Source organism: Shinella zoogloeoides (assembly GCF_030733845.1).
Classification (GTDB): Bacteria; Pseudomonadota; Alphaproteobacteria; order Rhizobiales; family Rhizobiaceae; genus Shinella; species Shinella zoogloeoides_C.
Genome location: NZ_CP132311.1, coordinates 3446613 through 3504283 on the forward strand (window position 1 = coordinate 3446613; position 57671 = coordinate 3504283).

50 protein-coding genes and 1 riboswitch (2 of these 51 cut by a window edge) are annotated in these 57671 nt (G+C 65.9%); of the genes, 32 read left to right on the top strand and 18 right to left on the bottom strand.

Features of this window, described 5'->3' with window-relative positions; translation table 11 throughout:
• From Q9316_RS17980 to Q9316_RS18005, 6 genes are all read left to right on the top strand, one after another.
• A protein-coding gene (locus Q9316_RS17980; protein WP_306032930.1) for an AraC family transcriptional regulator crosses the window boundary here: on the top strand, positions 1-479 show its 3' portion. The gene continues 343 nt to the left of window position 1, outside the view; only the last 479 of its 822 coding nucleotides appear in the window; its start codon lies beyond the left edge, outside the window; it ends in the stop codon at positions 477-479.
• 139 nt (positions 480-618) lie between these two features.
• Complete coding sequence (gene cobF / locus Q9316_RS17985) at positions 619-1398, top strand: precorrin-6A synthase (deacetylating) (RefSeq protein ID WP_306032931.1); 780 nt, start codon at positions 619-621, stop codon at positions 1396-1398.
• Positions 1395-2744: a precorrin-3B synthase gene (cobG, locus tag Q9316_RS17990; protein ID WP_306032932.1), complete on the top strand. Its 1350-nt coding sequence runs from the start codon at positions 1395-1397 to the stop codon at positions 2742-2744. Before cobF ends, cobG begins: the two co-directional genes overlap by 4 nt.
• The gene (locus Q9316_RS17995) at positions 2741-3373 is read left to right on the top strand and encodes a precorrin-8X methylmutase (protein ID WP_306032933.1); all 633 of its coding nucleotides are present in this window, start codon (positions 2741-2743) and stop codon (positions 3371-3373) included. The genes cobG and Q9316_RS17995 overlap by 4 nt, the downstream gene beginning before the upstream one ends.
• A 5-nt stretch (positions 3374-3378) precedes the next feature.
• On the top strand, positions 3379-4110 hold the full coding sequence (locus Q9316_RS18000; RefSeq protein ID WP_306035351.1) for a precorrin-2 C(20)-methyltransferase: 732 nt from the start codon (positions 3379-3381) through the stop codon (positions 4108-4110).
• Positions 4107-4871, top strand: coding sequence for a precorrin-3B C(17)-methyltransferase (locus tag Q9316_RS18005; protein ID WP_306032934.1), 765 nt, complete (start codon positions 4107-4109; stop codon positions 4869-4871). The genes Q9316_RS18000 and Q9316_RS18005 overlap by 4 nt, the downstream gene beginning before the upstream one ends.
• Here the strand turns inward: Q9316_RS18005 and Q9316_RS18010 are convergent.
• Entirely contained in the window at positions 4835-5605 is a 771-nt protein-coding gene (locus tag Q9316_RS18010) for a cobalt-precorrin-6A reductase (RefSeq protein ID WP_306032935.1), read from the bottom strand. The genes Q9316_RS18005 and Q9316_RS18010 overlap by 37 nt on opposite strands.
• On the opposite strand from Q9316_RS18010, the gene cbiE reads away from it, so the two are divergent.
• Together cbiE and cobM are read left to right on the top strand one after the other, a co-directional pair.
• Positions 5589-6860, top strand: coding sequence for a precorrin-6y C5,15-methyltransferase (decarboxylating) subunit CbiE (gene cbiE / locus Q9316_RS18015; protein WP_306032936.1), 1272 nt, complete (start codon positions 5589-5591; stop codon positions 6858-6860). The two genes, Q9316_RS18010 and cbiE, sit on opposite strands and share 17 nt — an antisense overlap.
• Entirely contained in the window at positions 6857-7618 is a 762-nt protein-coding gene (gene cobM / locus Q9316_RS18020; protein WP_306032937.1) for a precorrin-4 C(11)-methyltransferase, read from the top strand. The genes cbiE and cobM overlap by 4 nt, the downstream gene beginning before the upstream one ends.
• On the opposite strand, the gene Q9316_RS18025 is transcribed toward cobM, so the two are convergent.
• Complete coding sequence (locus tag Q9316_RS18025) at positions 7615-8469, bottom strand: LysR substrate-binding domain-containing protein (protein ID WP_306035352.1); 855 nt, start codon at positions 8467-8469, stop codon at positions 7615-7617. The genes cobM and Q9316_RS18025 overlap by 4 nt on opposite strands.
• A gap of 77 nt (positions 8470-8546) precedes the next feature.
• Between Q9316_RS18025 and Q9316_RS18030 the strand changes: the two genes are divergently transcribed.
• Positions 8547-9581, top strand: coding sequence for a YeiH family protein (locus Q9316_RS18030; protein ID WP_306032938.1), 1035 nt, complete (start codon positions 8547-8549; stop codon positions 9579-9581).
• A 6-nt stretch (positions 9582-9587) separates the two neighbouring features.
• Here the strand turns inward: Q9316_RS18030 and metH are convergent, their stop codons facing one another.
• From metH to Q9316_RS18045, 3 genes are all read right to left on the bottom strand, one after another.
• Positions 9588-13379 (bottom strand): methionine synthase, encoded by a 3792-nt coding sequence (gene metH, locus Q9316_RS18035; RefSeq protein WP_306032939.1) that lies wholly within the window; start codon positions 13377-13379, stop codon positions 9588-9590.
• 85 nt (positions 13380-13464) lie between these two features.
• Complete coding sequence (locus Q9316_RS18040) at positions 13465-13680, bottom strand: hypothetical protein (protein ID WP_306032940.1); 216 nt, start codon at positions 13678-13680, stop codon at positions 13465-13467.
• 100 nt (positions 13681-13780) lie between these two features.
• Positions 13781-13998, bottom strand: a riboswitch (cobalamin riboswitch).
• A gap of 214 nt (positions 13999-14212) precedes the next feature.
• Entirely contained in the window at positions 14213-14395 is a 183-nt protein-coding gene (locus Q9316_RS18045; protein WP_306032941.1) for a hypothetical protein, read from the bottom strand.
• 22 nt (positions 14396-14417) lie between these two features.
• On the opposite strand from Q9316_RS18045, the gene Q9316_RS18050 reads away from it, so the two are divergent.
• Together Q9316_RS18050 and Q9316_RS18055 are read left to right on the top strand one after the other, a co-directional pair.
• A complete protein-coding gene (locus tag Q9316_RS18050) occupies positions 14418-22901 on the top strand; it encodes a GH36-type glycosyl hydrolase domain-containing protein (RefSeq protein ID WP_306032942.1) in 8484 nt (2827 codons plus the stop codon).
• Positions 22902-22926: 25 nt separating this feature from the next.
• Positions 22927-24099, top strand: coding sequence for an OpgC family protein (locus Q9316_RS18055; RefSeq protein ID WP_306032943.1), 1173 nt, complete (start codon positions 22927-22929; stop codon positions 24097-24099).
• A gap of 4 nt (positions 24100-24103) precedes the next feature.
• Here Q9316_RS18055 and Q9316_RS18060 read toward each other — a convergent pair whose 3' ends face one another.
• On the bottom strand, positions 24104-25861 hold the full coding sequence (locus Q9316_RS18060; protein ID WP_306032944.1) for a glucan ABC transporter ATP-binding protein/ permease: 1758 nt from the start codon (positions 25859-25861) through the stop codon (positions 24104-24106).
• A gap of 303 nt (positions 25862-26164) precedes the next feature.
• Here Q9316_RS18060 and Q9316_RS18065 point away from each other — a divergent pair, with 303 nt between their 5' ends.
• The 3 genes from Q9316_RS18065 to Q9316_RS18075 all read left to right on the top strand — a co-directional run bounded on the left by Q9316_RS18065 (position 26165) and on the right by Q9316_RS18075 (position 31199).
• Positions 26165-26905, top strand: coding sequence for a LuxR family transcriptional regulator (locus Q9316_RS18065; protein WP_306032945.1), 741 nt, complete (start codon positions 26165-26167; stop codon positions 26903-26905).
• Positions 26906-27111: 206 nt separating this feature from the next.
• Positions 27112-30570 carry a pyruvate carboxylase gene (gene pyc / locus Q9316_RS18070; RefSeq protein ID WP_306032946.1) on the top strand — a complete coding sequence of 1153 codons (3459 nt, stop codon included), beginning with the start codon at positions 27112-27114 and terminating at the stop codon, positions 30568-30570.
• A gap of 77 nt (positions 30571-30647) precedes the next feature.
• Positions 30648-31199: a GNAT family N-acetyltransferase gene (locus Q9316_RS18075; RefSeq protein ID WP_306032947.1), complete on the top strand. Its 552-nt coding sequence runs from the start codon at positions 30648-30650 to the stop codon at positions 31197-31199.
• Positions 31200-31217: 18 nt separating this feature from the next.
• Here the strand turns inward: Q9316_RS18075 and Q9316_RS18080 are convergent, their stop codons facing one another.
• The 3 genes from Q9316_RS18080 to acnA form a co-directional block, all read right to left on the bottom strand.
• Complete coding sequence (locus tag Q9316_RS18080) at positions 31218-31592, bottom strand: DUF2794 domain-containing protein (RefSeq protein WP_306032948.1); 375 nt, start codon at positions 31590-31592, stop codon at positions 31218-31220.
• A gap of 335 nt (positions 31593-31927) precedes the next feature.
• Complete coding sequence (locus Q9316_RS18085; RefSeq protein WP_371878016.1) at positions 31928-32686, bottom strand: DUF1223 domain-containing protein; 759 nt, start codon at positions 32684-32686, stop codon at positions 31928-31930.
• Positions 32687-32855: 169 nt separating this feature from the next.
• Positions 32856-35549 carry an aconitate hydratase AcnA gene (gene acnA, locus Q9316_RS18090; RefSeq protein WP_306032950.1) on the bottom strand — a complete coding sequence of 898 codons (2694 nt, stop codon included), beginning with the start codon at positions 35547-35549 and terminating at the stop codon, positions 32856-32858.
• Between the two features lie 268 nt (positions 35550-35817).
• Between acnA and ccmA the strand changes: the two genes are divergently transcribed.
• The 5 genes from ccmA (at position 35818) to Q9316_RS18115 (ending at position 38947) form a co-directional block, all read left to right on the top strand.
• Positions 35818-36459, top strand: a complete 642-nt coding sequence (gene ccmA / locus Q9316_RS18095) for a heme ABC exporter ATP-binding protein CcmA (RefSeq protein ID WP_306032951.1) — start codon at positions 35818-35820, stop codon at positions 36457-36459.
• A 202-nt stretch (positions 36460-36661) separates the two neighbouring features.
• Entirely contained in the window at positions 36662-37321 is a 660-nt protein-coding gene (gene ccmB, locus Q9316_RS18100; protein WP_306032952.1) for a heme exporter protein CcmB, read from the top strand.
• Between the two features lie 80 nt (positions 37322-37401).
• A complete protein-coding gene (locus tag Q9316_RS18105; RefSeq protein WP_306032953.1) occupies positions 37402-38172 on the top strand; it encodes a heme ABC transporter permease in 771 nt (256 codons plus the stop codon).
• Entirely contained in the window at positions 38169-38336 is a 168-nt protein-coding gene (ccmD, locus tag Q9316_RS18110; protein ID WP_306032954.1) for a heme exporter protein CcmD, read from the top strand. Before Q9316_RS18105 ends, ccmD begins: the two co-directional genes overlap by 4 nt.
• Complete coding sequence (locus Q9316_RS18115) at positions 38333-38947, top strand: DsbE family thiol:disulfide interchange protein (protein WP_306032955.1); 615 nt, start codon at positions 38333-38335, stop codon at positions 38945-38947. The genes ccmD and Q9316_RS18115 overlap by 4 nt, the downstream gene beginning before the upstream one ends.
• Before the next feature lie 217 nt (positions 38948-39164).
• On the opposite strand, the gene Q9316_RS18120 is transcribed toward Q9316_RS18115, so the two are convergent.
• The 4 genes from Q9316_RS18120 to dapF are packed head-to-tail and all read right to left on the bottom strand — an operon-like array spanning position 39165 to position 43638.
• Complete coding sequence (locus tag Q9316_RS18120; RefSeq protein WP_306032956.1) at positions 39165-39815, bottom strand: septation protein A; 651 nt, start codon at positions 39813-39815, stop codon at positions 39165-39167.
• Complete coding sequence (gene ftsY, locus Q9316_RS18125; RefSeq protein WP_306032957.1) at positions 39812-41440, bottom strand: signal recognition particle-docking protein FtsY; 1629 nt, start codon at positions 41438-41440, stop codon at positions 39812-39814. The genes Q9316_RS18120 and ftsY overlap by 4 nt, the downstream gene beginning before the upstream one ends.
• Positions 41441-41452: 12 nt before the next feature.
• Positions 41453-42742 (bottom strand): tRNA (N(6)-L-threonylcarbamoyladenosine(37)-C(2))-methylthiotransferase MtaB, encoded by a 1290-nt coding sequence (mtaB, locus tag Q9316_RS18130; protein WP_306032958.1) that lies wholly within the window; start codon positions 42740-42742, stop codon positions 41453-41455.
• Positions 42739-43638, bottom strand: a complete 900-nt coding sequence (gene dapF, locus Q9316_RS18135; protein ID WP_306032959.1) for a diaminopimelate epimerase — start codon at positions 43636-43638, stop codon at positions 42739-42741. The genes mtaB and dapF overlap by 4 nt, the downstream gene beginning before the upstream one ends.
• Positions 43639-43997: 359 nt before the next feature.
• Here dapF and ffh point away from each other — a divergent pair, with 359 nt between their 5' ends.
• From ffh to trmD, 5 genes are all read left to right on the top strand, one after another.
• Positions 43998-45557, top strand: coding sequence for a signal recognition particle protein (gene ffh, locus Q9316_RS18140; RefSeq protein ID WP_306032960.1), 1560 nt, complete (start codon positions 43998-44000; stop codon positions 45555-45557).
• 11 nt (positions 45558-45568) lie between these two features.
• Positions 45569-45892: a chorismate mutase gene (locus tag Q9316_RS18145; RefSeq protein WP_306032961.1), complete on the top strand. Its 324-nt coding sequence runs from the start codon at positions 45569-45571 to the stop codon at positions 45890-45892.
• A gap of 33 nt (positions 45893-45925) precedes the next feature.
• Positions 45926-46291 (top strand): 30S ribosomal protein S16, encoded by a 366-nt coding sequence (gene rpsP, locus Q9316_RS18150; protein WP_306032962.1) that lies wholly within the window; start codon positions 45926-45928, stop codon positions 46289-46291.
• 166 nt (positions 46292-46457) lie between these two features.
• Positions 46458-47033, top strand: a complete 576-nt coding sequence (gene rimM / locus Q9316_RS18155) for a ribosome maturation factor RimM (protein WP_306032963.1) — start codon at positions 46458-46460, stop codon at positions 47031-47033.
• A gap of 1 nt (position 47034) precedes the next feature.
• The gene (trmD, locus tag Q9316_RS18160) at positions 47035-47730 is read left to right on the top strand and encodes a tRNA (guanosine(37)-N1)-methyltransferase TrmD (RefSeq protein ID WP_306032964.1); all 696 of its coding nucleotides are present in this window, start codon (positions 47035-47037) and stop codon (positions 47728-47730) included.
• Here trmD and Q9316_RS18165 read toward each other — a convergent pair.
• A complete protein-coding gene (locus Q9316_RS18165) occupies positions 47712-48458 on the bottom strand; it encodes a sulfite exporter TauE/SafE family protein (protein WP_306032965.1) in 747 nt (248 codons plus the stop codon). The genes trmD and Q9316_RS18165 overlap by 19 nt on opposite strands.
• 303 nt (positions 48459-48761) lie before the next feature.
• On the opposite strand from Q9316_RS18165, the gene rplS reads away from it, so the two are divergent.
• The 6 genes from rplS (at position 48762) to Q9316_RS18195 (ending at position 53307) form a co-directional block, all read left to right on the top strand.
• The gene (rplS, locus tag Q9316_RS18170) at positions 48762-49304 is read left to right on the top strand and encodes a 50S ribosomal protein L19 (RefSeq protein ID WP_306035353.1); all 543 of its coding nucleotides are present in this window, start codon (positions 48762-48764) and stop codon (positions 49302-49304) included.
• Positions 49305-49452: 148 nt separating this feature from the next.
• Positions 49453-50250 (top strand): basic amino acid ABC transporter substrate-binding protein, encoded by a 798-nt coding sequence (locus Q9316_RS18175; RefSeq protein ID WP_306032966.1) that lies wholly within the window; start codon positions 49453-49455, stop codon positions 50248-50250.
• Between the two features lie 9 nt (positions 50251-50259).
• The gene (locus Q9316_RS18180) at positions 50260-51075 is read left to right on the top strand and encodes an amino acid ABC transporter permease (RefSeq protein WP_306032967.1); all 816 of its coding nucleotides are present in this window, start codon (positions 50260-50262) and stop codon (positions 51073-51075) included.
• Positions 51076-51078: 3 nt separating this feature from the next.
• Positions 51079-51237 (top strand): hypothetical protein, encoded by a 159-nt coding sequence (locus Q9316_RS18185; RefSeq protein ID WP_306035388.1) that lies wholly within the window; start codon positions 51079-51081, stop codon positions 51235-51237.
• Positions 51238-51311: 74 nt separating this feature from the next.
• Positions 51312-52721, top strand: coding sequence for a 3-isopropylmalate dehydratase large subunit (gene leuC / locus Q9316_RS18190; RefSeq protein WP_306032968.1), 1410 nt, complete (start codon positions 51312-51314; stop codon positions 52719-52721).
• Between the two features lie 73 nt (positions 52722-52794).
• Entirely contained in the window at positions 52795-53307 is a 513-nt protein-coding gene (locus tag Q9316_RS18195) for a SixA phosphatase family protein (protein WP_306032969.1), read from the top strand.
• Between the two features lie 51 nt (positions 53308-53358).
• Here the strand turns inward: Q9316_RS18195 and Q9316_RS18200 are convergent, their stop codons facing one another.
• Positions 53359-54189, bottom strand: a complete 831-nt coding sequence (locus Q9316_RS18200) for an aldo/keto reductase (RefSeq protein ID WP_306032970.1) — start codon at positions 54187-54189, stop codon at positions 53359-53361.
• A 132-nt stretch (positions 54190-54321) separates the two neighbouring features.
• On the bottom strand, positions 54322-54867 hold the full coding sequence (locus tag Q9316_RS18205; RefSeq protein WP_306032971.1) for a L,D-transpeptidase family protein: 546 nt from the start codon (positions 54865-54867) through the stop codon (positions 54322-54324).
• Positions 54868-54977: 110 nt separating this feature from the next.
• On the opposite strand from Q9316_RS18205, the gene Q9316_RS18210 reads away from it, so the two are divergent.
• On the top strand, positions 54978-55661 hold the full coding sequence (locus Q9316_RS18210; protein WP_306032972.1) for a response regulator transcription factor: 684 nt from the start codon (positions 54978-54980) through the stop codon (positions 55659-55661).
• Positions 55662-55692: 31 nt separating this feature from the next.
• Positions 55693-56148, top strand: a complete 456-nt coding sequence (locus tag Q9316_RS18215; RefSeq protein WP_306032973.1) for a cyclic nucleotide-binding domain-containing protein — start codon at positions 55693-55695, stop codon at positions 56146-56148.
• 20 nt (positions 56149-56168) lie between these two features.
• On the opposite strand, the gene Q9316_RS18220 is transcribed toward Q9316_RS18215, so the two are convergent.
• Positions 56169-56975 carry an exodeoxyribonuclease III gene (locus Q9316_RS18220; RefSeq protein ID WP_306032974.1) on the bottom strand — a complete coding sequence of 269 codons (807 nt, stop codon included), beginning with the start codon at positions 56973-56975 and terminating at the stop codon, positions 56169-56171.
• Between the two features lie 76 nt (positions 56976-57051).
• Positions 57052-57671, bottom strand: partial view of an outer membrane lipoprotein carrier protein LolA gene (locus Q9316_RS18225; RefSeq protein WP_306032975.1) — the 3' portion only. The gene runs 55 nt beyond the window's last position; only the last 620 of its 675 coding nucleotides appear in the window; the start codon falls outside the window, past its right edge; it ends in the stop codon at positions 57052-57054.

Consider the following 57671-nt stretch of genomic DNA (forward strand, 5'->3'; position numbering starts at 1 on the left):
TACTCGAAGTGACCGACCTTGCCCGGCAGCTGATTGCCGAGGCCGTGCGCAAGGGCGCGATGGCGGAGGATCGCGGGCGCGAGGAACTCGTCATGGCGCTGCTGCTCGACGAGATCGGCCGCCTGCCGGAGCGCCGTCTCGGCTTGCCCTTCCCGGTGAGCGGGCGGCTAGCCGGCCTCTGCCGCGATTTCGTCGAGCAGCCCTCGCCGACGGCGAAGATCGACGATTGGGCCAGGCGCCTCAACATGAGCCGGCGCACCTTCACGCGTTTCTTCCGGCAGGAAATGGGCGTCAGCTTCGTCACCTGGCGCCAGCAGGCCTGCCTTTTCGCCTGCCTGCCGCGCCTTGCCGCCGGCGAACCGGTGACGCGCGTGGCGCTCGATGCGGGTTACGAGAGCGTGCCGGCCTTCACCACCATGTTCAAGCGCATGCTCGGCACCTCGCCGCGCGCTTACCTGACGAGCAGGAACGCAGCCTGACCAATTGCCGGGCGTCTCAAAAAGACCGTCAAAGGACGCGATCCGGGGGCTGTTTTCCGTCGGCTTTTGGGATTAGGAAGGGATGCGGGACTCAAGTCGGGCCGCAAACCGGGAGCGCCAGCCGCACGGGAGACGGATTTTGAGAAAGATACTGGTCATCGGGATCGGCGCGGGCAATCCCGAGCACATGACCGTTCAGGCGATCAACGCGCTGAACCGGGCCGATGTGCTGCTCATCCCGCTGAAGGGCGCGGAGAAGGCCTATCTCGCCGATATCAGGCACGAGATCTGCGACCGCTTCCTCACCAATCCCGCCTGCCGCATGCTCGACTATGCCGTCCCGGTGCGCCGCGCCGACGGCGCCTACGAAGACGGCGTCAACGACTGGCACCGCGCCATCGCCGCCATCTACGAGCGCACGCTCCTCACCGAAGTCGGTGAGGACGAGACGCTCGGCCTGCTCGTATGGGGTGATCCGATGCTCTACGACAGCACGCTGCGCATCGTCGATCATGTCCGCACGGCGGGGCACGTCACCTTCGAGACAGAAGTCATTCCCGGCATCACCAGCGTGCAGGCGCTCTGCGCCGGCCACGGCATCGCGCTCAACCGCATCGGCCTGCCCGTCGAGATCACCACCGGCCGCCGCCTCGCCGAAGGATGGCCGGAATCGGCGCGCGATGCGCTCGTCATGCTCGACGGCGTGCAGGCTTTCCGCACGGTGGAGGATCCGGAGGCGGAAATCTGGTGGGGTGCCTATCTCGGCACGCCGCACGAGATCCTCCTCTCCGGCCGGCTCGCCGACATGGCCGAGACCATCACCGAGACCCGCCGCAAGGCGCGTGAGGAGCACGGCTGGATCATGGACACCTACCTGATCCGCCGCCCCGCCGCCGAGGCCGAGGAGGGCGCGGCATGACGGTGCCCCTTGCCCTGACGCAGAATAACGCGGACGCCCTGCGGCGCGGCGCCTGCCCGTCGCTCGCCACCCCCATGCAGACGGGCGACGGCCTTCTGGTGCGCCTGCGCCCGGTCGCGGCCGCGTTGAGCGCACAGGATCTCGTTGCCCTTGCCGGTCTCGCGCGCCAGCATGGCAACGGCCTGATCGAGATCACCGCGCGCGGCAATCTCCAGCTTCGCGGCCTGAGCCACGAAACGGTGCCACGTCTTTCCACCGGCCTTGCCGCCGCCGGCATCGTCCCGCAGACGGGTGTCGCCATCGAGGTTCCCCCGCTTACCGGCATCGACCCGTCCGAAATGGCCGACGCCGCACCCGTCGCTGCCGCACTGCGCGCCGCGCTCGCCGCCGCATCGTTTGCCCTCGCACCCAAGCTCGCCATCGTCATCGACGGCGGCGGCGTTCTCTCCCTTGCCGACATGGTCGCCGATATCCGGCTGGATGCCGTGCCGACGGTGGACGGCGTTGCATGGCGCCTCTCGGTCGGCGGTGACCGCGCGTCCGCAAAAACCGTCGCGCTGCTGCCGCCGGCGAGCCTGCTGGACGGTATCATGACCGTCATCGCGGCACTGGCAGTGCTCGGGCCTGCCGCCCGCGGCCGCGACCTCGATGCCGCGGCACTGTTGGCGGTCCTGCACGCTACGCCTTCCGTCGCGGCCGCTCCCCTGCCCGCCGTTCACCCGCTCGGCGCGCACCGTATCGGCAATGAAACCGTCCTCGGCCTCGCGCCGGCCTATGGTCAGGTCCATGCCCACCGGCTTTCCGCGCTGGCAAAAGGCCTTTCCGCCTGCGGAGCCACAGAATTCCGTCTCGCCCCGCATCGCAGCCTGCTGGTGCGCGGCCTCTCCGGGGAAATGCTGGCCGCGGCCCGCGCCTGCGCCGATCGCGAAGGGTTCTGGGCTTCGGACGATGCGCCCGGCCGCTCCATCTCGATCTGCGCCGGTGCCGCCGGCTGCGCTTCCGCCGGCTTCGACACGCATACGGCGGCCGATGCCCTGGCGGCAGCGGCCGGCACGCTGCTGGACGGCTCCATCGACGTACACCTTTCCGGCTGCCCGAAGGGCTGCGCCCATCCGGCCGCAGCCGCCGTCACGCTCTGCGGCACGCAAGCCGGCATCGGGCTCATCCTCGACGGGCGGGCGAGCGACGGGCCCGTGGCAAGCCTTCCCGCCGATGACCTGCAGCCGGCGATCGATCGCCTCGGCACCTTTTTGCGCGCGCGGCGCCGGGACGGGGAGACGGCGCGGGGCCTTATCGACCGCACGGCGCCCGCCGCCCTCATCTCCGCATATCAAGGCAAACAATGACCCAGTACGACTACATCAAGGATGGCACGGCCATCTATGAAAAATCCTTCGCGATCATCCGCGCCGAGGCCGACCTCGCCCGCTTTTCCGAGGCGGAAGCGGATGTCGCCGTGCGCATGATCCATGCCGCCGGCCTTGTCGAGGCGGCACCGCATTTCGTCTTCTCGCCGGATTTCGTCGGCTCCGCCCGCGCGGCGCTTCAGGCCGGCGCGCCGATCTTCTGCGATGCTGAAATGGTCGCCCGCGGCGTCACGGCCGCCCGCCTGCCGGCGAACAACGACGTGATCTGCACGCTGCGCGATCCGCGCACGCCGGCACTGGCGCAGGAAACCGGCAATACCCGCTCGGCCGCCGCCATCCGCCTGTGGCTCGACCGCATGGCGGGCTCCGTGGTCGCCATCGGCAATGCGCCGACCGCGCTCTTCTACCTGCTCGAACTGCTGCGCGACGGCGCGCCCAAGCCGGCGGCGATCCTCGGCATGCCGGTCGGCTTCGTCGGCGCGGCGGAATCGAAGGATGCGCTGGCGGAAGATTCCTATGGCGTGCCCTTCGCCATCGTGCGCGGCCGCCTCGGCGGCAGCGCCATGACGGCGGCCGCCCTCAACTCGCTGGCAAGGCCTGGACTATGAACATGATGACGATGACGGGACGACTCTACGGCGTGGGCACGGGGCCTGGCGATCCGGAACTCCTGACGCTGAAGGCCGTGCGCGCGATCAGCGAGGCCGACGTGCTCGCCTATTTCGCCAAGGCAGGCCGCGCCGGCAATGGCCGCGCCATCGTCGAGGGCCTGCTCAAGCCCGGCATGGCGGAGCTGCCGCTCTACTATCCGGTGACGACCGAGATCGACAAGGACCACGACGACTACAAGCGCCAGATCACGGCCTTCTACGACGCCTCGGCCGCCGCCGTGGCGGAACACCTTGCAGCCGGCCGCACCGTCGCGATCCTCTCGGAGGGCGATCCGATGTTCTACGGCTCCTACATGCATCTGCATGTGCGGCTCGCCGACCGGTTTCCCACCGAGGTCATTCCCGGCATCACGGCGATGTCCGGCTGCTGGTCGCTCTCGGGCCTGCCGATCGTGCAGGGCGACGACGTGCTCTCCGTGCTGCCCGGCACGATGGGCGAGGCGGAACTGTCGCGCCGCCTCGTCGACACCGAGGCCGCCGTCATCATGAAGGTCGGCCGCAACCTGCCGAAGATCCGCCGGGCGCTGTCGCAGGCCGGCCGGCTCGGCGAGGCGATCTATGTCGAGCGCGGCACGATGACGACCGGCAAGTCCATGCGCCTCTCGGAAAAGCTCGACGATACCGCGCCCTATTTTTCGCTGGTCCTCGTGCCCGGCTGGAGCGCGCGCGGATGACCGGCAAGCTTTTCGTGATCGGCACCGGCCCCGGCAATCCCGACCAGATGACGCCGGAAGCGCTCCACGCCGTCGAAGCTTCGACCGAATTCTTCGGCTATTTCCCCTATATCGACCGGCTGGATCTGAGGCCGGACCAGATCAAGGTCGCCTCGGACAATCGCGAGGAGCTGAACCGGGCCCAGGCCGCCCTCACACGGGCGGCGGCGGGGGTGAATGTCTGCGTCGTCTCGGGCGGCGATCCCGGCGTCTTCGCCATGGCGGCCGCCGTCTGCGAGGCGATCGATGCCGGGCCGGAGGAATGGAAGTCCGTCGATCTCGTCGTCGTGCCCGGCGTCACGGCCATGCTGGCGGTCGCCGCGCGTATCGGCGCGCCGCTCGGCCACGATTTCTGCGCCATCTCGCTCTCCGACAACCTGAAGCCCTGGGAGATCATCGAGAAGCGGCTGCGCATGGTCTCCGAGGCCGGTCTCGTCATCGCGCTCTACAACCCGATCAGCAAGGCGCGGCCCTGGCAGCTCGGCCGCGCCTTCGAGGTCCTGCGCGAGACGCTGCCGGCGAAAACGCCTGTCATCTTCGGCCGCGCCGCCGGCCGGCCGGACGAACGCATGCTGGTCATGCCTCTGGGCGAGGCCGAGGCCGAGCGCGCCGACATGGCGACCTGTGTCGTCATCGGCTCGCCCGAGACGCGCATCATTACCCGCCCATCCCTGCCGGATCTCGTCTATACGCCGCGATTCCTGAAGGACGCGGCGAGATGATCGACAAGCCGCAGCGCATCCTCGACCGTCTCGGCCCGGTGGCCGCCATCCGCGCCCGTCCGCTCGACCAGCACGACGGGAAGGCCGAGGATGCGCGCGGCGACGATCTTGCCATGGGTGGCATCGCCGCCGGAATTCTTGCTGACGATGATATCGATGTCATGGTCCCGCAGCAGCGCTACCTCCGCCTCGACGGCGAACGGGCCGCGCGCCAAGAGGTATTCGACATCGGGCGCATCCAGCGGCGGATCGACGGGATCGACGCTGCGCACCAGATAATGGTGCTGCGGCGCCGCGTCAAAGGCCTTCGCCTCCTGCCGGCCGATGGCGAGGAAGACGCGGCGCGGCTGCGCACCCAGCGCCGCCACCGCCTCGCCGACCGAGCCGACCCGCATCCAGCGGTCCCCCTCCGCCTCGTCCCAGCCGAACCGCTCCAGCCGCAGCAAGGCAATGCCGGCCGTGTCGCTCGCCGCACGGGCATTGGCGGAAATCTGCCTTGCGAAAGGATGCGTTGCATCGACAAGGAGATCGACGGCCTGTTCAGTGAGATAGGCGGCAAGTCCTGCCACGCCGCCGAAACCGCCGCTGCGCACCGGCACCGGCTGCGGCGCAGGATCGAGCGTGCGGCCGGCGAGCGACAGCGTAACGGCAAGATCGGCCCTGCCGGCGAGGCGGGCCGCAAGTTCGCGCGCCTCGGCCGTGCCGCCCAGTATGAGGATGCGTCTCTTGTCCACGCCTGATCCAGCCCTTTCCACCGCCGCCCCATGGCTCACCGTTGTCGGGATCGGCGAGGATGGTCTAGCCGGTCTCGGCGACGCGGCCAAGGCCGCCATCGCCGCCGCCGAGCACGTTTTTGGCGGCGCGCGGCACCTGGAATTGGCCGATGCCGCGATCCGCGGTGCGCGGCACGCCTGGCTCAGCCCCTTCGAGCGCTCCGTCGAGGCGGTGCTCGCCGCACGCGGTCACCCCGTCGTGGTGCTTGCCTCGGGCGATCCGTTCTTCTACGGCGTCGGCGTCACGCTGTCGCGGCGGATAAAGCGGGCGGAAATGCGCGTCTTCCCGGCACCGTCCGCCTTCAGCCTCGCGGCCTCGCGCATGGGCTGGGCCTTGCAGGACACGGCCTGCGTCTCGCTGCATGGCCGCCCCCTCGACCTCATCCGCTCGCACCTGCACCCCGGCAGCCGCATCCTTGCCCTGACCTCGGACAGCGACGGGCCGGCCGCGCTCGCAGCGCTGCTGACCGAAAGCGGCTTCGGCGCCTCCACTTTCATCGTTCTCGAAGCGCTCGGCGGCGCGCGGGAGCGGGTGAGCCACCATCGGGCGGACCAGTTTTCGCTCGCGGATGCGGACATGCTGAATGTCTGCGCCGTAGAGGTTACGGCCGCGGAAGGCGCGCGCGTCCTCGCCTGCACGCCCGGCCGCGACGACAGCCTTTTCGAGCATGACGGCCAGATCACCAAGCGCGAGGTCCGCGCCCTGACGCTCTCGGCGCTCGCCCCCCGGCGCGGCGAACTGTTGTGGGATATCGGCGCCGGCTCCGGCTCCATCGGCATCGAGTGGATGCTGGCCGATCCGTCGTTGCGAGCGATCGCCATCGAGGGCCATGCGGAGCGCGCTGCCCGCATCCGCCGCAACGCGAAGGATTTCGGCGTGCCGGGCCTTGCGGTTATCGAAGGCGCGGCGCCGCAGGCGCTCGCCGGGCTTGCCGCGCCGGACGCCGTCTTCATCGGCGGCGGCGGCAGCGAGGCGGGCGTGATGGATGCGGCGCTTGCCGGTCTCAAGCCCGGCGGGCGGCTCGTCGCCAATGCCGTCACGACGGAAATGGAGGCGGTGCTGCTCGCCCAGCACGCCCGGCTCGGCGGCTCGCTGGTCCGCATCGATATCGCACGCGCCTCGCCCGTCGGACAGATGACGGGATGGCGGCCGGCCATGCCGGTGACACAATGGAGCTGGGTGAAGCCGGCCAAACATATCGAGGATAAAGAATGACCGTCCACTTCATCGGCGCCGGCCCCGGCGCCGCCGACCTCATCACCGTGCGCGGCCGCGATCTCATCGGCAAATGCCCGGTCTGCCTCTATGCCGGCTCCATCGTCTCGCCGGAACTGCTGCAATATTGCCCGCCCGGCGCGCGCATCGTCGATACGGCGCCAATGTCGCTGGACGAGATCGAGGCGGAGTATCGCCGCGCGGCTGCGGCGGGCGAGGACGTGGCGCGGCTCCATTCCGGCGACCTCTCGGTCTGGAGCGCCGTTGCCGAACAGATCCGCCGGCTCGAAAAACACGGGATCGCCTATACGATGACGCCGGGTGTCCCCTCCTTCGCCGCCGCCGCTGCCGCGCTCGGCCGCGAACTCACCATTCCGGCCGTCGCGCAGAGCCTCGTGCTCACCCGCATTTCCGGCCGCGCCTCGCCCATGCCGAACCGCGAGACGCTGGCGGGCTTCGGCGCGACGGGTGCGACGCTCGCCATCCACCTCGCCATCCATGCGCTCGACACGGTGGTCGAGGACCTGACCCCGCTCTATGGAGCCGATTGCCCGGTGGCGATCGTGGTCAAGGCCTCCTGGCCGGACGAGCGCGTGGTGCGCGGCACGCTGGCCGATATCGCTGAAAAGGTCGCGGCAGAACCGATCGAGCGTACGGCGCTGATCTTCGTCGGCCGCACGCTGGCGGCGGAAGATTTTCGCGAAAGCTCGCTTTACGATCCCACCTACCAGCGCCGTTTCCGTGGCCGGGGCGACTAAAGCAAATCTTCAAAAGCGAGCGCGGCCTTGGAACGGTAGCGCTCCTTGTGCCGCAGCAGGCGGAAGGCGCGTTCCGGCAGGTCGAAGGCGATGGGCACAAGCCGGCCGGCCGAAAGGTCGTCCCGCACGACGAATTCCGAAACGGCCGTCAGCGCATCGCCTGATAGCACGGCGCTGCGCACCGCCTCGTTGGACGGAAGCGACAGCGCGATATCGAGCAGCGCCTCGTCGAGCACCGATGTCAGCGCGCTGCGCGTGCCGGAGCCGGGTTCGCGCAGCACCCAGCGCGCCCTGGCGAGATCGTCGGGCGTGACGGCTTTTTCCGCCAGCGGATGACCGGACGGCGCGACGACCACCACGCGGTCGCGCGCAACGACTCGCTGCGACAAGGCGGGATGGTCCACCGCGCCTTCGACGAAACCGAGTTCCGCCCGGCCGTCAAGAATCGCGTCGGCAACCTGTTCCGTATTGCCGCCCATCATGCGGATGTCGATGGCCGGATAGGATTGGCGGAAACGCATCAGGCGCGGCGGCAGCCAGTAGCCGCCGGCGGTCTGGCTGGCGGCCAGCGCCAGCGTGCCGCGCTTCAGCCCGCCGATCTCGGTGAGGAAGAGGTTCGCACTTTCCGCGCGGGCAAGCGTCGCCTTCGCCTCCGGCAGGAAGGCGAGCCCCGCCTCCGTCAGCGCGATCCGCCGACCCGTCCTGTGGAACAAGGCCGTGGCGTAGCGCTCCTCCAGCACACGGATCGCCGAGCTGACGGCCGAGGGCGTCAGGTTCAGCGCGTCCGCCGCCCGGGTCAGGTGCTCCCGTTCCGCCACGGCGATGAAGATGCGGAGCTGTTCCAAGGTCATCATTGTTCGATCCGATCGAATGAAATGTCAGATATTTACCGATGGATCGAATGGTTTTTCAAGCGCATCGTCGACGCATGGAAAATTCACCTAACAAACAAACAATCCTTGGAATTCGCACCTTGCTGCCGGGCATGGCCCTCTCCGCTTTCGTTTCCGGCCTCGCCGTGCTTGCCGAACGGCTGGAATTGCGGCTGACGGGCGGTGCGTGGATCGAGGCGCTGGTGCTGGCGATCCTCATCGGCGCAGCCTGCCGGCTGCTGCTGCGCCGGCCGGAAGCCTTCGATCCCGGCATCGCCTTCTCGGCGAAGTATTTCCTGGAAGTCGCCATCGTGCTGCTCGGCGCGGGCGTCAGCGCCACGGCGATCGCCGGCATGGGCCTGCCGCTGATCGGCGCCATCGCCGCGGTGGTGGCCGTGGCGCTCGTCGCCAGCTACGGCATCGGGCGCGGCCTCGGCCTGTCGCGCCGGGTCGCGCTGCTGGTGGCCTGCGGCAACTCCATCTGCGGCAATTCCGCGATCGCGGCCACCGCGCCGGTCATCCGCGCCGATGCGGAGGACGTCGCCTCCTCCATCGCCTTCACCGCGGTTCTCGGGATGGTCACGGTGCTGCTTTTGCCGGCGCTGGTGCCGCTGCTCGGCCTGTCGGCGACGGGCTATGGCGTGATGGCGGGCATGACGGTCTATGCGGTGCCGCAGGTCCTGGCGGCAACCGCGCCGGTCTCCGCGCTCAGCATCCAGATCGGCACCTTCGTCAAGCTGGTGCGCGTGCTGATGCTGGGACCGGTCATCTTCCTCCTGTCGCTGCTGTCGGGCAAGGCCGGCGGGCGCCGTCCGGCGCTGCACCGGCTCGTGCCGTGGTTCATCCTCGGCTTTCTCGCCATGCTTGCCGCGCGCAGCGTCGGGCTGATCGATGCCGGGCTGGCGGGGACGATGAGCAGCGCCGCGACGGTGCTGACCATCCTTTCCATGGCCGCACTCGGCCTCGGCATCGACCTCAGGCGCGTGATGCGGGCCGGGCCGCGGGTGACCGCGGCGGTCGTGCTCTCGCTCGGCGTGCTGGTCCTCGCCAGCTACGCCATGGTGCTCCTGTTGAACCTCGCGACGGCCTGAGAGAGATCAGGCCGCGTTCTCCCGTACGGTCGTCGGCACGTAGTTGAGCACCGGCCCGAGCCAGCGCTCGACCTCGGGGACCGTCATGCCCTTGCGGCGGGCATAGTCCTCGACCTGGTCGCGCTCCACCTTGGCGACGCCGAAATAGTAGCTTTCGGGCGCGGCGATGTAGAGGCCCGAGACGGAGGAGCCGGGCCACATGGCATAGCTTTCGGTCAGTTCCACGCCGATCTCCTTCTCTGCATCAAGCAGGCGGAACAGCGTCGTCTTTTCCGTATGGTCCGGCTGGGCGGGATAGCCGGGCGCCGGGCGGATGCCGGCATAGGGCTCGCCGATGAGCTCCGTCGGGGCGAAGGTCTCCTCGGGCGCATAGCCCCACAGCTCCTTGCGGACGACTTCGTGCATGCGCTCGGCGAAGGCTTCGGCGAAACGGTCGGCGAGCGCCTTGACGAGGATGGAGTTGTAGTCGTCATTCGCCCGCTCGAAGCGCTCGGCAATCGCGATCTCGCCGATGCCGGCCGTGACGACGAAGCCCCCGAGATAGTCCTGCCGGCCGCTGTCGACGGGCGCGACGAAGTCGGAAAGCGCCACGTTCGGCCGGCCGTCGCGCTTGGAAAGCTGCTGGCGCAGCGTGAAAAAGGTGGCAAGTTCCTTGTTGCGCGCCTCGTCGGTGAAGAGGCGGATATCATCGCCGACCGTGCCCGCCGGCCAGAAGCCGACGACGGCCTTCGGCGTGAACCATTTTTCCGCGATGATCTTTTCCAGCATCGCCTGCGCGTCGGCAAAGAGCTGGCGCGCCGCAGGGCCCTGCTTCTCGTCGTCGAGGATCTTGGGGTAGACGCCCTTCAGCTCCCAGGTCTGGAAGAACGGCGTCCAGTCGATGTAGCGCGCAAGCTCCGCAAGGTCCCAGTCCTGCCAGACGCGGGTGCCGAGGAAGGACGGCGCCTTCGGCGTATAAGCGGACCAGTCGGCCTTGAAGGCGTTGTCGCGGGCCTTGGCGATGGGCAGGCGCTGCTTTTCCGCCTCGCTCCTGGCATGGGCATCGGCGACCTTGCGGTATTCCGCCTTCAGCGTCTCGACATAGCCGGGCTTCATGTCCGCGGACAAAAGGCTGCCGACGACGCCGACGGCGCGGCTCGCATCGGTGACATAGACCGCCTGGCCGCGGTCATAGCGCGGATGGATTTTTACCGCCGTATGCACGCGGCTCGTCGTCGCCCCGCCGATGAGAAGCGGGATGTCGAAGCCTTCGCGCTCCATTTCCGCGGCGACGTGCACCATCTCGTCGAGCGAGGGCGTGATGAGGCCGGACAGGCCGATGATGTCGACCTTCTCCGCCTTCGCTGTTTCCAGGATCTTCGTCGCCGGCACCATGACACCGAGGTCGATGATCTCGTAATTGTTGCAGGCGAGCACGACGCCGACGATGTTCTTGCCGATATCGTGCACGTCGCCCTTGACCGTCGCCATCAGGATTTTTCCCGCGCTCTGCCGCTCGCCGCTGCCGCCATTGGCAAGCTTTTCGGCTTCCATGTAGGGCAGCAGAACGGCGACGGCCTGCTTCATCACGCGGGCGGATTTCACCACCTGCGGCAGGAACATCTTGCCGGCCCCGAAGAGGTCGCCGACGACGTTCATGCCGGCCATCAGCGGCCCCTCGATGACATGCAGCGGGCGCTCGGCGTTCTGCCGCGCCTCTTCCGTGTCCTCTTCGACGAATTCGGTGATGCCGTTGACCAGCGCATGCTCCAGCCGCTTTTCCACCGGCCAGTCGCGCCAGGCAAGATCGCGTTCCTTGGCCTCCTTGCCGCCCGAACCTTTGAAGCGCTCGGCGATATCGAGCATGCGCTCGGTGGCGGTGCCGCCGGCCTTCGGCACGCGGTTCAGCACCACGTCCTCGCAGGCCTCGCGCAGGTCGGCCTCGATCGTGTCGTAGACGGCGAGCTGGCCGGCATTGACGATGCCCATGTCCATGCCCGCCTGGATGGCGTGGTAGAGGAAGACGGCGTGCATCGCCTCGCGCACCGGCTCGTTGCCGCGGAAGGAGAAGGAAAGGTTGGAGACGCCGCCCGAGATATGGGCATGCGGCAGGCTCGCGGTGATCTCGGCCGTCGCCTCGATGAAGTCGACGCCGTAATTGTCGTGCTCCTCGATGCCGGTGGCGACGGCGAAGATGTTCGGGTCGAAGACGATATCTTCAGGCGCAAGGCCGGCGACCTCGGTGAGCAGCTTGTAGGCGCGGGTGCAGATCTCCACCTTGCGCGCCTTCGTATCGGCCTGGCCGGTCTCGTCGAAGGCCATGACGACGACGGCCGCGCCATAGGCGCGCACGAGTTTCGCATGGTGCAGGAAGGCTTCCTCCCCCTCCTTCAGCGAGATCGAGTTGACCAGCGGCTTGCCCTGCACGCATTTGAGACCCGCCTCGATCACCTCCCATTTCGAGGAGTCGATCATCACGGGCACGCGGGCGATATCCGGCTCGGCGGCGATGAGGTTGAGGTATTCCACCATCGCCCTGCTGGAATCGATCAGCCCCTCGTCCATGTTGATGTCGATGACCTGCGCACCGTTCGCCACCTGGTCGCGCGCGACGTCGAGGGCGGCCGCATAGTCGCCCGCCGTGATCAGCTTGCGGAATTTCGCCGAGCCGGTGACATTGGTGCGCTCGCCGACATTCACGAAGGGAATGGCCTCGGTCAGCGTGAAGGGTTCGAGGCCGGACAGCCGCATATGGCGCGGGATGTCGGGGATTTCGCGCGGCTTATGGCGTGAAGCCGCCTCGGCGATGGCGCGGATATGGTCCGGCGTCGAGCCGCAGCAGCCGCCGACCACGTTGACCAGTCCGTCGCGCATGAAGCCTTCGATCTGGGCGGCCATCTCGTCCGGCGTCTCGTCGTACTGGCCGAAGGCGTTCGGCAGGCCGGCATTGGGATAGGCGCAGACGAAGGTCTGGGCGACAGCGGAGATCTCGGCGAGATGCGCGCGCATGGCGTTGGCGCCGAGCGCGCAATTGAGGCCGATGGAGAACGGATCGGCATGGCGAACCGAGTTCCAGAAGGCCTCCGGCGTCTGGCCGGAAAGGGTGCGGCCGGAAAGGTCGGTGATGGTGCCCGAGATCATGACGGGCAGGTCGATGCCCTTTTCCTCGAAGACCTCGCGCGTGGCGAAGATCGCCGCCTTGGCGTTCAGCGTGTCGAAGATCGTCTCGATGAGGATGATGTCCGCTCCGCCGTCGATGAGGCCGCGCACCTGTTCGGCATAGGCGATGCGAAGATCGTCGAAGGTGACGGCGCGGTAGCCGGGATTGTTGACGTCGGGCGAGATCGAGGCCGTACGGTTCGTCGGGCCGAGCGCGCCGGCGACGAAGCGGCGGCGGCCGTCCTTCTCCTGCGCGCGCAGGCCGGCGCGGCGGGCAAGGCGCGCGCCGTCGCGGTTCAGCTCATAGACCATGTCCTCCATGCCGTAGTCGGCCTGGGCGATGGTGGTGGAGGAGAAGGTGTTGGTTTCGAGGATATCGGCGCCCGCCAGCGCATAGCGGTAGTGGATGTCCTCGATCGCGCCCGGCTGGGTCAGCGTCAGGAGGTCGTTGTTGCCCTGCTGGTGGCAGGCGCAGTCGCCGAAGCGTGTCCCCCGGAAATCGTCCTCGACCAGTTTCAGCGTCTGGATTTCCGTGCCCATGGCGCCGTCGAGCACCAGGATGCGCTCCCTCGCCGCGGCCTGGAGCGCCGCGAGGATCTCGCGCCCGTCGCGCGGCGGCAGTTCGGGGCCGAACAGGGTGTCCAGGTGGGAGTTGGCCATGGCAATGCGCCTCCGGTGTGCAAACTAACACGACCGAAGTCACATAAAGATATCTTTATGTCAACATGCGTTTATGCGATTGCGCCTAATGAATCGGCCCGTCCGCACCCGCAAGCGAGGCGAACAGCGTCCTGAGGCGCGCGATGTCGGGATCGGCGCCCTCGTATTGCGACAGCTTCTTCATCTCCTTCAAAGCCTCGACCGCAAGGTCGGCGCCGCGCGGCTGCCAGAGCAGCCAGGAGATGAAGACGGATTCCGGCTTGCCGGTGCCGGAAGACTGGTTCTCTGTGAATGCAAACATGTCTTCCCCAATCGAAAATTGGGGGATGCCGGACGCACGCTGCTGGAATTTCGCCGAAAGGCGAAAGCAGACGCACACCATTGGGACACCCCGCCCATGGACGTTACGAACTGTCAGGGCAGGTCTCCTGGCTTGCGGGTCATAGCGTCCGTCTCGCCTTCCCGGTGTCTCACCAGTGGCATCGAGCGACAGAAACTCGCCGTTCACAGTTGCGGGGGCAGCGCCGGTCTTGCTGCTCCGTCAGGAGCAATCGCACCGGCTTCCCTCTTAGCCTCCGAGCCGCACACGACTCGGAAGACCCTGACGGTCGCCAAACTGGCGCGGCGGGGCCGCCAAGTCAATGGCGCGGACAGCCATTTACAGGGGAGCAAAAAAAACGGGAACTTTTCTTCGACCCGTGCATTTCCACTTAGCCGGCACCATGCGCCGGCTCGCCCTGGGGGAGGGACGGGCGATTCACCAAAACCGCAGATGAGGGTCCATGCTGCGCCATCACGCCCTGTTGACAGGTTGCAAGTCTCTGTCCTTACGGCTAAAAAATGCCGTTTTCATGCACCACGCGGCCAGGATGCCCATCAGCGTGTCGCTTGAGCCATATCGAACCGTGAAACGCCTTGGCGGCGTGGCCCGGTGTCATGGCTGAACGCGGCACCGAGATGAAGCCTGCCCGCAAAAAACCTTCCGACGCAAAGGCCGTCGCCGGTTGGTTCAACATGGCCGGATCCAGAATCAGAAATATGCCCCTTCATAATACGCCGCATACTCCGCGCGACGCCGATGCCAAGCAGATCGACTATAACGATTCGATCCGCGCCACCTATCTGACGCTGGAGGAGCTGGCCGCGTGCGGTGAAGCGCTCGCCCGCGAGAAGACGGCATCCCTGCCGGGCTACCGGCCGTTCGAGTTCCGGCCACGGCACAAGGAAAACGAGAAGGAGATCTTCCGCGTCTACCAGGCAACCGCCAAGGACGTGGAGGCAGGCGCCCAGATCACGCCGGCGGCCGAATGGCTGCTCGACAACTACTACGTCATCGAAGAGGCGATCCAGGAGGTCCGGCGCGACTTCCCCCGCCGGTTCTTCAACCAGCTCTCGACCCTGGAGATCGAGGGGCAGCCGATCCCCCGCACGCTGGCGCTCGCCTGGATCTATGTCGCCCATACCCACAGCGGCGTCACCGAGGAAAGCCTGACGGCCTTCGTGCAGGGCTTCCAGAAGCTCGACGCGCTGAAGATCGGCGAGCTCTGGGCGCTGCCTTCCTTCATCCGCTTCGTGCTGCTCGAAAACCTCCGCCGCATTTCCAGCCGCGTCGAGCGTTCGCGCAAGATGCGCTTCAAGGCCAATGAGGTGGCCGACGAACTGGTCCGCCTCAACGATCCGGAAAAGTGCATCGCGCATCTGCGCTCGATGGAAAGCTTCACCGAGGACAACACCTTCGTGATCCAGCTTCTCTATCGCCTGCGCGACGGCCTCCAGGCCTCCGGCGCGGTGATCCAGTGGCTGGAACGCAAGATCGAAAGCCGCGGCACCGATCTCGAAGAACTGATCGTCGCCGAGAACAACCGGCTTTCCTCCGGCAATGTGACGATGAGCGCGCTCATCAAGAGCCTGCGCACCATCGACGATACGGAATGGCCGGTCTGGTTCGAAAGCGTCAGCCGCCTCGACGAGGCGCTGCGCCAGGGATCGGACTACAGCGACCTCGATTTCGGCTCGCGCAACAAATACCGCAATTCCATCGAACGCTTCGCCCGGCGCTCCGGCAAGACCGAGCTGGAAGTCACCGAAACGGCGCTCGCCATGACCGCGGAAGATGCCGCCGCGCATGTCGAAGACCTCGACTACGAGGCCAATGTGGCCGCCTTCCTGGTCGGCAAGAAGCGCAAGCTGCTGGAAAAGCGCATCGGCTACCGCCCGACGATCGTCCAGCGCGTCGTGCGCCTCACCCGCAAGCTCGACTGGCTGGCGATCGCCGGCCCGAACATCATCCTGACGCTGCTGGCGATGATCGCGGTCTACTATTTCCTCGACCAGCTCGATATTCCTGATGGCGCATGGCTGATCATGCTCATCCTCTTCGCGCTGCCCGCTTCGGAAGGCGCGACCGGGCTCTTCAACACGCTCGTCACCTTCTTCGTGACGCCCACGCGTCTCGTCGGCTACGAGTTCAAGGACGGCATTCCGCACGATGCGCGCACGCTCGTGGTCGTGCCCTGTCTCATCTCCAAGCGCGACCATGTCGACGAACTGGTGCGCAATCTCGAGGTCCACTACCTCGCCAATCCGCGCGGCGAGATCTATTTCGCGCTCGTCAGCGACTGGGCCGACAGCCAGGCGGAGGAATCGCCGGCCGATCTCGACGTGCTCGACTATGCCAAGCGCGAGATCGCGACGCTGTCCAACCGCTACGGCTATGACGGCCGCACGCGCTTCTACCTCCTGCACCGCCGGCGCCTCTACAATCCGTCGGAAGGCGCGTGGATGGGCTGGGAGCGCAAGCGCGGCAAGCTGCACGAACTGAACCTGCTCTTGCGCGGCGACGGCGACACGACTTTCCTGCCGGGCGCCAACATCGTGCCGGCGGACGTCAAATACGTCATGACGCTCGATTCCGACACGCGCCTGATGCGCGATGCGGTGACCAAGCTCGTCGGCAAGATGCACCACCCGATCAACCGCCCCGTCATCGACGAGGCGACGGGCGAGATCACCGCCGGCTATTCCATCCTCCAGCCGCGCGTCACGCCCTCGCTGACGACGGGCAAGGAAGCCTCCACCTTCCAGCGCATCTTCTCCGCCGACCGCGGCGTCGACCCTTACGTCTTCACCGTTTCCGACGTCTACCAGGACCTTGCCGGCGAAGGCACCTTCACCGGCAAGGGCCTCTACCATGTCGACGCTTTCGAGGCGGCCGTGAAGGGCCGCATCGAGGAGAACTCGGTGCTCAGCCACGACCTGCTCGAAGGCTCGCTGTCGCATTGCGCGCTGGTGACGGATGTCGAGCTGGTCGAGGACTTCCCGACCCGCTACGGCGTCGAGACCTCGCGCCAGCATCGCTGGGCGCGCGGCGACTGGCAGCTCCTGCCCTATCTCTTCAGCCCGACGAGTGGCATTTCCATGCTCGGCCGCTGGAAGATGTACGACAACCTGCGCCGCAGCCTCATCCCCATCGCCTGGCTCGTCGCCTCCGTCATGGGCTGGTACTACATGGAGCCGCGCCAGGCGCTCGTCTGGCAGCTCGTGCTGATCTTCCTGCTCTTCGTCGCCCCGACGCTCTCGCTGATCTCGGGCGTCATGCCGCGCAGCAGCGACATCGTCGCGCGTGCCCATGTGCACCGCGTCTTCTCCGATATCCGCGCATCCAATGCCCAGGTCGCGCTGCGCATCGCCTTCATCGCCCATTCGGCCGCCCTGATGGGCGACGCCATAGCGCGGTCGATCTACCGCACCTTCGTCAGCCGCAAGCTGATGCTGGAATGGCGCACGGCCGCGCAGGCCGACAGCACGGCCCGCGGCGGCATCCTGGCGCACTACAAGTCCATGTGGCAGGCGCCGGCGCTGGCCGTGGTCTCGGTCGCGCTCGCCATGGTCTCGAACACGGGCCTGCCCTTCATCGGCGTGCCCTTCGCGCTCGTCTGGGCGCTCTCGCCCGTCATCGCCTGGTATGTCAGCCAGACGGCGGAGACCGAAGACCAGCTCGTCGTCTCCGACCACGTGGCAGGCGAGCTGCGCAAGATCGCACGGCGCACCTGGCGCTACTTCGAGGAGTTCGTCACCGCCGAGCAGCATTTCCTGCCGCCGGACAATTTCCAGGAGACGCCCCAGCCGGTGCTCGCCGAGCGTACGTCGCCGACCAATATCGGCGTCTACCTGCTGTCGGTCATCTCCGCGCGCGACTTCGGCTGGCTCAGCTTCGAGGAGACGGTTCGCCGCCTCGAGCAGACCATCGCCACGATCGACGGCATGCCGAAATACCGCGGCCATCTCTACAACTGGTATCGCACCAACACGCTGGAAACGCTGGGCCCCCGCTATGTCTCGGCGGTCGACAGCGGCAACCTTGCCGGCCACCTCATCGCGGTCTCCTCCATGTGCCGGGAATGGGCGGAAGCGCCCTCGGCGCATCTCCAGGGCAGCCTCGACGGCATCGGTGACGTCGCCTCGATCCTCTCGGAGACGCTGAAGCAGCTTCCCGACGACCGCAAGACGGTCCGCCCGCTGCGCCGCCTCATCGAGGAGCGCATCGAGGGCTTCCACAATGCGCTCGCCGCCGTCAAGCGCGAGCACGAATTCGCCTCCATTCGCGTCATCAACCTCTCGGTGCTGGCGCGTGACATCAACAAGCTGATCGTCAATCTCGACCACGAGATCAAGTCCGCCGAAAGCGGCGAGCTTGCCGGCTGGGCCGGCGCGCTGGTCGCCACCTGCGAGGCGCATATCGCCGACAGCGTGTTCGACCTCGGCAGCATCGAGCAGTTGCGCAATCGCCTGATCGTGCTGCGCGACCGCTCGCGCGACATCGCCTTCTCGATGGATTTCGGCTTCCTCTTCCGCCAGGAACGCCGCCTGCTCTCGATCGGCTACCGCGTCGAGAGCAACGAGCTGGACGAGGCCTGCTACGACCTGCTCGCCTCCGAAGCGCGCCTCACCAGCCTCTTCGCCATCGCCAAGGGCGACCTTCCCACCGAGCACTGGTACAAGCTCGGCCGCCCGGTCGTGCCGGTCGGCTCGCGCGGGGCGCTGGTCTCCTGGTCGGGCTCGATGTTCGAATACCTGATGCCGCCGCTCGTCATGCAAGAGCGCCAGGGCGGCATTCTCAACCAGACGAACAATCTGGTGGTGGTCGAGCAGATGAACCATGGCCGCCGCCTCGGCACGCCCTGGGGCATTTCCGAAGCGGCCTTCAACGCCCGCGACCACGAGCTGACCTACCAATACACCAATTTCGGCGTGCCGACGCTCGGCCTCAAGCGCGGCCTCGGCCAGAACGCCGTCATCGCGCCCTATGCCTCGCTGCTGGCCGCGCAATATGCGCCGAAGGAAGCACTCGAAAACCTCGAGCGCCTGCGCAAGCTCGGCGCGCTCGGCGTCTACGGCTTCCACGACGCGGTGGACTTCACGCCGACGCGCGTACCGGAAGGCAAGACCTGCGCGGTGGTGAAGAACTACATGGCGCACCATCACGGCATGTCGATCGCCGCCGTCGCCAACGTCGTCTTCAACGGCGCGCTGCGCGAACGCTTCCATGCCGATCCGGTCATCGAGGCCGCCGAGCTGCTGCTGCAGGAAAAGGCGCCGCGCGACATTCCGGTCATCAACGCCAAGCGCGAGCCGGAAACCGTCGGCAGCACGCAGGCCGACCTGCTGCGCCCGGAAATCCGCAACTTCAAGGACCCGATCGCAAGGGAACGCGAGACCGTGTTCCTGTCGAACGGCCACTATTCGGTCATGCTCACGGCGACCGGCGCCGGCTATTCGCGCTGGAACGGCCAGTCCGTCACGCGCTGGAAGCCCGATCCAACGGAAGACCGCTGGGGCTCCTTCATCTTCCTGCGCGATACCGCGACGAACGAGTGGTGGTCCGCCACCGCCGAGCCGAAGCGCATCGAGGGCGAGGAGACGAAGACCCAGTTCGGCGACGACAAGGCGGAATTCCTCAAGACCGTCGGCAAGCTGACGAGCGAGGTCGAATGCATCGTCGCCACCGAGCACGATGCGGAGGGGCGTCGCCTGACGCTGCTCAACACCGGCACGGAAGACCGTTTCATCGAAGTGACCTCCTACATGGAGCCGGTGATTTCGACGGACGATGCCGACAGCGCCCACCCGCTCTTCTCGAAGATGTTCGTGCGCACCGAGATCGGCAAGCGCGGCGACGTCATCCGCGCCGAGCGCCAGAAGCGCAACCCGAACGAACCGGACATGGCGATCGCCCACCTGATCGTCGACAATGCCGGCCCTTCGCGCCGCACCGAGGCGGAAACGGACCGTCGCCGCTTCATCGGCCGCGGCCGCTCGCTGACGACTGCCGCGGCCTTCGATGCCGGCGCGCAGCTCTCCGGCACGGACGGCTTCACGCTCGACCCGATCCTGGCCTTGCGCCGCGTGGTGCGCGTCCCCGCCGGCAAGAAGGTCAAGGTCATCTTCTGGACCATCGCCGCGCCGAGCCGCGCCGAGGTGGATGCCGCTATAGACCGCTACCGCCACCCGGATGCATTCAACCACGAAATGATCCATGCTTGGACGCGCTCGCAGGTGCATATGCGCCATGTCGGCGTCACCTCGCAGGAGGCGGCGAGCTTCCAGATGCTCGGCCGCTATCTCACCTATCCGGACATGCATCTGCGCGCCGATACCGGCACGATCCAGACCGGCCTTACCGCCCAGTCGGCGCTTTGGCCGCTGGCGATCTCGGGCGACTTCCCGATCGTCGTCCTGCGCATCAACGACGAGATCGACCTCGACGTCGCCCGCGAGGCGCTGCGCGCTCAGGAATATCTGCGCCATCGCGGCGTGACGGCCGACCTCGTGATCCTCAACGAGCGCGCCTCCTCCTATGCGCAGGACATGCAGCACACGCTCGACCAGATGTGCGAAAACCTGCGCATGCGCGGACAATCGGACGGCGTGCGCCAGCATGTCTTCACGGTTCGCCGCGACCTCATGGAGGTCTCCACCTGGCAGGCCCTGCTGGCGACCGCCCGCGCCGTCTTCCACGCACGCAACGGCTCGCTTGCCGATCAGGTCGCCCGCACGGCCTCGCTGTTTTCCACGCCGCGCAGCGAGGAGGAAGCGAAGGCGGAAGCGCTGCCGAAGCTCCCGGCTCCGGCCGGCGAGCCGGTCGCCATCGACGGCGAGGGGCTCTCCTTCTGGAACGGTTTCGGCGGCTTCAATGCCGACCGCCGCGAATATGCCGTGCGCCTGCGCGGCGGCGAAGCGACGCCGCAACCGTGGATCAACGTCATCGCCAACCGGGAATTCGGCTTCCACGTTTCGGCGGAAGGCGCCGGCTTCACCTGGAGCCGCAATTCGCGCGATTTCCAGCTGACACCCTGGACCAACGATCCGGTGATCAACCGTCCCGGCGAGGCCTTCTATGTGAAGGACCGCGAGCGCGGCACGGTGATGACGCCGTTCGCCACTCTCTCGCGCAAGCCGATCGTCAAGTTCGAGACCTGGCACGGCCTCGGCTATACCGCCTTCCGCAGCTGGGAGGACGATATCGAGCTCGATCTCGTCCAGACGGTCGATCCGGAAGACCCGGTCAAATATTCGCGCCTCGTCGTGAAGAACACCGGCGAGACCGAACGCCGCCTCTCCGTCTGCGGCTATGTCGAATGGGTGCTGGGCAACAATCCCGCCAAGACCGCGCCCTTCGTGCTGACCAGCCAGGACGAGGAAAGCGGCGCGCTGTTCGCCACCAACCCCTACAGCCTGGATTTCGCCGGCCGAACCAGCTTCTTCGCCGTCGACGCGCCGCTCTCGGGCTTCACCGCCCGGCGCCGCGACTTCATCGGCCGCACCGGCGACATCGTGCAGCCGGCGGCGCTCGCCTCCGGCCAGCCGCTGCCCGGCAATTCTGACGGTATCGGCGACCCCTGCGCGGCGCTCGCCGTGGATATCGCGCTGAAGCCCGGCGAAAAGCGCGAACTTCTCTTCGTGCTCGGCGACACGGCCGATGCGGACAGCGCCCGCGCGCTCGCCGACAAGGCCCGCACCGCCGATTTCGACGCGGTCATGGCCTCCGTCCGCGCCTTCTGGGAAAGCTTTACCGGCACGTTGCAGGTCAAGACGCCCGATCCGGCGCTCGACCGCATGCTCAACGACTGGCTGCCCTACCAGGCTCTCGGCTGCCGCATCATGGCCCGCACCGCCTTCTACCAGGCAAGCGGCGCCTATGGATTCCGCGACCAGTTGCAGGATACGCTGGCCTTCATCCTGCATCGCCCGGAACTCGCCCGCTCGCAGATCCTCAACGCGGCTGCTCGCCAGTTCGTCGAGGGCGACGTGCAGCACTGGTGGCTGCCGGACACCGGCGCCGGCGTGCGCACCATGATCTCCGACGACGTCGTCTGGCTCGCCCATGCGGTGGAATACTATTGCCGCGTCACCGGCGACCGTGGCGTGCTCGACGAGAAGCTTGCCTTCATCGAGGGCCCGCCGCTCGCCGAAGGCCAGCATGACGCCTTCTTCAAACCGGGCCGCGCGGCGGAGGAAGCGCCGCTTTACGACCATTGCGCCCGCGCGCTCGATCTCGCGCTCCAGCGCACCGGGGAGAACGGCCTGCCGCTCATCCTCGGCGGCGACTGGAACGACGGCATGAACCGCGTCGGCGAGGCCGGCCGCGGCACCAGCGTCTGGCTCGGCTGGTTCCTCGCCGGCACCCTGCGCGGCTTTGGCGCCATCGCCCGCGAGCGCGGCGACCAAGCCCGCGCCGATCGATGGGAAAGCCATCTCGCCCGCCTGAAGGAAGCGCTGGAGACCGCCGGCTGGGACGGTAGCTACTACCGCCGCGGATACTATGACGACGGCACGCCGCTCGGTTCGGCGACAAGCGCCGAATGCCGGATCGATTCCATCGCGCAGAGCTGGAGCGTGCTCTCCGGCGAAGGCGACGCGGAGCGGTCCCGGCAGGCAATGGACGCGGTGATGGCGCAGCTGGTCGACAAGGAGAACGGCATCATCCGCCTGTTCACCCCGCCGCTCACCGAGACCCCGCAGGATCCCGGTTACATCAAGGCCTATCCGCCGGGCGTGCGCGAAAACGGCGGCCAGTATACCCATGCCGCGACCTGGGTCGTGATGGCGCTGGCGCGCCAGGGCCGGGGCGACGACGCCTTCGCCTGCCTCGACCTCCTCAATCCCGTCAAGCATGCGCTCGATCCGGACACTGCCGAGCGCTACCGCGTCGAACCCTATGTGGTGGCCGCCGACGTCTATGGCGAAGGCGAGCGCACGGGACGCGGCGGCTGGAGCTGGTATACGGGCTCGGCCGGCTGGCTCTACCGCGCGGCCGTCGAGGGCATCCTCGGCATCCGCAGGGAGGGCGGCCGCCTCTTCGTCGATCCGGTGCTGCCGGCGGCGTGGAACGGCTACAGCGCGACGCTGACCCTCGACGGCAGGAAACTGTCCGTCCGCGTCGACCGCGGCGATGACGGTGGATGGCAGGCGATCGTGAACGGCACTGTCATCAAATCTTCAAACGAGGGCTATTTGCTCTGATCCACGCCACGTGGATCAGAGCATCATGACAGAAAGACCTGGACCGGTAGGCGTCGTGCCGCGGGAACGCGACACGCGCCTCGACGTCTTCCGGGCCCTCGCCCTCCTGACGATCTTCGTCAACCACGTTCCGGGCCAGTACCTGGAGCACTTGACGCACAAGAACTTCGGTTTCTCCGATTCGGCCGAGGCCTTCGTGCTGATCTCCGGCATGTCCGTCGGCCTTGCCTACGGATCGCGCTTTGCCGTCGGCGAACGGCTCGCCGTGACGCTGCGCATCCTGCGCCGCGCGCTGACGCTTTACGTCGCGCACATCATGACCAGCATCATCACCTTCGCCATCTTCGCCAGCGGCGCGCTCTGGTTCGCCCGGCCGGACCTTCTCTCGGAGATCAACCTGCGCGCCGTCATCGACCGCACGGACGAGGGCATGGTCGGCATGGTCCTGCTCGGCCACCAGTTCGGCTACAACAACATCCTGTCCATGTATGCCGTGCTCTTCCTGATGCTGCCCTTCTTCCTCTGGCTCTACCGCCGGAGCCCGGGCCTGCTTCTGGCGGTGTCCGGCACGATTTGGCTCTGCGCCGGCATCTGGCGCATCGCCCCGTCGAATTTCCTCGACGACGGCTACTGGTTCCTCAATCCGCTCTCCTGGCAGTTCCTCTTCGTCATCGGCTTCGTCGGCGTTCTCAGGGCAAGGTCGAAAGGTTTTCCGCGCAACCTCTTCCTGACCGCGTTGGCGGCGGCCTACCTCGCCGTCTCGCTGCTGTGGGTCGTGCTGTCCTGGTGGAACATCGACTTCTCCTACGGCCTTCCGGCGGTGCTGACCGGCTTCGACAAGACGTTCCTCTCGACCACGCGCCTCGTGCATGTGCTGGCCGGCGCCTATCTGGTGGCGACGATCCCGGTCCTGTCGAGCTGGGCTGCGCTACCGCTTTCCCATCCGCTGGTGGCGATTGGCCGCCATTCGCTCGCCGTCTTCATCTTCGGCACGATCCTCGCCATGGTGGGGCAGGTGCTGATGTTCGTGACCGGCAAGAACCCGCTCCTCGGCACGCTCTACGCCCTCCTCGGCATCGTCCTGCATTTCGCCTATGCCCGCTATCTCGACTGGCAGGCGGCCGTTATCGGCCAGAACGCAAAACGGCAGGGCCTTCAGGCCCTGCCGGTCAAAAGTCGAGACACGCGAAAGCGCTGAGCGGTCAGGCGGCCGTGTGGCTCTTGCGCACGTCGTCGTCCGTCAGGATTCCGCTCGCCCTCAGGAGCGCGGCGAAGCGGCCGTTGCTGTGGCTGAGATCGTTGAACGTACCCATCTCGGCGATCTGGCCGTGATCCATGAACACGACGAGGTCGGCCTCGCGGACGGTCGACAGACGGTGCGCGATGATGAAGGTCGTGCGGTTGCGGCGCAGCGAATCGATCGCCGCCTTGACGCGCGCCTCCGTCTCCACATCGAGCGCGCTGGTCGCCTCGTCGAGCACGAGGATCGGCGCGTTCTTGAGGATGGCGCGGGCAATGGCGATGCGCTGGCGCTCGCCGCCCGAAAGGCGGTTGCCGCGCTCGCCGACATGCGTGTCGTAGCCGCTCTGGCGCGAGGTGATGAAGTCGTTCGCCGCCGCCGCTTCGGCGGCAGCAACGATTTCCGTGTCCGTCGCACCCTCGCGGCCGAGACGGATATTGTCCGAGATCGACCGGTTGAGCAGGCCCGCATCCTGGAACACGGTGGCGATCGAACGGCGCAGCGACTTGCGCGTCACCGTCGAGATATCGACGCCGTCGACGAGGATCTGGCCGGATTGAGGTTCATAGACACGCTGAAGCAGGTTGACCAGCGTCGTCTTGCCGGCGCCCGTAGGCCCGACGATGGCGACGGTCTGGCCGGCTTCCACCGTAAAGGAAACGTCGCGCACGCCCTGCGTGGCATTGGCGAAATCGAAGCTGACATTGCGGTATTCGATCTTGCCCTTGACCTCGCCGAGATCGCCGGCGCCCGCCGGCTCCTCGCGCTCCTTCACAGCATCTTCCAGCGTGAAGAAATCCTCCAGCTTGGCGCGGGCCTCGAAGATCTGCGTGGCGAAGGCCTTCATCTGGTCGAGACGGCCGATGAGCAGGCCGGCAAAGCCGATGAAGGCGATGACGTCGCCCACCCGAATCTCGCCGCGCTGCACCAGCACCGTGCCGATGACGAGGATCGTCATCATGGAGATGGTCGAGGCGATGCGGTTGAGCGCACTCGCCAGCGCCCACCAGTCGAGCACCGGGAACTGCGCATTGATCAGCCGCTCGGCGAAGCGCTTCAGCTCGCGCGTCTCCGCCTCGATGCGGTTGTAGCTGTGCACGACCGAGACGTTGCTGATCGAGTCCGACACATGCGAGAAGACGGTGTGGTAGTGGTTCTCGACCGAGGCCTGACCCTCGCGCGTGCGGTTCATCACGGCCTTGCCGATGATGACATAGAGCACGCCGAGCACGACCAGCACCAGCGACAGCCGGTAATCCATCGCAAACGCCGTCGGGATGAGCAGCACGAGCGCCACGGCGGTGGCAAGGTGCGTGCGCATGAATTCGAGCCAGAGGCCGAACAGCGTCTCGCAGGCGCGCAGCAAGGTGTGCAGCGCATTGGAAGTGCCGCGCTGGCTGTGCCAGGCGAGCGGCATGGAGATGATGCGGCCGAAGGCTTCCGTCAGCAGGCTCGCGCGGCGCCCATGGGCCAGCCGGTCCGCCTCGCGGGCGACGAGCACATAGGCGATGGTGTTGAACAGGCCGAAGCCCGCCCACATCAGCAGCATGGGCGTGACGTCGCCCTTGGTGGAAATAGCATCGATGATGCGACCGAACAGGATCGGTTCGGCAATGGTGATCACCGCAAGTACGATGTTGGCGGCAACCACGGACCCGACACGCACCTTGTAGGTGCCGAGATAGCTGAGGGCCCTAGCGTAGACCTGAAACAAAGACACGAAATGAGGCCTTTCCGGCAATACCGTTTTGTGCAGTGCAGCGAGTGCACCTTCAGTCCCTTCGCTGCCGTATTAATCAGCGGAAGCGGCAAAAGTTCTTCGTCGTCAAGCAAATTTCATGACGGCATTGAAATCTTGCGTGATTATGCAATTTCAAGTCTGCCATGCATGCAATGCAATTGATTTATGCCTCGTGATCCTGCCATTTGTCGGGCGGGGATATGAGTGGGGCGCTTTGGGTCGGTTGTCGGCCGGGTTCAGCTTTATCAGTCAGTTAAACAAAGCTAGTCAAGCGCGGGGCATATGAAGATCAACTTGCTGGTGCAGTTCCTTGCACTGATGGACGAGTTGCGGGACCGGGAGGAGACGACGGCCGAATTCGAGCGTCTCCTGGCACTCTACGGCTTCGATTATTACGGGCTGATCCAGGCGCCGAAGCCGGTGGAGAGCCCGTCGAGCCTGCTTCTTGCGGGCCGCTGGCCAAAGGGCTGGCCGGAAACCTACCTGCGCAAGCGCTATATGCAGGTGGACCCGACCGTGCGTTATCTCGGCCATGCGCAGGAGGGCTTTCGCTGGCGCGACACGCTCGGCGCGTTCCGCGCCAGCCCGCACCGCAAGCGCATGGAACGCATGATGGTGGATGCGCGCCAGAACGGGCTGGAAGACGGCTACATCTTTCCCGTCCATGGCCGGCGTGGCCTGATCGGCAGCCTCAGTCTCGGCGGCAAGCCGGTCGATCTGGACGGCGTCGAGATCGGCCTTTTCGACAGCCTCGCCCGCCGGCTTTACTGGAAACTGATCCAGTCCGCCGATCCGGAAGCGGCCGCACACTTTTCGGCCATCGTCGATGTCGAGCTGACGCGCCGGGAAATGGAGGCGCTGAGCCTGCTTGCGCAGGGCATGACCTCGCACGACATCGGCCGGATTCTCGGCATTTCCAGCCATACGGTCGACTGGTACATGAACGGCATCCAGGAAAAGCTCGGCGCCCGCAACCGGCACCATGCCGTCGCCATCGCCTTCCGCCTCGGCCTGGTCTCCTAAACCGCATCGGCGCAGGGACGGCATAACACCTTATTCCAAAACGGCTAAAATCGAGAACCGGATCGGTCGCGTCCGCCGGGATTGTTTCCAGCGGCGCAAATCTTTTGTTCCGTGACGACGACAAAATTGCACTTTGAAAATTACCCGCTAATAATTCTCTTCGCGGGTGCAGCATTTCCCGCTTCCAAGTCATTGAGGAGTTCGACTTGCCCATTTCCAAGATCCTTGTCGCCAACCGGTCCGAAATTGCCATCCGCGTGTTCCGCGCGGCCAATGAACTGGGGCTCAAAACGGTTGCGATATGGGCGGAAGAGGACAAACTGGCGCTGCACCGGTTCAAGGCGGACGAAAGCTACCAGATTGGCCGTGGCGCGCATCTTTCGCGCGATCTCGGGCCGATCGAGAGCTATCTCTCCATCGATGAAGTGATCCGCGTCGCAAAGCTTTCCGGCGCCGATGCGATCCATCCCGGCTACGGCCTCCTGTCGGAAAGCCCGGAATTCGTCGATGCCTGCGATGCCGCCGGCATCACCTTCATCGGCCCGCGGCCCGATACGATGCGCCAGCTCGGCAACAAGGTCGCCGCGCGCAACCTCGCCATCTCCGTCGGCGTGCCGGTGGTGCCCGCCACCGATCCCTTGCCGGACGACGAGAAGGAAATCCATTGCCTCGCCGCCGAGATCGGCTATCCCGTCATGCTGAAGGCCTCCTGGGGCGGCGGCGGCCGCGGCATGCGCGCCATCCGCGACCCGAAGGACCTGATCCGCGAGGTGACGGAAGCCAAGCGCGAGGCCAAGGCCGCCTTCGGCAAGGACGAGGTCTACCTCGAAAAGCTCGTCGAGCGCGCCCGCCACGTCGAAAGCCAGATCCTCGGCGACACCCACGGCAATGTCGTGCATCTCTTCGAGCGCGACTGCTCCATCCAGCGCCGCAACCAGAAGGTCGTCGAGCGCGCCCCTGCCCCCTATCTCAACGCCGCGCAGCGCCAGGAGCTTGCCGATTATTCGCTGAAGATCGCCCGCGCCACCAACTATATCGGCGCCGGCACGGTCGAATACCTGATGGATGCCGATACCGGGAAATTCTACTTCATCGAGGTCAATCCGCGCATCCAGGTCGAGCACACCGTCACGGAGGTCGTGACCGGCATCGACATCGTCAAGGCGCAGATCCATATCCTCGACGGCGAGGCGATCGGCACGCCGGAATCGGGCGTTCCCGCCCAGGCGGACATCCGCCTCAACGGCCACGCCCTGCAGTGCCGCATCACCACGGAAGACCCCGAACAGAACTTCATTCCGGACTATGGCCGCATCACCGGCTACCGTTCGGCCTCCGGCTTCGGCATCCGCCTCGATGGCGGCACGGCCTATCCCGGCGCGGTCATCACCCGCTTCTACGATCCGCTGCTCGTGAAAGTCACGGCCTGGGCGCCGAACCCGGTCGAGGCGATCACCCGCATGGACCGCGCGCTGCGCGAATTCCGCATCCGCGGCGTCGCCACCAACCTCACCTTCCTCGAGGCGATCATCGGCCACGAGGCCTTCCGCAACAACAGCTACACGACCCGCTTCATCGACACGACGCCCGAGCTCTTCCAGCAGGTCAAACGCCAGGACCGCGCGACGAAGCTGCTCACCTACCTCGCCGACGTCACCGTCAACGGCCACCCCGAGGCCAAAGGCCGTCCGCGGCCGTCGGCCGATGTCGCAAAGCCGGTCGTGCCGTTCGTCGGCGGCGATATTCCTGCCGGCACCAAGCAGAAGCTCGACGAACTCGGTCCGAAGAAGTTCGGCGAATGGCTGCGCGGCGAGGAACGGGTCCTGCTCACCGACACGACCATGCGCGACGGCCACCAGTCGCTGCTCGCCACCCGCATGCGCACCCATGACATCGCCCGCGTCGCCGGCACTTATGCGCGAGCGCTGCCGCAGCTCTTCTCGCTGGAATGTTGGGGCGGCGCGACCTTCGACGTCTCCATGCGCTTCCTGACGGAAGACCCGTGGGAGCGGCTTTCCCGCATCCGCGAGGATGCGCCGAACCTCCTGCTGCAGATGCTGCTGCGCGGCGCGAACGGCGTCGGCTACAAGAACTACCCTGACAATGTCGTGAAATATTTCGTCCGCCAGGCGGCCAAGGGCGGCATCGACGTCTTCCGCGTCTTCGACTGCCTCAACTGGGTCGACAACATGCGCGTCTCGATGGACGCGGTGGTGGAAGAGGGCAAGATCTGCGAAGCGGCGATCTGCTACACCGGCGACATCCTGAACTCGGCCCGCCCGAAATACGACCTCAAATATTACACCGCGCTTGCGAGCGACCTCGAAAAAGCCGGCGCGCACATGATCGCGCTGAAGGACATGGCGGGCCTCCTCAAGCCCGCCGCCGCCCGTGTGCTCTTCAAGGCGCTGCGCGAGGCGACGGACCTGCCGATCCACTTCCACACCCACGACACGTCGGGCATCGCGGCCGCGACCGTGCTCGCCGCCGTCGAATCCGGCGTCGACGTGGTGGATGCGGCGATGGACGCCCTCTCCGGCAACACCTCGCAGCCCTGCCTCGGCTCGATCGTCGAGGCACTGAAGGGCTCGGAGCGCGATCCCGGCCTCGACCCCGAATGGATCCGCCGCATCTCCTTCTACTGGGAGGCCGTGCGCTTCCAGTACGCCGCCTTCGAGAGCGACCTCAAGGGGCCGGCCTCGGAAGTGTACCTGCATGAAATGCCGGGCGGCCAGTTCACCAACCTCAAGGAACAGGCCCGCTCGCTCGGCCTCGAAACCAAGTGGCATCGCGTCGCCCAGGCCTATGCCGACGCCAACCAGATGTTCGGCGATATCGTCAAGGTGACGCCGTCCTCCAAGGTCGTCGGCGACATGGCGCTGATGATGGTCTCCCAGGACCTCACCGTCGCGGATGTCGAGAATCCGGCAAAGGACGTCTCCTTCCCGGACTCGGTCGTCTCCATGCTGAAGGGCGATCTCGGCCAGCCTCCGGGCGGCTGGCCGGCGGCCCTCCAGAAGAAGGCGCTGAAGGGCGAGGCGGCCTATACCGCCGTGCCCGGCTCGCTGCTGCCCCCGGCCGATCTCGATGCGGAGCGCAAGGCCATCGAGGACAAGCTGGAGCGCAAGGTCGACGACTTCGAGTTCGCCTCCTACCTGATGTATCCGAAGGTCTTCACCGACTATGCGCTCGCCGCCGACATGTACGGCCCGGTCAGCGTGCTGCCGACGCCCGCCTATTTCTACGGCCTGGCGCCGGGCGAGGAACTTCAGCCGGAACTCGAGAAGGGCGTCTCGCTCGTCATCCTGCACCAGGCGCAGAGCGAGCCGGATGCGCAGGGCATGGTCAAGGTGTTCTTCGAACTGAACGGCCAGCCGCGCCTCATCAAGGTACCGGACCGCAACCGCGCCGCCACCTCCGTCGCCCGTCGCAAGGCCGACAATGGCAATGCCGCCCATCTCGGCGCGCCGATGCCCGGCGTTATCTCGACGGTCTCGGTCTCGGCCGGCCAGCAGGTCAAGGCCGGCGACGTGCTGGTCTCCATCGAGGCGATGAAGATGGAGACGGCGCTGCATGCGGAGAAGGACGGCACGGTCTCCGAGGTGCTGGTGCGCGCCGGCGACCAGATCGACGCCAAGGACCTGCTCATCGTCTACGGCGCCTGACAGACGGGCGGCTTGAAAGCGGACAAAGGATATGGGATGGGACGCATCGTCCCATATCCGAAATGCGCAGGCTTTCCATGAGCTTCGTCATCCGCACCGCCGCACTCGGCGATATCGCCGCCTTCACCGAGATCTACCGCGAATCCGTCCTCAACGGCGTGGCGAGCTACGAGATCGACCCGCCGACCCTCGACGAGATGGAGGCGCGGTTCGCGGCGATCACCGAGAAGGGCTACCCCTATATCGTCGCCGTCGAACAGACCGGGCTCATCCTCGGCTATGCCTACGCCTCGGCCTTCCGCACGCGGCCAGCCTATCGCTGGCTCGTCGAGGATTCCGTCTATCTGGCGCCGGAAGCGCGCGGCAAGGGCGTCGGCAAGGCGCTGCTCGCCGAGCTGATCCGGCGCTGTACGGATCTCGGCTTCCGCCAGATGGTGGCCGTCATCGGCGGGGCGCACCCCGCCTCGATCGCGGTCCACAGCGCCGCCGGCTTCGAGCATTCGGGCCGCATGACGGCGACCGGCTTCAAGCACGGACGCTGGCTGGACACGGTCTTCATGCAGCGCGCGCTCGGCGAGGGCGCCGGCACGGAACCGTCGGGCGCGGACTATCCGGGAACGATGCGCTGAAATCGGAGCGGGAAATGCCTACGTCTCGATGAGGCGCAGCACCTTGTCGAACACTTTCAGCACCTGGCTCAGCTCGTGGCCGCGCTTCAGGATGGTGCCGTGCTGGTTGATGACGCTGTAGGCGCCTTGCTTGGCGGCCAGCTTGGGGTTCTTCTCGATGCGGTAGAGTGGCATTTCGCCCGAGCGCTTGAAGACCGAGAACACCGCCCTGTCGCGCAGATGGTCGATGGCATAGTCGCGCCATTCGCCTTCGCCGACCATACGGCCATAGACCCAGAGGATTGCATCGAGCTCCCGTCGATGGAAGGTCACCGGCAGCGGATCCTTGCTGCTGCGATATTCCGTGAGGTCGACCACGACGTTGGACGCCTGCAAATCCGGCTGATCGGTCATCGAATCTCCGCACCTTCCCTGTGACGGCACGGTGACAGTGTGCCTGACCGGCCCCGAAAAGCAAGGCGGATGGGGCAAAGTGCATGTTTTCGCAAAAATCCGTCTCGCCGCATTTCAGACAAACAGACGCCCAAATTAAAGGAGAGAGTTCGCCGGTCGCAGCTCGTACCGGGCCCGCTGCCTTGTGCGGGAAGCCGGCTCTGTACGCCAGCGTCTGTCGAAGCTGCCCTTTATTCCGTTGCCGGCAGCTTCGTCTCGGTCCGGTCCGTCTTTCTTCGAACCCTCAAGCCCCAGCCCCTCGAAGAAGCCGGACCGGACCTCCCCCGCAGGGGAACCTATCGCGAAGCCTTGTCGCCCGTCAGCACCGTCGCGCCCAGGATGGCGCCCGGCGTATCGGCGCTCTTCATGCGCTGGAGCAGCACGGCGCAGCCGCCGGCTTTCTTTTTCTTCTTCAGCATGTCGGCGGGAAGCACCAGGTTCGTTTCCTTACCCTCCCACATGCCGATGGTTTCCATGTCGGTCACCGCGTGCCAGTAGTTGACCGTCTTGCCGCGGTTCTCGCCCTTGTCGATGTTGATCGCGCGTTCGCGTTCGAAATAGGCGATGACGATGTTGGCCTTGCCTTCGCCCGGCCCGACGCGGATGCGCAGCTCATCGTTCTTCACCTCGACATCGACGGGCACGTCGAGCCCCTTGCCCTCGCCCGGCATGGAGGCGATGCGCCCGCGAATGCCGGAAATGTCGGCGCCGTTGACATGCTCGCGGCCGTTCAGCACGGCCTGAGGCGTATAGACGCCGTTGCGACCGAACATGCGGGCATAGGCATATTGCCGGTCGGTATTGTCCTTGGAGGCGAGCGTGTCCGCCCAGCCGAGATAGTTCCAGTAGTCGACGTGGTAGGAAAGCGCGACGACCTCGCCCTCGCGCGCCAGCGTCTCGAGCGCCTTGTCGGCCGGCGGGCAGGACGAACAGCCCTGGCTGGTGAAGAGTTCGACGACACCCTTGGGCTTTACGGCTTCCTCAGCGTGGGCGGCGCTGGCTCCGAGCGTCAGCAGGATCGCCAGACATTCCGGAATATACGGTCTCGGCATGATCATTTCCAATGGAACGCCGGCAGAACGGCCAGCCTTTGAGCCGTCATACGCGCTTGCCGCTTCAACAGGAAGTCACGATGGAGTGAAACTGTCGGTTGGATTCCAGCGGCTGAAAACAGAAATGCCGGGGCTTTTGGCCCCGGCACGTCGCAGTTTAGGTCGCGTTCGATCAGGCGGCGAGGTCGCGCAGAACGGTCTGCAGGATGCCGCCGTTGTTCATGTAGGTGACTTCGTCGAGCGTATCGATGCGGCAGAGGAGCGGAACCTCCTTCACCGTGCCATCGGAATAGGTGATCTTCGCGATCTTCTTCTCGCGCGGCTTGATGTCGCCTTCCAGCCCGTCGATCGTGACGATCTCGTCGCCCTTGAGGTCGAGCGAGGCCCAGGTCGTGCCGTCCTCGAAGACGAAGGGCACGACGCCCATGCCGACGAGGTTGGAGCGGTGGATGCGCTCGAAGGACTGCGCCACCACGGCCTTGACGCCGAGCAGATTCGTGCCCTTGGCCGCCCAGTCGCGCGAGGAGCCGTTGCCGTATTCGACGCCGGCGAAGATGACGAGCGGAACGCCCTCGGCCTTGTACTTCATGGCCGCGTCGTAGATCGACATCTCTTCCTTGGACGGATAGTGGATGGTGTAGCCGCCTTCCTTGCCGTTCGGGCCGAGCATGTGGTTGCGGATGCGGATATTGGCGAAGGTGCCGCGCATCATGACTTCATGGTTGCCGCGGCGCGTGCCGTACTGGTTGAAGTCCGCAACGGCGACGCCGTTATGCGTGAGATACGCACCGGCCGGGGAAGCCGCCTTGATCGAGCCGGCCGGGGAAATGTGGTCGGTGGTGATCTTGTCGCCGAAGAGACCGAGGACGCGGGCGCCTTCGATGTTCTTGAGGCCCGAGCCGGTCTTGCCCATTCCGACGAAATAGGGCGGATTCTGCACATAGGTCGACTGGTCGTCCCAGGCATAGGTCTGACCGTCGGGCACCTGCACGGCCTGCCAGTTCTCGTCACCCTTGAACACGTCGGCATATTTCGCGGCATAGAGCGCGCGGGTGACGTATTTCAGGATGAATTCCTGGATCTCCTGCGAGGACGGCCAGATGTCCTTGAGGTAGACGGGGTTGCCGTCCCGGTCGTCGCCGATCGGCTCCTTCGTGAGGTCCTTCTGGACGGAACCGGCGAGCGCATAGGCGACGACGAGCGGCGGCGAGGCGAGGTAGTTCGCCTGCACGTCCGGCGAGATGCGGCCTTCGAAGTTGCGGTTGCCCGAGAGCACGCCCGCGGCGATCAGGCCCTTGTCGTTGATCGTCTTGGAGATCGGACCCGGCAGCGGGCCGGAATTGCCGATGCAGGTCGTGCAGCCGAAGCCGACGAGGTTGAAGCCGAGCTTGTCGAGATCGGCCTGGAGGCCGGACTTGGCAAGGTATTCGCCAACCACCTGCGATCCGGGCGCCAGCGAGGTCTTCACCCACGGCTTGGTCTTCAGGCCCTTGGCGACCGCATTGCGGGCAAGAAGGCCCGCGGCGATGAGCACCGACGGGTTGGACGTGTTGGTGCAGGAGGTGATGGCGGCGATGGCGACGTCGCCGTGGCCGAGGTCGTAGTCGGTGCCTTCGACCGGGTAGCGGTTCTCGAGCTGGCCCGGCTTCTTGTAGTCGGCATCCATCGATGCGGCGAAGCCCGACGCGATGTTCTCCAGCGCGATGCGGCCTTCCGGGCGCTTCGGGCCGGCCATGGCCGGAACCACGTCGCCGAGGTCGAGTTCGAGCGTGTCGGTGAAGACGAGGTCGGAGCCGTCGCCGTCACGCCACATGCCCTGCGCCTTGGAATAGGCTTCGACCAGCGCGATGCGCTGCTCTTCGCGGCCCGACATGGTGAGGTAGTTGACGGTTTCGCTGTCGACCGGGAAGAAGCCGCAGGTCGCGCCGTATTCCGGGCCCATATTGCCGATCGTCGCACGGTCGGCGAGCGTCATGTTGTCGAGGCCGGGGCCGAAGAATTCGACGAATTTGGAGACCACGCCCTTCTTGCGCAGCATCTGCACGACCATCAGCACGAGGTCGGTCGCCGTGACGCCTTCCTTGAGCTTGCCGGTCAGCTTGAAGCCGATGACCTCGGGCAGCAGCATTGAGACCGGCTGGCCAAGCATGGCGGCTTCCGCCTCGATGCCGCCAACGCCCCAGCCGAGAACGCCGAGGCCGTTGATCATGGTCGTGTGGCTGTCCGTGCCCACGCAGGTATCCGGGTAGGCGATGATCTCGCCGTCTTCTTCCTTGGTCCAGACCGTCTGGCCCAGATACTCCAGATTGACCTGATGACAGATGCCGGTGCCGGGCGGGACCACGCGGAAGTTCTGGAACGCCTGCTGGCCCCACTTGAGGAAGCGGTAACGCTCGCCGTTGCGCTGGTATTCCAGCTCCACGTTGCGGGCGAAGGCGGTCGGCGTGCCGAATTCGTCGACGATGACCGAGTGGTCGATGACGAGGTCGACGGGGACGAGCGGGTTGATCTTCTCCGGGTCGCCGCCGAGCGAGACCATCGCGTCGCGCATGGCCGCAAGGTCGACAACGGCGGGAACGCCGGTGAAGTCCTGCATCAGCACGCGCGCCGGGCGATAGGCGATCTCGTTTTCGACCGTGCCCTTGTTCGTCAGCCAGTCGACGACGGAGAGGATCTGCTCCTTGGTGACCGAGCGGCCGTCCTCGAAGCGCAGCAGGTTCTCTAGAAGCACCTTCATCGAGTAGGGCAGCTTCGAGACGCCCGCAAGGCCGTTCGCCTCAGCCTTGGGCAGGCTGTAATACACATAGTCGGTGCCGCCCACCGTAAGGGTCGAACGACAATTGAAACTGTCTAGGGATTTGGACACTTTATACCCCGTCTCGTCTGGCGCCAGAAAGCTGACGTACGAACGCCCGAGCGCTTGTGAAGCGCGTATGGGATGCGGGTGCGGCCATTTCCGCTGTCCGTACGCGGAAATCATTCCCGTGTTCGGCGCTTGGATGAAATTCACGCCGACCGCTGGCGTGTTGCGGGCGTTATAGATAATTTCCAGAAAACGTTCCAGAGCGCTTATAGGCAAAACGGGACAATTTTTTTGCGTTGCGACCAAGGTCGTAAAGGGAAAGTGAACAGTCATGCGGCTCGTCGCCGAGGGATTGAGCGCCAAGCGCGGCGAAGACCTGATTTTCCAAGATATTTCCTTTGAAATCGCCCGCGGCGAAGCACTTGTCGTCAAGGGTCCGAACGGTTCCGGCAAGTCGACGCTGCTCAGGGTCGTGGCGGGGCTGCTGCCGGCTGAAGCGGGGTCGGCGAAACTCCTTGCTGCAGCGCACCCGGTCGAGCGCGTCGGTGAGGCGGCGCACTATCTCGGGCACCGCAACGCGATGAAGCGGGAACTGACCGTCGCGGAGAATCTCGGCTTCTGGAAATCTTTCTTCGGCGACTTTGCTGGTGGCGCGGGCATGTCTGTCACCGAGGCGGTCGAGGCGGTCGGCCTCGGCGGCATCGCCCACCTTCCCTTCGGCTACCTCTCGGCCGGCCAGCAACGCCGCATGGCCATGGCGAAGCTGCTCGTTTCCTGGCGCCCGGTCTGGATCCTCGACGAGCCGACGGCCGCGCTCGACGCCGCCGCCGAAACGATGTTCGCCGGCTTGGTTACGGCTCACCTTGCCCGCGGCGGAATCGCGCTTGCCGCAACGCACCAGCCGCTGGGGCTGGAGGGGGTGAAGGAACTCAGGATGACCGGATTTGCGGGTGCGATGGAGGATGTGTGGTGATAGGCGTGCACGCGGTTACCCCGCTCTGCCCTGCCGGGCATCTCCCCCTCAAGGGGGGAGATTGGCAGGACTCAAGCCGATCGCCCGGTTTTCAGCGCCGGTTTTTGGGGAAACGCCGCAACGATTCGATCTCCCCCCTTGAGGGGGAGATGCCCGGCAGGGCAGAGGGGGGGGAGCACCCGCAAACCCCAAAGGCCCCAGCATGATCGCCCTCCTCGCCCGCGACCTCAAGCTCTCCGTGCGCGCCGGCGGCGGCGCCTTGGTCGGCGTGCTGTTCTTCATGACGGTCGTCGCCGTCATCCCCTTCGGCGTCGGCCCCGACCTCAACCTCCTCTCCCGCATCGGCCCGGCGATCCTTTGGATCGGCGCGCTGCTGGCCGCCCTGCTCGGCCTCGACCGGCTGTTCCAGGCCGAGCGCGAGGACGGCTCGCTCGATCTCCTGCTGATGCAGGAGACGCCGCTGGTGCTGACGGTCTTCATCAAGTGCCTCGCGCACTGGATCGCGACCGGCCTGCCGCTGGTCGTCGCCTCGCCGCTGCTCGGCCTCTTCATGAACATGGACGAGACGGCGATCGGTGCGACGACGCTGACGCTGCTTGCCGGCACGCCCGCCATCACCTTCATCGGCGCGGCGGGCGCGGCGGTCGCGGTAGCTTTGCCGCGCGGCGGCCTGCTCGTCTCCATCCTCGTGCTGCCGCTCGCCATTCCCGTGCTGATCTTCGGGGTGAGCGCCGTCTATGCGGCGATCCAGGACCCGGCGCCCTTCCTGCCGTCCTTCCTCATTCTCGTCGCGCTCAACCTCGCCTTCGCGGTCATCGGTCCCGTTGCGGCCGCCGCGGCACTTCGTCTTTCGAGCGACTGACGCTAATGTGATTGCCGCAGATCAATTGAAGATAGGGTGCTGACGCGTTAAAGAACCATCCGACACGTTGAAGGGCCCCCATGAGCGAACCGAGCCTTGCCATCCGCAAATTCAGCGACCTCGCCAACCCGACGCGGTTCCTGGCGCTGGTCGCCACCGTCTGGCCCTGGCTTGCCGGGCTGACGCTCTGTCTCTTCGCGGTCGGGCTCTACCTTTCCTTCGCCACGCTCGGCGATTACCAGCAGGGCGAGACGGTCCGCATCATGTATGTACATGTGCCCGCCGCCTGGCTCTCCATGATGTGCTACACGGTCATGGCGCTGTCGGCGCTCGGCACGCTCGTCTGGCGCCATCCGCTCGCCGACGTCTCGGCCAAGGCGGCCGCGCCCATCGGCGCCTGCTTCACGCTCGTCGCCCTCATCACCGGCTCGCTCTGGGGCAAGCCGATGTGGGGTACCTGGTGGGTGTGGGATGCGCGGCTGACCTCGGTCTTCGTGCTGTTCCTAATGTATCTCGGCCTGATCGCGCTCGGCCGGGCAATGGACGACCCGACGCGTGCCGCCAAGGTCAGCGCCGTGCTGATCCTCGTCGGCTTCGTCAACATCCCGATCATCAAATTCTCCGTCGAATGGTGGAACACGCTGCACCAGCCGGCCAGCGTCATCCGCATGGACGGCCCGACCATCGATCCGGAATTCCTCTGGCCGCTCGTCGTGATGGCACTCGCCTTCACCCTGCTGTTCTTCACCCTGCATATCCTGGCCATGCGCAACGAGATCCTGCGCCGCCGCATCGCGGTGTTGCGCCGTCATGCGGCCCGCTCGGCCGGACGCACGGGAGGCGCCGCATGAGCCACACCTTCTACGTCATGGCTTCCTACATCGCCGCCTTCGCCGTCACGGTCGGCCTCGTGCTCTGGGTCTGGCTCGACCATCGCAGCCGCCATCGCGAGCTGGAGCAGCTCGAAGCCGCCGGCATCCGCCGCCGGTCCGCCCGCACCGAGGACGCAGGATGAGCGAGAGCGAAGGCGATGCCGAAGGCGCCGGCACCCGCACGCGCCTGATCCTCGCCGCGCTGCCGCTGGCGATCTTCCTCGGCCTCGCGCTGATCTTCTGGACGCAGCTCAATTCCGGCCGCAACATCTCGGAAATCCCCTCCGCCCTGATCGGCACCAAGGCGCCCTGGCGTGATCTGGAACCGCTCGCCGGCGCGACGAAGGACGGCGCGCCGGTGCCGGCCCTCACCGCCGAACCCGGCAAAGGTAAGCTGACGCTCGTCAATTTCTGGGCCTCCTGGTGCGTGCCCTGCCGGCAGGAGCATCCGGTGATTATGGCGCTGTCGAAGGATCCGCGCCTCACCGTCGTCGGCGTCAACTACAAGGACGGCAGCGAGAACGCCCTGCGCTTCCTCGGCGAGCTCGGCAACCCCTTCTCCGCCATCGGCCTCGACCCGGTCGGCAAGATGGCCATCGACTGGGGCGTCTACGGCATCCCGGAATCCTACCTCGTCGGCCCCGACGGCACGATACTCTACAAGAAGGTCGGCCCCTTCGACGACAGGAGTTTGAAGGAAGGCCTCTATCCGGCGATCGAGAAGGCGCTGGGCGCACAGGCCCCGGCGGGATAATCCTCCTCCCCTAACCCTCCTCCGTCATCCCGGCCTTGAGCCGGAATCCAGCCACCGCGCGTCCGCGCGGTGAGAGAACACTTTGGGTCCGTTGAAGGAATCTTCCGCGCTCACGGACGTGAGCGCGCTGGATGCCGGCTCAAGGCCGGCATGACGGAGGAGAGGGAGGCGGCAAATTACGGCGGTCACACCTGCCGAACTGGCTTGGAAGCCTAGTTTACGGCGTCGTGCCCTCTTCCGGCGGCTCGGCAGAGTGCCGCATGATCAGCGGCATCTGCGAGAGCGTGAAGAGGATGGTGATCGGCATCGTGCCCCAAACCTTGAAGGCCACCCAGAAGTCCGTCGAGAAATTGCGCCAGACCACTTCGTTCATCACGGCGAGCACGACGAAGAACAGGCCCCAGCGCAGCGTCAGCTTGCGCCAGCCCTCGTCCGTCAGCTTGAAGGCGGCGTGGAAGACGTAGCCGAGCAGGGATTTTCCGAACAGCAGGCCGCCGAGCAGGATCGCGCCGAACAGCGTGTTGACGATGGTCGGCTTCATCTTGATGAACGTGTCGTTCTGCAGCCAGAGCGTCAGCGCGCCGAAGACGAAGACGACGATGCCGGAGATCAGCGGCATCATCGGCAGCGTGCGCGTCAGCACCCAGGAGACGACGAGCGCAAGCGCGGTAGCGGCCATGAAGAGACCGGTCGCGATGAAGATCGGCCCGCCCATCTCGGCAAGCACGGGAAAGTGCGACGCCAGCCATTCGCCGCGGGAATTGGCGAAGAAGAACACGACGAGCGGGCCCAGTTCCAGCACCATCTTGAGGAGCGGGCTGACCTTCTCCTCCGCCTTGGCCGGGGCGTCCAGCGTTGCCTTGCTCATGCGTGAACTCCTGCGATCGCTTGCGCGAAATCCTTGGCCTCGAAGGGTTCGAGATCGTCGATCCCTTCGCCGACACCGATGAAATAGACCGGCAGCTTGTGCTTGGCGGCGATGCCCACAAGGATGCCGCCCCGGGCCGTACCGTCCAATTTTGTCATGATCAGGCCCGTGACGCCCGCGACGTTGCGGAAAATCTCGACCTGGTTCATCGCGTTCTGCCCGGTGGTGGCGTCGAGCGTCTGGAGCACGGTATGCGGCGCGTCGGGATCGAGCTTGCCGAGCACGCGCACGATCTTTTCCAGCTCCGCCATCAGCTCCGTCTTGTTCTGCAGCCGGCCGGCGGTGTCGACGATCAGGACGTCGCTCTTCTTCAGCTTGGCCTGCTCGTAGGCCTCGTAGGCAAGGCCGGCCGCATCGGCGCCGAGCTTGGAGGAGACAATGTCGGAGCCGGTGCGCTCGGCCCAGATCTTCAACTGCTCGATGGCGGCCGCGCGGAACGTGTCGCCGGCAGCCAGCATCACCTTGAGGCCGGCACCCGAGAGCTTGGCCGCGAGCTTGCCGATCGTCGTCGTCTTGCCGGTGCCGTTGACGCCGACGACGAGGATGACATGCGGCTTGTGGCTGAGGTCGAGTTCCAGCGGCTTGGCGACCGGCGAAAGCACCTTGGTGATCTCGCTCGCCATGATGCGCGAGACGTCGGCACCGGTCACGTCCTTGCCGTAGCGCTCGGAGGCCAGCGTGTCGGTGATGCGCAGCGCAGTTTCGACGCCGAGGTCAGCCTGGATCAGCAAGTCCTCGAGATCCTGCAGCGTGTCGTCGTCCAGCTTGCGCTTGGTGAAGAGGCTGGTGATCTGCCCGGTGAGCTGCGAGGAGGTGCGCGAAAGCCCCTCGCGCAGGCGCTGGAACCAGGTGCGCTTCGGCTGCGCCGCCGGCGCGGCTTCCTCCACGGGCGCGCGCTCGGCGCTCGCAAAGCCCTTCGGCAGAACAGGCGCTTCGGCAGGCGGCTCGGCGCGGATCGCCTCCTCAAGAACGGGATCGTCGACTTCGGCAGGCGCAGCCTCTTCCGGCATGGTTGCCTCGACCGGGGCGACTTCCTCCGGCGCGACCTCTTCTACTGCCGCAGCGGACTCTTCCTCGATGGTCTCATCCATCGGCTCCGGCCGGGATTCAGACCCTTCCGGCATCGCCGCCTCGGCCGGGACGATCTCCTCCTCCGGCGCGACGATATCTTCTACCGCCGCAACCGGCTCTTCCTCGGCAACCTCTTCCACCGGCTCCGGCTCGGCCATGATCTCGTCGCCGGCAGGACCGCCCGCGGTTTCCATCTCCACCGGCGCGACGGGGTCTTCTACGACCGGCACGGCAGGCGCGTGCGGCAGCGGATAGATTTCGGGCTCGACATCCTCAGAGATGTGATAGTCGGCCTCCGGATTGGCGGCTTCCGCCTCCTCCAGCAGCGCGTCGCGCTCCTCGACGACGGTTTCGGCCTGCGGGGTTTCGGCCGTGGTCTCAAGCGCCGGTTCGGCTACCTTCGGCTCGACGGCAGGATCCTGCGCCTCCGGCTTCGGTTCGGCGGCGGTGTCTTTTCCGAAGGTGAAGATCTTCTTGATGAAGCCGAGGGCCATGAAAGGTATCCGCTAGTTGCGTGAGGTGGCGGTGGCAGGAGCGATCGCTGGCCGCATCGTCAGGTGTTTTCCATTGTGTCCGGTGATCGTCACCGGCACAAGCTCGCGAGGTTTCAGGCCCGCAGCATCGACGAGCGTGAAGTTTTCCGTGTGGGCAAGGCCGTTGTTCTCGACGAGGATCATTTCCTGCCTCCCGATCATCCCAGCGAGATGGGCCGCGTGAAGCCGTTTTCCAGTCTCGCGCAGACGGCCAGCGCGCTCTTTTACCAGCGCGCGGTCGAGCTGCGGCATGCGCGCGGCCGGCGTGCCGGGGCGCGGGCTGTACGGGAAGACGTGGAGATGGGCGATGCCGCAGGCTTCCGCGTGCCGTACCGCATTGGCGAACATGGCCTCCGTCTCCGTCGGGAAGCCGGCGATCATGTCCGCGCCGAAGCTGACATCGGGCCGAAGGTCGCGCACCCGCGCGCAGAAGGCCAGCGCCTCGCCGCTCGAATGGCGCCGCTTCATGCGCTTGAGGATCAGGTCGTCGCCGTGCTGGAGCGAAAGGTGCAGGTGCGGCATGAAGCGCGGCTCATCGGCGATCAGGTCCCACAGATGCGCGTCCGCCTCGATGCTGTCGATCGAGGAGAGGCGCAGCCGGCGGATTTCCGGTACCTGCTTCAGCAGCGTCTTGGCGAGGAGGCCGAGGCTCGGCCCGCCCGGCAGGTCGCCGCCATAGCTGGTCGCGTCGACCCCCGTCAGCACGATCTCCACATAGCCGCTCTCGACCAGTTTTCGCGCCTGGTCGACCACGGCGCCCATCGGCACCGAGCGGGAATTGCCCCGGCCATAGGGGATGATGCAGAAGGTGCAGCGATGGTCGCAACCGTTCTGCACCTGCACGAAGGCGCGCACATGGCCGTCGATCAGCCGCACCATCTGCGGCGCGGTCTCCCGCACGCTCATGATGTCGTTGACACGGAGCTTTTCTTCCGCCGAGACGCCGAAATCCGGCAGGGCGCGGTAGGAGGCGCGTTTCAGCTTCTCCTCGTTGCCGAGCACGGCATCGACCTCCGGCATGCCGGCGAAGGTCGCGCTTTCCGTCTGCGCGGCGCAGCCGGTGACGATGATGCGGGCGTGCGGATTGTCGCGCCGCGCGCGGCGGATCGCCTGGCGGGCCTGGCGCACCGCCTCGCCCGTCACCGCGCAGGTGTTCACCAGCACGGCATTGTTGAGCCCCGCCTTCTCGGCCTCGGCGCGCATCACTTCCGATTCGTAGGTGTTGAGCCGACAGCCGAAGGTTATGACCGAAACGCCGCTCAAAGGGCGGCCGCCCCGGCTTCGTCGCGCCGGAAGGCGCCGGTCGCCGGATCGAGCGTGCCCGACCATTCCCATTCGGCAGGCCCCGTCATCACCACATGGTCGTCGTCGCGCCATTCGATGGTCAGCGTGCCGCGGTTCGGGCTGCTGGCGACGGTGACGGCGACCTTGCGGTCGGTGCGGCCGGTGCGCGCGCCTGAAACGCCGGCCGCGCAGGCGGCCGAGCCGCAGGCGAGCGTCAGGCCCGCGCCGCGCTCCCAGGTGCGCGTCGTCATGGCGGAGGGCGAGGTCACCTGCGCCAGCGTGATATTGGCCTTTTCGGGGAACATCGGATGGTTTTCGAGCAGCGGGCCGAACCGGTCGAGATCGAAGCTCATCGGATCGCGGTCGACCCAGAAGACCGCATGCGGATTGCCCATAGACATCGCGGCGGGCGAATGCAGCACGGGCGCGTCGATCGGCCCGATCTGCAGTTCGATGCGGCTGGTGTCGAAGAACTCTTCGGCCAGCGGAATGCGGTTCCACTCGAAGACCGGCCGGCCCATGTCGACGGAGATCGCACCGTCGGCATGCTCCGTCGCATTGAGGATGCCGGCGACCGTCTGCAAGGTGAAGACCTTGCGGCCGGTCTCCGCGGCGAGCGCCTGCACGACGCAGCGCGTGCCGTTGCCGCAGGCCTGCGCCTTCGTGCCGTCGCAGTTGAGGATGTCGATGAAGGCATCCGTGCCGTCCGCCTTCGGATCGTGGATCGCCATGATCTGGTCGAAGCGGGTGGCGGGATCGGCATTGAGTGCAATGGCCGCCTGCGGCATCACCGCATCGCCGCGGCCACGCATGTCCACGACCAGGATCATGTTTCCCAGCCCGTTCATGCGGGCGAATTGCGCTTCTGCGGCCATGTCGGATATTCCGGCAGGGACCCGTCGTCGGATCCTGCATTTGGAGTCTTCGATTACTCGCGCGTATATGGCGCAAGCGGGTTGAAAATACCAGATGCAACCCTTGGAGTCTTCGAATCCTTGGCGCGTCGGCCATTGCAGGACTCCGATCCTTGACTTTCCGGGCTCGATGCTGTTTAAGCCGCGCATCTGCGACAAGTGCGAATGCTTGAAGCCGCCGACCGGGACATAGCATGGATCCCGGAGGTCAACACCCGACAGCGCGACGCGCCCTCGGGTGCTTTTTGGCTTTGCGTCTTGTTTTTGTCGCCGATTGCACCGACGTTTCCGTGCGATGCGGAAACAAGAAGGAAGACGTGATGTTTGAAACACTCCAGGACCGCCTTGGCTCCATTCTGAATGGGCTGACAGGCCGTGGCGCGCTTTCCGAGGCGGATGTCTCGGCGGCGCTGCGCGAGGTCCGCCGTGCGCTGCTCGAAGCGGACGTGGCGCTGGAAGTGGTGCGCTCCTTCACCGATGCGGTGCGCGCAAAGGCCGTCGGCGCGGAAATCCTGAAGTCGATCAAGCCCGGCCAGATGGTCGTCAAGCTGGTGCATGACGAGCTCGTCGCCATGCTCGGCTCCGAGGGCGTCGCGATCGACCTCAACGCCGCCGCCCCCGTCGTCATCATGATGGTCGGCCTGCAGGGCTCCGGCAAGACCACCACCTCCGGCAAGATCGCCAACCGGCTGAAGACGCGCGACAAGAAGAAGGTCCTGATGGCCTCGCTCGACACGCGCCGTCCGGCCGCGCAGGAGCAGCTGCGCCAGCTCGGCGTGCAGGCCGGCATCGACACGCTGCCGATCATCGCCGGCCAGTCGCCGACCGATATCGCCGCCCGCGCCGTGCAGGCCGCGAAGCTCGGCGGCCATGACGTCGTCATCCTCGACACCGCCGGCCGCACCCATATCGACGAGCCGCTGATGATCGAGATGGCGGAGATCAAGCGGAAGTCCAGTCCGCACGAGATCCTGCTCGTCGCCGATGCGCTGACCGGCCAGGACGCCGTCAACCTCGCCCGCAACTTCGACGACCGCGTCGGCATCACCGGCCTCGTGCTCACCCGCATGGACGGCGACGGCCGCGGCGGCGCGGCCCTTTCCATGCGCGCCGTCACCGGCAAGCCGATCAAGCTCATCGGCGTCGGCGAGAAGATGGGCGAGCTGGAGGAATTCCACCCCCGCCGCGTCGCCGACCGCATTCTCGGCATGGGCGATATCGTCTCGCTCGTCGAGAAGGCGGCGGAGAACATCGACGCCGAGAAGGCGGCCGCCATGGCCGCCAAGATGGCCAAGGGCAAGTTCGACCTCGACGACCTTGCCGACCAGTTGCGCCAGATGCAGAAGATGGGCGGCATGGGCGGCATCATGGGCCTGATGCCCGGCATGGCCGGCATGAAGGACAAGATGTCCGCCGCCGGCCTCGACGACAGGCTCTTCGGCCGCCAGATCGCCATCATCTCCTCGATGACCAGGGCCGAGCGCGCCAACCCTGACATCCTCAAGCATTCCCGCAAGAAGCGCATCGCCGCCGGCTCCGGCACCGATGCCGCCGACATCAACAAGCTTCTGAAGATGCACCGCCAGATGGCGGACATGATGAAGATGATGGGCGGCAAGAAGGGCGGCATGATGAAGCAGATGATGGGCGGCCTTGCCGGCAAGATGGGTCTTGGCGGCGGCATGGGCGGCATGCCGGACCTGTCGAAGATGGACCCCAAGCAGCTCGAAGCGCTCGCCAAGCAGGCGGATGCCGCCGGCATCAAGCCGGGCAGCCTGCCGGGCCTCGGCGGCAGCGGCGGCCTTGCCGGTCTTGGCGGCGGGCGCCTGCCCGGCCTCGGCGGCCTGCCGGGCCTTCCCGGCCTGCCGAAGAAGAAGTGAGGATTTGAGGCATGACGATCGATCCGAAGGTCAAGCATCAACTGGGGGAATACCGGCAGTCGATCGACAATATCGACGCTGCCCTCGTGCATATGCTCGCCGAGCGCTTCCGCTGCACCAAGGCGGTGGGCGTGCTGAAGGCGACGCATGAACTGCCGCCGGCCGATCCGGCGCGCGAGGAATACCAGATCGAGCGCCTTCGCCGCCTGGCGAAGGATGCCAATCTGGATCCGGATTTCGCGGAGAAGTTCCTGAACTTCATCATCCGCGAGGTGATCCGGCACCATGAAGCCATTGCTGCCGAACATGGCGGCGCAAACCAGAATACCGCTTGAACGAGCGGTCCCTAGATCTCAAGGAGAAATGACATGGCACTGAAAATTCGTCTCGCCCGCGGTGGCTCCAAGAAGCGCCCGTACTACCAGATCGTCGTTGCCGACGCCCGTTCGCCGCGCGACGGCCGCTTCCTGGAAAAGCTCGGTTCCTGGAACCCGATGCTCGGCAAGGACGACGCCAACCGCGTGCAGATCGACGCCGACCGCGCCAAGGAATGGCTCGCCAAGGGCGCCCAGCCGACCGACCGCGTCACCCGCTTCCTCGATGAGGCCGGCGTCCTGAAGCGCGACGCCCGCAACAACCCGGAAAAGGCGAAGCCGGGCAAGAAGGCGCTGGAACGCGCCGCCGAGAAGAAGCAGAAGGAAGAAGACGCCGCTGCTGCCGCCGCTGGCGAATAATCGACTGCGACACCATCTTGAAGCGGGCGGCGTGTTTCATGCCGCCCGTTTTTGTTTTATCCGACACAATTCCGGACGCAGGCCGCTGCACGCTTTTGCTGGAATTGCTCTAGGAGCCTTGGCGCGGACGTCGTAAGAGGCTTCATCGAACGCACGGAACCGAGCCATGCTGAAACTGGAAAACCCCGTCCTCATGGGCAGCGTCGGCGCAGCGCAGGGCCTGCGCGGCGAGGTCCGCGTGAAGTCCTACACCATCGACCCGACGGCGATCGGCGACTACGGACATCTCCACACCGAGGACGGCCGGTCCTTCGAGGTGCTGGAGATCCGCGAGGCGAAGAACGTCGTCGTCGTGCGCTTCCGCGGCATCAACGACCGCAACGCCGCCGAGGCGCTGAACGGCCTCGACCTCTATATCGAGCGCGACAACCTGCCGGACGAGGAGCTGGACGAGGACGAGTTCTTCTATGCCGACCTCGAAGGGCTGGAGGCGGTCGACACGGCCGGGCGCAGCCACGGCAAGGTGACCGGCATCTTCGATTTCGGCGCGGGCGATCTCCTGGAACTCAAGGGGCCGGGCAAGCGGCCCGTGCTAATCCCCTTCTCCGAGGCCGCCGTGCTGGAGATCGACCTCGAAGGCGGGCGCCTGCTGATCGACGCGGTCGCCGCCGGCCTGGAGGAAGAGGAGAAGGACGGCCCCGGCAGCCGGCGCCGCCGTCCGCCGCAGGGCGAGGGGGAATGACGTGGCTTTCCGCGCCACCATCCTGACGCTCTACCCGGAGATGTTTCCGGGCTTTCTCGGCCAGTCCCTCTCCGGCAAGGCGCTGGCGCGCGGCGACTGGTCGCTGGATTGCGTGCAGATCCGCGATTTCACCACCGACCGCCACCGCACCGTCGACGACACGCCGGCCGGCGGCGGCGCCGGCATGGTGCTGAAGCCCGACGTGCTGGCGCGCGCCATCGACCACGCCTCCGACGGCGACACCCGCCCGCGCCTGCTGATGAGCCCGCGCGGCAAGCCGCTGACGCAGCAGCGCGTGCGCGAGCTTGCGGCCGGTGACGGCGCCATCGTCGTCTGCGGCCGCTTCGAGGGCGTCGACCAGCGCGTCATCGACGGCCGACAGCTCGAAGAGGTCTCGATCGGCGACTACATCCTCTCCGGCGGCGAGCCGGCGGCGATGATCCTCATCGACGCCATCGTGCGCATCCTGCCCGGCGTGATGGGCAATGCTTTGTCCGGCGAGCACGAGAGCTTCGAGGGCGGGCTCCTGGAGCATCCGCACTATACGCGCCCGCAGGTCTGGGAAGGCCTGGAGATCCCCGGCGTGCTCACCTCCGGCCACCACGCCGCCATCGAGACATGGCGCCGGGAGGAAGCCGAAAAGCTGACGCGCGAGCGCCGGCCGGACCTCCTCGCCGCTCAGCCCGTCAGGAAATAATAGGCCGTCAGCGCAAGGCCGACCGCGACCACGAGGCCGCGGATCACCGGCTGCGGCACGCGCCGTGCCGCCCAGACGCCGGAATATCCGCCGAGCGCCGCCGCCGGTACCATGACGGCGGCCTGCGGCCAGCCGACCACATTTCCGCTGGCGAAGACGACGATTGCCATGCCGGCGATCACCACGGCGAGGAAGTTCTTCAGCGCATTCAGGCGGTGGTAGTCGCCGCCCTTGGTGAGGCCGAGCACGGCAAGGGTCATGATGCCCATGCCAGCGCCGAAAAAGCCGCCATAGATCGAGGTGACGAACTGGCCGGCAAGGCCGAGCGGCGTGATCGGCTTTTCCGGGCTCAACGTCTTGGGTTTTAGGTAGGGCCCGGCGGCGAAGATCGCGGTGGCGGCGAGCAACAGCCAGGGCACCAGCGCGCGGAAGGACGGGTTGGAGAGCGAAAGCAGGAGCAGCGCGCCGGCAAGCCCGCCGACCAGCGAGAGCACGCCGAGCAGCGCCGCCTCCTTCCAGTCCGCCCGGATCTCCTTCGCATAGGCGAGCGAGGACGTCACGTAGCCGGGAAACTGCGTGATCGAGGAGGTGGCGTTGGCGACGATCGGCGGCAGGCCGGTCAGCGTCATCGCGCCGAAGGTGAGGAAGGTGCCGCCGCCGGCAATGGCATTCACCACGCCGGAAAGAAAACCGGCAACGACCAGCAGAACGGTATCAGCAAACGTCATGATATCCCCATGGGCCGCCCCGCAAAGCGGCGGCCTTCTCCTCTCAAGGGTGATATCGTGGTGCCGGAGGTCCGGCAAGGCCCGAAAAACCGCCATTCCCGTGCCGATTCTTTTGCGCTCGGGGATGACAAGCGGGTTCGATTGGTGTATTGGCCCGCACGGATTTGGGATTATCCCGCCGACCTGCAATCAAAGAATGGCGAATCCGCTCCGCCCGGCAACGGGCTAACCTTTCAAGGCATGCCCCTGCAAGGTGACCGTAGAGCGCTCTGGCTGTTTCAGAATAACCAGAAGGTTAGACCGATGAACATCATCCAGCAGCTCGAAGCCGAACAGGCCGCGAAGATCGAAGCCAAGCGCACCCTCCCGGAATTCGCCCCGGGCGACACCGTGCGCGTCAACGTCCGCGTGACGGAAGGTTCGCGTACCCGCGTACAGGCTTATGAAGGCGTCTGCATCGCCCGCTCGGGTGGCGGCATCAACGAGAGCTTCACCGTCCGCAAGATCTCCTACGGCGAAGGCGTCGAGCGCGTATTCCCGGTTTACTCGCCGCTCGTCGAAGGCGTCGAAGTCGTCCGCCGCGGTAAGGTCCGCCGCGCCAAGCTCTACTACCTGCGCGATCGTCGCGGCAAGTCGGCTCGTATCGTCGAGAACACCGGCACGCGCGCCCGCAAGCTGAACGACGCCGAGCGTCAGGCCATTGCCGACGAGAAGGCACGCCTCGAGGCCGAGAAGGTCGCAGCAGCCCAGGCACTCGCCGCTGAAAAGGCCGCAGCAGAAGCCGCCGAAAAGGCAGCCGCCGCAGAAGCCGAAGCCGCGAAGGCTGCAGAAGCCGCCGCCGAATAATCGGCAGCGCATTCACTTGATCGAAGCCGTCGGCCATGGCCGGCGGCTTTTTTGTTTTACGGAAAAGCGATTGCGCGCAAGCCGCATGCTTGCTTGCCTGCCTGAACCTGTGACAGTGTTCCGCCGCCACAATTCAGGAGCATATTTCATGTTTTCCCGCCGCGCCGTTCTTGCAGGCCTTGCCGCCGCCGCCCTCATGCCCGTCGTCGCCTTCGCTTCGGACCTTCCCGACCTCGGCGGCAAGGCCGTCGTCGTCGTCACGGAAAACGCCTACCCGCCGCTGCAATTCGTCGATCCCAAGTCGGGCGAGCAGATCGGCTGGGAATACGACGCGATGAACGAGATCGCCAAGCGCCTGAATTTCAAGGTGGAGTACCAGAACGCCAGCTGGGACGCGATGATCCAGGCCGTCTCCGACAACCAGTACAACATCGGCATGACCGGCATCACCATCAAGGACGACCGCAAGGAGAAGGTCGATTTCTCCGACCCCTACATGCGCTCGCAGCAGTTCATGCTGGTGCGCGGCGATGAAAGCCGCTTCACCGACGCCAAGAGCTTCGCCGCCCTCGAGGACGGCCTGATCGCCGCCCAGCCGGGCACCTCGCCCTTCTACACCGCAGTCTACGAGATTCTCGACGGCAACGAGCAGAACCCGCGCATCAAGCTGTTCGAGACCTTCGGCGCGACCGTGCAGGCGCTGCAGGCCGGCGACGTCGACCTGGTGCTCACCGACAGCGTGGCGGCCAAGGGCTATGTCGACGGCTCGAACGGCAAGCTCAAGGTGGTCGGCGGGCCGCTCGGCACGGAGGATTTCGGCTTCATCTTCCCGAAGGGCTCCGAGCTCGTCGCGCCGGTCAACGCCGCCATCGCCGCGCTGAAGGCCGACGGGACGCTCGACGCGCTCAACAAGAAGTGGTTCCTCGACTACAAGATGGATCAGTAGCGGGCGGCCATGGCTCTCGCTTCCCCGGGCGCGGGCAAGGACGACTACCCCTGGTGGCTGGTCGCGCTTACCGCCATCGCGCTGGCGCTTGCCGGCGTGATCGTCGCCAACGATATCTACGCGCAGGTGTTCAGCGTCGTGCTGAAGGGGCTCTGGGTCACGATCTTCGTGACCCTGGTCGCCTTCCTGCTCGCCACGCTGCTCGGCCTCGGCGTGGCGCTGATGGCGCTTTCCGAAAGCAAGGTGCTGCGCCAGATCGCCCGTTTCTACACGGAGGTCATCCGTGGTGTGCCGATCCTCGTCCTCTTGTTCTACATCGCCTTCGTCGGCGCGCCGGCGCTGGTGGCGGCGATCAATTTCGTGATCGGCCCGCTCGTTGCGGCCGGCACCGTGGACCCCATGCAGGTGCGCGATCTCTCGCTCATGTGGCGGGCGATCATCGCGCTGATGATCGGCTATTCCGCCTTCATCGCCGAGGTTTTCCGCGCCGGCATCCAGTCGGTGGACAAGGGGCAGATCGAGGCGGCCAAGGCGCTCGGCCTTTCGCGCTTCCAGCGCTTCCGCCTCGTCGTCTTTCCGCAGGCCGTGCGCGTCATCCTGCCGCCGCTCGGCAACGATTTCGTGGCGATGGTGAAGGATTCATCGCTCGTCTCCGTGCTCGGCGTCGCCGACGTCACGCAGATGGGCAAGGTCTACGCTTCGGGCTCGTTCCGCTTCTTCGAGACCTATTCCATCGTCGCCTATGTCTACCTGATGCTGACCATCGGCCTGTCGCTCGGCCTCAGGGCGTTGGAGAAGCGGCTGCGCCGCGGCACGACTGCCTGATTCTTGGCGATTGCCGAAGCCGCGAAAAATCGTTATATGCGGGCCATGGAATCCAAGTTCGGATGCACGGAAAAGCATGTCGTCGTGCTGCAGGATCACAAGCGCCTGCCGGCACGCTTCTTTGCGCGTGTCTTCGGGGCGCTCATCAGCCGTCTAGGCTGATCGTTTCCGACCCCGCAAGCCCGCATGCTTGCCGATTTCCTGTACCCCTCAACATGCCAAGCGGATGAAGAGCCATGAGCGCACCCCGGACCCTCTACGACAAGATTTTCGACGACCACATCGTCAGCCGCCAGGAAGACGGTACCTGTCTTCTCTACATCGACCGTCACCTCGTCCATGAAGTGACGTCGCCCCAGGCTTTCGAGGGCCTGCGCATGGCCGGCCGCAAGGTCCGCGCGCCGGAAAAGACGCTCGCCGTCGTCGACCACAACGTTCCCACCTCGCCGGATCGCCACCAGGGCATCAAGAACGAGGAAAGCCGCATCCAGGTCGAGGCGCTCGCCAACAATGCCGCGGAATTCGGCGTCGAATACTATTCCGAAAAGGACGTGCGCCAGGGCATCGTGCACATCGTCGGCCCGGAGCAGGGCTTCACCCTGCCCGGCATGACCATCGTGTGCGGTGACAGCCACACCTCCACGCACGGCGCCTTCGGCGCGCTGGCGCACGGCATCGGCACGTCGGAAGTCGAGCACGTCCTCGCCACCCAGACGCTGATCCAGAAGAAGGCGAAGAACATGCTGGTGCGCGTCGACGGGAAGCTTCCCGAAGGCGTCACCGCCAAGGACATCATCCTCGCCATCATCGGCGAGATCGGCACGGCCGGCGGCACCGGCCACGTCATCGAGTTCGCCGGCGAGGCGATCCGCTCGCTGTCGATGGAAGGCCGCATGACGATCTGCAACATGACGATCGAAGGCGGCGCCCGCGCCGGCCTCATCGCGCCCGACGAGACGACCTTCGAATACATCAAGGACAAGCCGCGCGCCCCCAAGGGCAAGGCGCTGGAAATGGCGCTCGACTACTGGAAGACGCTCTACACGGAAGAAGGCGCGCATTTCGACCGCGTCGTCGTGCTCGACGCCGCCAACCTGCCGCCGATCGTCTCCTGGGGCTCCTCGCCGGAGGACGTCGTCTCCGTCGAAGGCATCGTGCCGAACCCTGACGATATCGAGGACGAGACCAAGCGCTCCTCCAAGTGGCGCGCGCTCGATTATATGGGCCTGAAGCCGGGCACGAAGATCACCGACATCGCCATCGACCGCGTCTTCATCGGCTCGTGCACCAACGGCCGCATCGAGGACCTGCGCGCCGTCGCCGCCGTCGTGGAAGGCAGGAAGGTCGCTTCCACCGTCAACGCCATGATCGTTCCGGGCTCCGGCCTCGTGAAGGAACAGGCGGAGAAGGAAGGCCTCGACGCCATCTTCAAGGAAGCGGGCTTCGACTGGCGCGAGCCGGGCTGCTCCATGTGCCTTGCGATGAACGACGACCGCCTGAAGCCGGGCGAGCGCTGCGCTTCCACTTCGAACCGCAATTTCGAGGGCCGCCAGGGCTTCAAGGGCCGCACGCATCTCGTGTCGCCGGCAATGGCCGCCGCCGCGGCGATTGCCGGCCATTTCGTCGATATCCGCGACTGGCAGTGATCGCGGCCGGCGTGCCGAAAGGATGGAAGGCCGGGGGCAAGCTCCCGGCCTTTTCGTTTTAAGGGAGGTCCCCATGAAACAGCTTCTGCTGCTGCGCCACGCCAAATCCGCCTGGCCTGACGGCGTCGAGGACCACGACCGCCCGCTCGCCCACCGTGGCCGCCGCGATGCCCCGCGCATGGGGGCCTATATGGCAAAAGCGGGCCTTCAGCCGGATTTCGCGCTGGTCTCCTCCGCCCGTCGCACGCAGGAAAGCTGGGCGCTCGTCGCCCCTGCCCTCGCGGGGCCATGCCCTTCGCGCACCGTGCCCTCGATCTATGAGGCCGCACCTTCGGCCATTCTCGCGGCGATCCGGCAAGCGCCGCAGGACAGCGAAAGGCTTCTCGTCATCGGGCACAATCCGGGCTTCGAGGACCTGGCCGCGCTGCTTGCGCCGGCTGGAGATGCGGATTCGATTAGCCGGCTAAGGACAAAATATCCGACGGCGGGTCTCGCCGTGATCGCCCTCGATATCACGCTCTGGAGCGAGGCTGCGCCGGGCAAGGGCCGGCTTGAGGCCTTCGTCACGCCGAAGACCCTGCCATGAAAAAGGGTGGCCGAAGCCACCCTCTCTAGATTGCGCCCGCAAGAGATGCGCTCAGAACGACGCCGTCATCGGGTCGGGCCCGATGCGCCTGCCGTCCTTTTCGAGGCTGGCGAACGTCTTCATGTCCTCGTCGTCCAGCTTGAAATCGAAGACCTTGAAATTCTCCTCGATGCGCGACGGCGTGACGGACTTCGGGATGACGACCAGCCCGTTGTCGATATGCCAGCGGGTGATGACCTGCGCCGGCGTGCGGCCATGTTTCGCGGCGACCCCGGCGACGACGGGATTGTCCAGCAGCGTGCCCTGGCCGAGCGGGCTCCAGGACTGGGTGACGATCCGGTGCATGTCGTGATAGGTGCGCGCCTCGGTCTGCGGGAAATCCGGATGCAGCTCGATCTGGTTGATTACAGGCGTGATGCCGGTCTCGTCGATCAGCCGCTGCAGGTGCTCGGGATAGAAGTTGGACACGCCGATCGAGCGGGCGCGGCCTTCCTTCTGCAGCTGGATGAAGGCCTTCCAGGTATCGACGAATTGGCCACGCTTCGGCGCGGGCCAGTGGATGAGGTAGAGATCGACATAGTCCGTGCCGAGCCGCCGGAGACTGGTGTCGAAGGCCTTCAGCGTCGGCTCGTATCCCTGGTCGGAATTCCAGAGCTTGGTGGTGAGGAAGATTTCGCCGCGGCTGACGCCGGAGGCGCGGATGCCCTCGCCGACGCCCTGCTCGTTCTCGTAGATCGCGGCCGTATCGATATGGCGATAACCGCCGGACAGCGCCGCCTTGACGGCCGTCACCGCCGTGTCGTTCGGGGTCTGCCAGACGCCGAGCCCCACCTGGGGAATGCTGTTGCCGTCATGAAAGGTGATTGTCGGTTGATCGCTCATCAGAAAAGCTCCCGTGAAAAGAAGGGCGTGCTTGAGCCCGGACGGGCTTCCCGTGCGCCTTGCAGCCCGGCGACGGTCGAGGCTGATATAGGTTTCGAACCGCGCCGTTTCAGCCCGCGCTTCCACAAAATCTCAAAGGACGCGCACGACCGTTCCGCGCCGCATATGGGCAAGAATGCGCAGCATGTCGCGCCGCGCCACCGCGATGCAGCCGGCCGTCGGCTCGTAGCCGGGACGGATGAGGTGGAAGAAGATCGCCGAGCCGGCATGACGACGGCGTGCGGTGACGTTCCAGTCGAGCACGAGGCAGATGTCGTAGAGCGCGTCCTCGCGCTGTATCTCCTCATGGCTCGGCCCGAAGGGTGCGCGCACGAGCCTGTTGTAGCAAGGATGTTTCGGCTCGTCGCACCACAGCATGGAGGGCCGGATGCGCCGGAGCGGCAGGGCCGTCTTCGGCATGGTCACGCGGTCGCCGCGCAGGAAGCCGGAAAGAAGCGGCATGGCGGCGATCGGTGTTGCGCCGTCTCCTTCGCGCTTGCGGCTGGTGCGTCCCGCGCGGCCGATGGCCGCCGGGATGCGCAGCGGCCCGACCTGCACGATGGCGCGGGTCTTCCTGCCCGGCGCAGGGCGCACGAGGATCGTCTTCACGCAATGTTCAGGAGATGTGATCCGCTTCATGTCCGTCCGCCATATTCGCGCCATGCGGCAACTTGATCGGCTAAGCCACAGGCGGGCTTGCCAAAAGCGCCAGTTCCCTTACTTTCCAGAGGAATGCCGAGAGGTAAAGCATGACATCCCGCACCATCCTTCTTGTCGATGACGACAATGACCTCCGCGAGACGCTCGTCGAGCAGCTTTCGCTCTACGAGGAATTCGTAACGCTCGAGGAAACCACGGCCGGCAAGGGCATCCAGACGGCGCGCGCGGGCCAGATCGACCTTCTCATCATGGATGTCGGCCTGCCGGACATGGACGGCCGCGAGGCGGTGAAGCTGCTGCGCAAGGGCGGCTTCAAAGCGCCGATCATCATGCTGACCGGGCACGACACCGATTCGGACACGATCCTCGGGCTCGAAGCCGGCGCCAACGACTATGTGACGAAGCCGTTCCGCTTCGCCGTGCTGCTCGCGCGCATCCGCGCCCAGCTTCGCCAGCACGAGAGCAGCGAGGACGCCACCTTCACCGTCGGCCCCTATTCCTTCAAGCCGGGCCAGAAGCTGCTCACCATGGAAAACGGCCAGAAGATCCGCCTGACCGAGAAGGAGGCGGCGATCATCCGCTACCTCTACCGTGCCGATCAGAAGGTGGTGACGCGCGACGTTCTGCTGGAAGAGGTCTGGGGCTACAATTCGGGCGTGACGACCCACACGCTGGAGACCCACGTCTATCGCCTGCGCCAGAAGATCGAGCGGGACCCTTCCAATGCGGAGATTCTCGTGACAGAGAACGGCGGCTACAAGATCGTACCTTAACGTTCACGAGAATTGCAGGAGACCGCCCGCCGTGGCCCTCAGCGACGACATCGCCCTTCTTTCCCAGGTGCCGCTCTTTGCCGGTCTTGCCGACGACAAGTTGCGCCTGATGGCCTTCGGCGCCGAGCGGCGCCGGCTGGTCGAGGGGCAGACGCTGTTTCGCGAGGGCACCTCGGCCGATTGCGGCTTCGTCATCGCCTATGGCGCCTTCGCCCTGACCTCGACGCTGCGCGACGGCACGACGCGCGACGAGGGCACGGCCGGCGCTGGCACGCTGCTTTCGGAACTGGCGATGATCTCCGCCGTCGAGCGCAAATACACGGCGGTCGCGGTGGAGGACAGCGAGGTCATCCGCATCAACCGCCCGCTCTTCCGCCGCATGCTGGAAGAGTATCCCGACGTCGCGGTTCTCGTCGATGCGCGCATCCGCGAGAACCTCGGCGCGATGATCAGCCAGATGCGCGGCCTTGCCGGCCGCTTCGCCTGACCAGCCTTACCTGACCAGTCTTAGAAGTCGAACTCGGCAATTACCGGCACATGGTCGGACGGCCGTTCCCAGCCGCGCGCCTCGCGGATCACCGCGATGTTGGAAAGATGCGGCTCGAGGTCGGCGGAGGACCAGATATGGTCAAGGCGCCGGCCCTTGTTGGCGGCCACCCAGTCGGCCGAGCGGTAGCTCCACCATGTATAGAGCTTTTCGTGCGCCGGCACCTTGCTACGCATCAAATCGACCCAGGCGCCCTTGGTCATCACGTCGATCAGCCCTTCCGTCTCGATCGGCGTATGGCTGACGATCTTCAAGAGCTGCTTGTGCGACCAGACGTCATGTTCCAGCGGCGCGATGTTGAGGTCGCCGACGAGGATGGAGGAAATGCCGGCCTCGGCTTCGGCATGCAGCAGCTTCATCTCCTCGATGAAATCGAGCTTGTGGCCGAATTTCGCGTTGATCGTGCGGTCCGGCTCGTCGCCGCCGGCCGGCACATAGAAATTGTGCAGGCGGATCGACTTGTTCCGGTGATGGAAGAGTACCGAGACGTGGCGCGCATCGCCGACGCCGCAATAGTCGCGCCGCTCGACGATCTCGGTCAGCGGCAGGCGGGAGATGGTGGCGACGCCGTGATAGCCCTTCTGGCCGTGCATGACGATGTGCTCGTAGCCGAGCGCCTTCAGCGGCTTGGAGGGGAAGAGGTCGTTCGGGCACTTGGTTTCCTGCAGGCACAGGATATCGGGCGAGAAGGTCTTCAGGAAATGCTCGACGAGCGGCATGCGCAGCCGCACGGAGTTGATGTTCCACGTCGCGATCGAAAGTGCCATGCCTGCCCCCGGAAAGTTTCCGGGGGGTCTTAGCGCATGTGTTCCGAAACGGAAACGCCTTTCGTGCCGTCGGCCGTCACTTCGAGCCGCGGTTGCGGATTTCCTCGTAGGGGATCGAGAAGACCTTGTCGTCGAGCGACACGCCCGTCTTGACGTTGAAGATCATGACGGAGGTGTCCTTGCCCTGCGCGTCGGTGATCGTCCACTGGCGCAGATCGTAGGTCTTCGGGTCGAACATCATGGTGATGGTCGAATCGCCGAACATGCTCTTGTCGCCAAGCACGATCGTAGTGAGGTCAGCCTCTTCCTTCACGTTGCGCACCATCTTAGTCGAAAGATCGATCTGGTTGCCGAGCAGGAGGTTCAGCGGCGTCTTGGAGAGCGGATAGATGTCCCAGGTCTTGAGCTTGCGGTTGCCGATGACGACCGACTTGCCGTCGGCGATCACGCGCATCGGCGAGGGATCCTCGTAGTTGAAGCGGATCTTGCCGGGCCGGTTGATGTAGAACTTGCCGCCGGCCTGCTCGCCGCGCGGGCCGAACTGCACGAACTCGCCCATCATGGTCTTCACCGAGGCGAAGTGGTCGGCGATCTTCTGGGCAGTGGCACTCGCCTGGGCAGAGGCGTCGGTCGGCGAGAGCGCCGAAAGGCCGGCCGCCAGGGTGAAAGCCAGAAGGCAGGTGAAGCCGCGGCGGG

Excerpts from the sequence above, each read along its gene's own strand:
- cobG (WP_306032932.1), top strand. The coding sequence starts at position 1,395 with ATGACGGTGCCCCTTGCCCTGACGCAGAATAACGCGGACGCCCTGCGG.
- Q9316_RS17995 (WP_306032933.1), top strand. The coding sequence starts at position 2,741 with ATGACCCAGTACGACTACATCAAGGATGGCACGGCCATCTATGAAAAA.
- Q9316_RS18000 (WP_306035351.1), top strand. The coding sequence starts at position 3,379 with ATGACGATGACGGGACGACTCTACGGCGTGGGCACGGGGCCTGGCGAT.
- Q9316_RS18005 (WP_306032934.1), top strand. The coding sequence starts at position 4,107 with ATGACCGGCAAGCTTTTCGTGATCGGCACCGGCCCCGGCAATCCCGAC.
- cbiE (WP_306032936.1), top strand. The coding sequence starts at position 5,589 with ATGCGTCTCTTGTCCACGCCTGATCCAGCCCTTTCCACCGCCGCCCCA.
- cobM (WP_306032937.1), top strand. The coding sequence starts at position 6,857 with ATGACCGTCCACTTCATCGGCGCCGGCCCCGGCGCCGCCGACCTCATC.
- Q9316_RS18025 (WP_306035352.1), bottom strand. The coding sequence starts at position 8,469 with ATGACCTTGGAACAGCTCCGCATCTTCATCGCCGTGGCGGAACGGGAG.
- Q9316_RS18030 (WP_306032938.1), top strand. The coding sequence starts at position 8,547 with ATGGAAAATTCACCTAACAAACAAACAATCCTTGGAATTCGCACCTTG.
- metH (WP_306032939.1), bottom strand. The coding sequence starts at position 13,379 with ATGGCCAACTCCCACCTGGACACCCTGTTCGGCCCCGAACTGCCGCCG.
- Q9316_RS18040 (WP_306032940.1), bottom strand. The coding sequence starts at position 13,680 with ATGTTTGCATTCACAGAGAACCAGTCTTCCGGCACCGGCAAGCCGGAA.
- Q9316_RS18045 (WP_306032941.1), bottom strand. The coding sequence starts at position 14,395 with ATGTTGAACCAACCGGCGACGGCCTTTGCGTCGGAAGGTTTTTTGCGG.
- Q9316_RS18050 (WP_306032942.1), top strand. The coding sequence starts at position 14,418 with ATGCCCCTTCATAATACGCCGCATACTCCGCGCGACGCCGATGCCAAG.
- Q9316_RS18055 (WP_306032943.1), top strand. The coding sequence starts at position 22,927 with ATGACAGAAAGACCTGGACCGGTAGGCGTCGTGCCGCGGGAACGCGAC.
- Q9316_RS18065 (WP_306032945.1), top strand. The coding sequence starts at position 26,165 with ATGAAGATCAACTTGCTGGTGCAGTTCCTTGCACTGATGGACGAGTTG.
- Q9316_RS18075 (WP_306032947.1), top strand. The coding sequence starts at position 30,648 with ATGAGCTTCGTCATCCGCACCGCCGCACTCGGCGATATCGCCGCCTTC.
- Q9316_RS18080 (WP_306032948.1), bottom strand. The coding sequence starts at position 31,592 with ATGACCGATCAGCCGGATTTGCAGGCGTCCAACGTCGTGGTCGACCTC.
- ccmA (WP_306032951.1), top strand. The coding sequence starts at position 35,818 with ATGCGGCTCGTCGCCGAGGGATTGAGCGCCAAGCGCGGCGAAGACCTG.
- ccmB (WP_306032952.1), top strand. The coding sequence starts at position 36,662 with ATGATCGCCCTCCTCGCCCGCGACCTCAAGCTCTCCGTGCGCGCCGGC.
- Q9316_RS18105 (WP_306032953.1), top strand. The coding sequence starts at position 37,402 with ATGAGCGAACCGAGCCTTGCCATCCGCAAATTCAGCGACCTCGCCAAC.
- ccmD (WP_306032954.1), top strand. The coding sequence starts at position 38,169 with ATGAGCCACACCTTCTACGTCATGGCTTCCTACATCGCCGCCTTCGCC.
- Q9316_RS18115 (WP_306032955.1), top strand. The coding sequence starts at position 38,333 with ATGAGCGAGAGCGAAGGCGATGCCGAAGGCGCCGGCACCCGCACGCGC.
- Q9316_RS18120 (WP_306032956.1), bottom strand. The coding sequence starts at position 39,815 with ATGAGCAAGGCAACGCTGGACGCCCCGGCCAAGGCGGAGGAGAAGGTC.
- ftsY (WP_306032957.1), bottom strand. The coding sequence starts at position 41,440 with ATGGCCCTCGGCTTCATCAAGAAGATCTTCACCTTCGGAAAAGACACC.
- dapF (WP_306032959.1), bottom strand. The coding sequence starts at position 43,638 with ATGGCCGCAGAAGCGCAATTCGCCCGCATGAACGGGCTGGGAAACATG.
- ffh (WP_306032960.1), top strand. The coding sequence starts at position 43,998 with ATGTTTGAAACACTCCAGGACCGCCTTGGCTCCATTCTGAATGGGCTG.
- Q9316_RS18145 (WP_306032961.1), top strand. The coding sequence starts at position 45,569 with ATGACGATCGATCCGAAGGTCAAGCATCAACTGGGGGAATACCGGCAG.
- rpsP (WP_306032962.1), top strand. The coding sequence starts at position 45,926 with ATGGCACTGAAAATTCGTCTCGCCCGCGGTGGCTCCAAGAAGCGCCCG.
- rimM (WP_306032963.1), top strand. The coding sequence starts at position 46,458 with ATGCTGAAACTGGAAAACCCCGTCCTCATGGGCAGCGTCGGCGCAGCG.
- Q9316_RS18165 (WP_306032965.1), bottom strand. The coding sequence starts at position 48,458 with ATGACGTTTGCTGATACCGTTCTGCTGGTCGTTGCCGGTTTTCTTTCC.
- rplS (WP_306035353.1), top strand. The coding sequence starts at position 48,762 with ATGAACATCATCCAGCAGCTCGAAGCCGAACAGGCCGCGAAGATCGAA.
- Q9316_RS18175 (WP_306032966.1), top strand. The coding sequence starts at position 49,453 with ATGTTTTCCCGCCGCGCCGTTCTTGCAGGCCTTGCCGCCGCCGCCCTC.
- Q9316_RS18180 (WP_306032967.1), top strand. The coding sequence starts at position 50,260 with ATGGCTCTCGCTTCCCCGGGCGCGGGCAAGGACGACTACCCCTGGTGG.
- leuC (WP_306032968.1), top strand. The coding sequence starts at position 51,312 with ATGAGCGCACCCCGGACCCTCTACGACAAGATTTTCGACGACCACATC.
- Q9316_RS18195 (WP_306032969.1), top strand. The coding sequence starts at position 52,795 with ATGAAACAGCTTCTGCTGCTGCGCCACGCCAAATCCGCCTGGCCTGAC.
- Q9316_RS18200 (WP_306032970.1), bottom strand. The coding sequence starts at position 54,189 with ATGAGCGATCAACCGACAATCACCTTTCATGACGGCAACAGCATTCCC.
- Q9316_RS18205 (WP_306032971.1), bottom strand. The coding sequence starts at position 54,867 with ATGAAGCGGATCACATCTCCTGAACATTGCGTGAAGACGATCCTCGTG.
- Q9316_RS18210 (WP_306032972.1), top strand. The coding sequence starts at position 54,978 with ATGACATCCCGCACCATCCTTCTTGTCGATGACGACAATGACCTCCGC.
- Q9316_RS18220 (WP_306032974.1), bottom strand. The coding sequence starts at position 56,975 with ATGGCACTTTCGATCGCGACGTGGAACATCAACTCCGTGCGGCTGCGC.